This is a genomic window from Actinomadura fibrosa (assembly GCF_900659615.1).
GTDB classification, from domain to species: domain Bacteria; phylum Actinomycetota; class Actinomycetes; order Streptosporangiales; family Streptosporangiaceae; genus Spirillospora; species Spirillospora fibrosa.
This window is the reverse complement of record NZ_CAACUY010000056.1, coordinates 1-47,057: the sequence shown is the minus strand read 5'-3', so window position 1 is coordinate 47,057 and position 47,057 is coordinate 1. Positions and strand designations below refer to the sequence as shown.

Here is a 47,057-nt window from a genome sequence, read left to right as displayed (position 1 = left end):
CCTTCGCCGAGTTGGTCAAGCGCCACCGCAGCCGGATGTGGGCGGTCGCCAACCGCACCATGGGCGATCCCGAGGAGGCCGCCGAGGCTGTGCAGGCAGGCGACCAGGCTGCGCGCCTCCACGCTGACGTAGTGGCTGTGCCGCAGCAGCCCGACGAGCTGGTGCAGCGTCAGCCACCGGTAGTCGGGCCCCGGGTCGGGCGCGTGCCCGGCGTCCGTCTCGATGATCATGTAGCGGTTGCGGGCGTCGCGGAACCGGCCGCCCTCCTCCGACAGGACGCTCGCGAACCGGATCCGCTCGGGCGGCGCGGACAGCACCTCGTCCAGGAACGGAGGCCGGGCCGCCGCGGGCAGCCAGGCGTAGTTGCCCGGCGTGCAGCGCACGGTCGGGCCGAGCTCCAGGACGTCGCGGAAACCGGGCTGGACCCCGGCGTGCACGAGCGCGTGCAGCACCCCGTCCACCCGCTTGACCAGGAACGCGTTGACGCCGACCCCGATCGGCTCCACCAGCGGCTGGTCCCAGCGCGACACCTCGCGGTGCCCGCTCTCCACGCGCACCCCGATCACCCGGAAGAACAGCCCGGACTCGTGCTCGATCGTCCCGTCCCTGCGGTGCCAGAGCTCGGCGTCGCGCAGCGGGACGCGCCGCGCCGCGACCTCGTGCCTGCTGCGCGTCTCGGTAATCCAGCTCAGGATGCCGCCGATGTCGTGCAGCCCCGCGAACTCCTCGCTGTACGAGCGCAGCACGGACTGCCGGAACTCCTGCCCGGGGAACGCGTGGGACGACGACAGCCCCACCCCCGAGAACGGCAGGCACGACAGCACCGTCCGCGCGTCCATGTTGACCACCGTGTCGCCCGCCAGCAGCCGGTGGAGCTGGCCGAGGGTGAGCCAGGCGAAGCCCTCCAGCGGCTCCACCTCGTCCGTCGTCTCGACGATGATGTTGCGGTTGCGCTTCTGGAAGAACCACGACCCCTGCTCCGACTGGAGCACGTCCGCGATCACGTGGTGCCGGCGGGTGTCGCGGAAGTAGTCGAGGTAGGGGACCGGGGCGCCCCGGTGGACGCGCGTGTAGTTGCTCCGCGTCGCCTGCACGGTGGGGGAGATCTCCACGCCGTCGGGGTTGCCGGGCTCGTTCTTGGCCTGCATGAGGAAGTGCAGCACCCCGTCGATCTCCTTGGCGAGGATGCCGAGGATGCCGATCTCCGGTTGCAGCAGGATCGGCTGCGTCCAGGCGGGCACCGCCGCTCCGGCGACCTCGGCGGACAGGCCCGTCACCGCGAAGAACCGGCCGCTCTCGTGGGCGATGTCGCCGGTGGCGGGATCGGTGCGCCAGCGGTCCAGCTCGTCCAGCGGGATCCGCTCCACCCGGGAGGCGTCCTCGCGGCGGCGCTCGGCGAACCACGCGCGGAACCGCTCCAGCGTCAGGACGCCCTCGGCCGCCTGCGCCGACTCGGCGATCCGCACGGCCCTCCGGTGGTCGGTCGTCAGCGCCGCGAGAATCCCCGACATCGGTCCTCCTCGAATGGTCGGTACGGGAGTTTCCAGAATGCAGCCGCGGGGCTTTCCGCGGTGCCGCGCGACGATGTTCAGGGGACGCGTAGGGGGACCCTCCGGGGCGGAGGAAGCCCACGTCAGGGGGAATGCGACCCGTACCCCGCGCCTAGTCTCGTCGTGATTCGACCCTTCCGTGAATGGAGGCCGCGGCCGTGAATTCCGGACCACTGAGAATCGGCGTCATCGGCTGTGCGGACATCGCCTGGCGGCGCGCGCTGCCGGCGCTGGCCGCCCACCCGGACGTCCGGCTGACGGCGATCGCCAGCCGCGACCCGGCCAAGGCCCGGCGCTTCGCCGGCCGGTTCGGCGCCGAGCCCGTGACCGGCTACGAGGCGCTGCTGGAGCGCCCGGACGTCGACGCGGTGTACCTGCCGCTGCCCGTGCACCTGCACGCCGAGTGGATCGGGCGGGCGCTGCGGTCCGGCCGTCACGTGCTGGCGGAGAAGCCGCTGACGGCGTCCGCGGAGGAGACCGAGGCGCTGGTCGCGCTCGCCGAGTCGCGCGGGCTGGCGCTGCTGGAGAACTTCATGTTCCTGTGCCACTCCCAGCACGCCGAGGTCCGCGCCCTGCTGGCCCGGGGCGCCATCGGGGAGCTGCGCACGCTCACCGCCGAGTTCGCGTTCCCGCCGATGGCGGACGGCCGCAACATCTACCGGTCCGACCTCGGGGGAGGGGTGCTGACCGAGGTCGGCGTCTACCCGCTGCGGACCGCGCTGCTCTACCTCGGAGCCGACCTGGAGATCCGCGGCGTCTACGCGCACGTCGACGAGGCCCGGGGCGTGGACGTGTCCGGCGGGGCGCTGCTCGTCGCGCCGGGCGGCGTGACCGCCCACCTGACCTGGGGCGCCGAGCGCGCGTACCGGTCGCGGTACGCGCTGTGGGGCAGCACCGGGCGCATCGAGCTGACCTGGGCCTACACGCCGTCGGCGGCGCACCGCGCGGTCATCCGGATCGAGCACCAGGACCGCGTCGAGGAGCTGACCCTCCCCGCCGAGGACCACTTCGCCTCCGCCGCCGCGGCCTTCGTCGCGCGGGTCCGCGACGGCGTCCCGTCCGTCCTGGAGGGCCGGTCCCTGGTCGACCAGGCCCGCCTGGTCGACCGGGTGCGGCGCCGCGCGCTGGACCCGGCCGGGCCGGACGGCCCGGTCACACCAGCGGCTTCCACCAGTGGCGGTTCTCGCGGTACCAGGTGACGGTCGAGGCGAGGCCGGCGGCGAAGCCGGTCCTCGCCTCGAACCCCAGCTCGGCGCGGATCTTGCCGTCGTCGACGGCGTAGCGCCGGTCGTGGCCCTTGCGGTCGGGCACGTGCTCGACCCGGTCCCAGCCGGCGCCGGTCGCCGCGAGGAGCAGCCCGGTCAGCTCCCGGTTCGTCAGCTGCGTCCCGCCGCCGATGTTGTAGACCTCGCCGGGCGCGCCCTTGACGCGCACCAGCTCGACGGCGCGCACGTGGTCGTCCACGTGCAGCCAGTCCCGCACGTTCAGCCCGTCGCCGTACAGCGGGACGCGCCGCCCCTCCAGCAGCCGCGTCACGAACAGCGGGATGACCTTCTCCGGGTGGTGGTACGGCCCGTAGTTGTTGGAGCAGCGCGTCACCCGCACGTCCAGGCCGTGCGTGCGGTGGTAGGACAGCGCGAGCAGGTCCGCGGCGGCCTTGGACGCCGCGTAGGGGGAGTTCGGGCTCAGCGGCGCCGTCTCCGGTGAGAACCCCTCCTCCACCGACCCGTACACCTCGTCGGTGGACACGTGGACGAACGTGCCCAGGCCCGAGCGGAGCGCCGCGTCCAGCAGCGTGCCCGTCCCGAGGACGTTGGTGCGGACGAAGTCCCCCGCCGCCTCGATCGAGCGGTCCACGTGCGACTCCGCGGCGAAGTGCACCACCTGGTCGTGCGCGGCGACCAGCTCGCCGACGAGCGCGGCGTCGCAGATGTCGCCGTGGACGAACCGGAAGCCCGGATGGTCCTCGACCGCGGCCAGGTTCGCCCGGTTGCCCGCGTAGGTGAGCGCGTCCAGCACGGTGACCGCCGCGTCCCCGGGCCCCTCGGGACCGAGGAGCCTGCGGACGTAGTGCGAGCCGATGAACCCCGCGCCGCCCGTGACGAGGATCCGCGTCATGAGATCCGGACCCTGCTGTAGTCGCCGAGGACGAGCCGGTGCGCCGCGCGGGTCCGCGAGGCCGGGGTGACCTCGACGGCCCGTCCGACCAGGGACGCCTCGATGGGCCGCACGCCCTGGATGGACGAGCCGTCGAGCACGATCGAGTACTCGATCTCGCTGTCCTCGACGCGGACCCCGTCGGCGATGGAGGTGAACGGGCCGATGTAGGAGCCGGCGATCCGCGCGTCCGCGCCGATGATCGCCGGGCCCACGATGCGCGACCCCTTGACGATCGCGCCGGCCGCGATCCGCACCCGCCCGATGATCTCGGTGTCGGCGTCCACGTCGCCCTCGACCCGGTGCTCCAGGCCCTCCAGCACGGTGCGGTTGGCCTCCAGCATGTCGTCGACGTCGCCGGTGTCCTTCCAGTACCCCGTGATCGTCGTCGACCGGACGTCCAGGCCCTCGTCCAGCAGCCACTGGATGGCGTCGCTGATCTCCAGCTCGCCCCGCGGCGACGGCGCGATCGCGCGGACCGCCCGGTGCACCGCCGGGCCGAAGAGGTACACCCCGACCAGGGCCAGGTCGCTCTTCGGGCGGCTCGGCTTCTCCTCGATGCCGATGATCCGCCCGTCCGCGTCCAGCTCCGCGACGCCGAAGCGGGTCGGGTCCGGCACCTCGGTGAGCAGCAGCCGCGCGTCGGACGGGTCCGCGCGGAAGCCGTCCACGACGCCGGTGATGCCGCCGACGATGAAGTTGTCGCCGAGGAAGAGCAGGAAGTCCTCGTCGCCGAGGAAGTCCCGCGCGATGAGGACGCCGTGCGCGAGCCCGAGCGGCGCCTCCTGCCGGAGGTAGGTGACGCGCAGCCCGAACCGCGACCCGTCGCCGACGGCCGCCTCGATCTCCGCGGCGGTCTCGCCGACCACGATGCCGACCTCGGTGATGCCCGCGTCGGCGATCGCCTCCAGCCCGTAGAAGAGCACCGGCTTGTTCCCGACGGGCACCAGCTGTTTCGCGGACGTGTGCGTGATGGGGCGCAGCCGTGTTCCGGACCCACCCGAAAGGACCAGGGCTTTCATGATTCCCATCGTCCGGTGGAGCACCGCCGCGCGTTCCCCTGTCATTTCCCCCTGAACCCCTAGGGCCGCACGACCACTCCCTGCTAAATAGGTAGGGATAGTTGACTGAAAGGCCGCGGCGGTGATTCGCTGAGACCGCTTCCGCCTTCCCCTTGCGCCTTGGAGACGAACCGATGACCACGCCGACCGGCACCCCCGTTTATGCCGACCCGGTGGACCTCGACAAGCACGGTGTCTACGGAGCCACCGCGCTGAAGGTGGAGAACGGCGGCTGGAACCGCCCCCGCTACCCGTTCCAGGGCCGCATCACCGCCGACGGGTCGAGCGGCTACCCCGCCGAGCCGGGCCGCTACCACCTCTACGTCTCCCACCGCTGCCCCTGGGCGCACCGCGCCGCCATCGTCCGGATCCTGAAGGGCCTCCAGGACGTCGTCTCCCTCTCGTACGTCGACGACGAACGGGACGGGCGCGGCTGGGCGTTCCGCGAGAAGCGCGGCGCCGACCCGGTCAACGGCTTCCGGTTCCTGCGCGAGGCCTACGAGGCGACCGAGCCCCGATACGGCGGCCACGTGTCCGTCCCCGTCCTCTGGGACCGGGTGACCGGCAGGATCGTGAGCAACAACTTCTTCGACATCACCATCGACCTGGGCACCCAGTTCGAGAAGTTCGGCGACCCGGACGTCCGCCTCTACCCCGTGGAACTGCGCGACGAGATCGACGAGCTCAACGAGTACATCTACGTCAACTTCAACGACGGCAACTACCGGGTCGCCGGCGCCGCCTCCGACGAGGACTACGCCGTCCTGCGCGCCCGCGTGATCTCCGCGCTGGACCGGCTCGACGAGCGCCTGGCGTCCCGCCGCTTCCTGTTCGGCGACTCGATCACCGAGTCCGACGTCCGGCTCTGGGTGACGCTGGCCCGCTTCGACCTCACCTACAACCCGTTCGCCAAGATCAGCGAACGCCGCCTGGTGGACTTCCCGAACCTGTGGCCCTACGCGCGCGACCTCTACCGGCTCCCCGCCTTCCGCGAGACCACCGACTTCAGCGCGTTCACCCACCTCGGCCCGCCGTTCCTCGACCCCGCCGTCACCCGCATCGAGGTCGAACCGCACCGGGCCGACTGGGACGAGCCGCAGGACCGCCACCGCCTCGCCGCGTGACGGACGCCCGCTAGAGGACCTTCTCCATGCAGACCGAGAAGTCCAGCCACTCGTACGGCGGGAAGACCGGGATGTGCGCGTAGCCCTCGCGCTCGTACAGCCGGACGGCCTCCGGCTGCCGGTCGCCCGTCTGCAGGATGATCCGGGACGCGCCGAGGGAACGGGCCGCCCCCTCCGCCGCCGCCAGCAGCACCCGCGCGGCGCCCGACCCCCGGTGCCCGGGCGCGACGTACATGCGCTTCAGCTCCAGATCGCCGTCCAGCCACCGCAGCGCGACATGCCCCACCGCGGCGTCCCCGGCGTACGCGACCCCGACGTAGGCCACCTGCTCCGCCTCGACGCCGAGCGTGCTGTGCAGCCTCGACTCGGGCGCGGCGGCCCGCGCGAGCACGTCCGCCACCCGGTCGGCGTACCTGGCCTCCATCTCGGCCTGCATGGCCGCCCGCAACCCCGCCGCCGCCGGATCGTCCCAAGCCACGGACCGAACCTCGACACGCCCCGACCGCGAACCGGTGATCATAATTCCATGCTATTCAGGTAGGCAATAAGAGACAAGCGATCTCCGGCACCCGCCGCCCGATGCCCGGCCGGACTAAGGTTCCCCCGTGAAGCCGATCACCGCGGGTTTCTGCTGCGCGGTTCTCGCGGTCCTTGGATGGGGCGAGGTGGAGCACTGGCGCGCGTCCCGCCGCCGCCTCGGTTCCACCGAATCCGGTCCGGGGGCCAGGGAAGCCGTCGTCGTGCTCGGATTCCGCAACCGCGGCGACCGCATCAACGCGGTGAACCGCTGGCGCCTACGCGCCGGACTGCGCTCGCTCGACGGCCCGCGGACCCGCCTCGTCCTCAGCGGAGGACCGGTGGGCGGCGGACGGCCGGAAGCGGACCTGATGGCGTCCTACGCACGGACCCGCTACGGATATCGCGGCCCGCTGCTCGTCGAGACCGAGAGCCGCTCGACCTGGGAGAACGTCGCCAACGTCATCCCGCTGATCGAGGACGCGGAGCGCATCAAGGTCGTGTCCCATTCGCTCCACGCGGAGAAGGCGCGCGCCTACCTCTGGCTTCAGCGCCCCGACCTCGCGGCCCGGCTGGTGCGGGCGCGGGACTACCGGCCGGGGGAGTGGCTGCTGCTCAAGCCCGCCCTAGCGCTGCTCGGTCGGCGCAACCTGCGTCGGGTCGGGGGCGATGGCCGCCGTAGCGGAGTTGATTGAATTCTCTAATAGTCGCCAGAACGGCGGGGGAAATGATCTCGTGAGGGCATTCTGGCGCACCGGTCACATTGCGCGCGTCCATTATTCGCGACATTCTCTTTGAAGGGAGCGCGCGCCGTCGTCCGTATTTTTCTTCCGTCCAGGTAGGCTCCCGTTGGAGTCGCCATGCCGACACTTCCCAGCTTCCCATTCGAGGGCGCGGACGCGCTGCGGCCGTCTCCGCTCCTCGACGCGACGCGCGCGCGGCGGGTGCCCGTCCGCGTCCGGCTTCCCTACGGACCCCCGGCGTGGCTCGTCACCGCGTACGAGGACGCGCGGTTCGTCCTGAGCAGCCCCTCCTTCAGCCGGGACGCCGAGCGCCTGGGGATCCCCGTCGACCAGGTCGCCGGCGTGACGCCGATGGACCCGACCGTCGGCACCCTCCTCAGCGTCGACCCGCCCGACCACACCCGCCTGCGCCGGTTCGTGTACCGGACGTTCACGCCCGGCCGGGTCGAGCGGCTGCGCCCGGGCACGCAGCGGATCGCCGACCGGCTCGCCGGCGCGATGATCGACGCGGGGCCGCCCGCCGACCTGGCGGACGGGTTCGGGCTCGACCTGCCCATCCAGGTCATCTGCGACCTGCTCGGCATCCCCGCCACGGAGCGGCCGCGCTTCACCGCCTGGACCGACGCCCTGCTCAGCACCACCGCGCTCACGCCCGACCTGGCGCAGGCCGCCAACGAGGAGATGATGGCCTACCTGGCCGGGCTGGCGGCGCGGCGCGTCGACGAGCCGACCGACGACCTCATCGGGGCCCTCGTCCGCGAGCGGATCGAGGGCGACCGCCTCACCGACGACGAGGTCACCAACCTGGTGCGGGCCCTGCTCGGCGCGGGCCACGAGACCACCGCCTCGCAGATCCCCAACTTCGTCTACCTCCTGCTGGCCAGTGGCGACTACGCCCGGCTGGCGGCCGACCCCGGCCTCGTCCCGGCGGCCGTGGAGGAGCTGCTGCGGTACGTACCGCTGCTGGTGCAGGGGTCGATGGCACGCTTCGTCGTGGAGGAGGTCAAGGTCGGCGGCGTCCTGATGCGTCCCGGGGAGCAGGTCCTGGTGGAGATCGGCGCGGCGAACCGGGACACGGGCACGTTCCGCGACCCCGACAGCATGGACCTCGCCCGCGAGGACAACCCGCACATCGCCTTCGGCCACGGACTGCACCGCTGCCTCGGTGCCGCTCTGGCCAGGATGGAGCTCCAGGTCGCCCTGTCCACCCTCACCGCGCGCCTTCCGGGCCTGCGCCTGGCCGTGCCCGCCGACGAGATCCCCTGGACGCTCGACCGCTTCGTCCGCCGCCCGAAGGAACTGCTCGTCACCTGGTAGCGCACCGGCCGCATGCGCTAATGTCGCACCTGGTGTGCCGGGAAGTCTGGTCGGCGAGTGAATGGTCGCGTCGCCAGGAGGACCAATGACTTCCGCACCTCCCTTCTCCCATATCCATGGCCCGCCCGGACGTCCGAGTTCAGAGCCGTCACCTACAGCGTGACGTTCGATTCGCCACGGTATTGAGAGACGAGTGACGCGTATGTTCCTGTCGTTGCCCACCGGTGCCTGGTTCGCCATCGCGGCCGCCGCCACCGCAGTCAACCTGGTCGCGATGCGGTGGATCATCCAGATCCCGAGATACCGGAAGCTCCAGTGGCTGATGCCCGTCATCGGCGCCGTCTGCGTCGGCGGGCGCGGCCTGGTCCAGAGCGACGGCCTGGGCATGATGCTCTTCCTCTACACGGCGCTGATGCTCGGCATGCCCTTCATGCTCGGCCCCGTGCGCGGCCAGATCACCCGCGACTACCACCGGTGGGTCGAGGACCCCTCCACCAAGGCCGGCAAGGCGGCGCTGGCGTGGGTCGTCACGGCGATGGCGATCCTGCTGATCGTGGTCGCCGTCGGCGTCGCGGCCGGTGCCCCATCCGGCACTTGACGTCCTGTGCGGGCCTCGCGAGCGGACGCCCGCCGCACCGGCCCCGTGCGGGCGGGGCCGGCATACTCACCGGATGGCGGGGTGCGCCTCCCGGCGTTCCTTGGGTCAGGCCAGCCCGTTGTCCTCGGCGAAGCCATAGGTGACCGGCTCGTTCGGCAGCCGCCACTGCTGGTCCGCGCGGAACGAGCAGGGCTGGAGCACCAGCCGCGTCCCGCTGGCCGTGCCGCCGCCGGCCAGGTTCGCGCACTTCAGCGACTGCTGGTTGCGCAGGACCCAGATGCCGTCCAGGCCCCCGGGGTTCAGGGCGACGAAGGTCCACTGCTGGTCGCCGGCGACGGGGACGCCGCACGTCCGCAGCACCAGGGCGGTGCCGTTGGCGGTGCTGCCGCCGGCGAGGCCGAGGCACTTGCCGCCGAAGTGGCGGACCGAGCGGTCGGGGGTGTTGCCGCCCGTGCCGTGCCAGAGCTGGCTGCACTCCATCAGCACCACCGGGGTGCCGTCGCCCTGGCCGCCGTTCAGCGGCCCGAAGCACCGGGACGCGCTGACGGCGTTGGTGCGGACCGTCGTGAACGGGAAGTCGGCCGCCTGGGCGGCCGGTGCGAGGGTCAGCGCGGACACCAGCGGTGCCAGTGCCGCGAGGACGGGGGTGAGTAGTCGGCGCATGGTCGCTCTCCTTGAGCCGTCGATGGTCGTTGCCGCGGATCACGTGCGCCGCCGCGGGCCGGTTCGACGCGGGTGACCGGGTGGCCACTTCCGGCGGGTGGTGAACCGGTCACAGGGCGGGACGGCCGCGGTGCGGCGCGGCTGTGCATGCGGGGCGGGACGGCGGGTAGCTGAGCGGCATGGGGAAGGTTCGGACGCGCCGCGCCCACGACCCCGCCGAGCGCGGGGACGGGGCGCGGGTGCTGGTGGACAGGGTGTGGCCGCGCGGGCTGTCCAAGGACAAGCTCGACCTGACCGAGTGGCTGAAGGACGTCGCTCCCTCGACGGAGCTGCGCAAGTGGTACGGCCACGACCCGGACAGGTTCGGCGAGTTCCGGGACCGCTACCTGCGGGAGCTCAAGGACCCCGAGCGGCGCGAAGCCCTGGACCGGCTGCGGGAGCTGCGCGGCAAGGGCACGCTGACGCTTCTCACGGCGACCCGCGACGTGGACATCAGCCAGGCCGCGGTGCTGGCGTCCCTCCTCAACGAAGGCGGCGACAAGGACTGAGGCCGCTCCCATGCGTTCGGCCTGGGCATGGGCGGACGCCGCCAGCCCGTTCGTGCCCTGCTCGGCCGACGCTCGGCGGTTCGCGGCCTGCCTGTTCCTGAGGCTCGGCGCGGGGTCAGGTGCTCCGCCGCACTGAGGTCGTGTCACTGGTCAGCGGCGAACCGTCCGCCGCCACGGGCAGGAGGTCGGGGACGCGGGCGCCGTCGCCGTCCACCAGGACCGAGTGCGCCTCGCCCGCCTCGAACGCGTGCCGCTCGCCCCACTGGCGCAGGGTGACGATCACGGGGAAGAGGTCCTTGCCCGCCTGGGTGAGCGCGTAGAGCCTCCGCCTGCCCGAGGGCGCGTCGACCTGCGCGAGCAGGCCGTGCGCGGTGAGCCTGCGGAGCCGCTCGGTGAGGATGTTGCGGGCGATGCCGGTGCGCTGCTGGAAGTCGGTGAACGAGCGGGCGCCGTCCATCGCGTCGCGGATGATGAGCAGGCTCCACCGGTCGCCGACCAGGTCGACCGTGCGGGCGACCGGGCAGCCCGGGTCCGTCCAGCCGGGACGCCGCCCGCCGGTGTCCTCGCCCGCCATGCCCCACTCCAATCGGTTGCGCATTGCAACCATTCTGGCCTACGCTCCCGATCAGTTGCAAATCGAAACCATTTGGGGGATGCGTGAGCTGGAGGACGAGGCTGCTGCTGGCGGTCGTGTGCGGGGTGGCGGTGGCGAGCGTCTACGCCGGGCAGCCGGTCCTGGGCCCGATGGGACGCGACCTGGGCGTCGGGGCCGGGTCGCTCGGCTGGTTCGTGGCCGCCGGGCAGCTCGGCTACCTGGCGGGGCTGGTGCTGCTGGTGCCGCTGGGCGACCTGCTCGACCGGCGGCGCCTGATCGCCGCGCACCTCGCCCTGGTGGCGGCCGGAACGGCGATCACCGCGGCAGCCCCGGCGGCCTGGGCGGCGCTTCCCGGGCTGGCCGCCGCGGGCCTGTTCGCCGTGGTGGTGCAGACGGCCGTCGCCTACACGGCCTCGATCTCACCGCCCGGCCAGCGCGGCCGGAACCTGGGCGTCGTGACCTCGGGGGTGGTGATCGGCATCCTCGGCGTGCGGGTCGTCGCGGGCTTCCTGGCGGACCTGTGGGGGTGGCGGAGCGTCTACCTGGCCCTGGCGGCGCTCGCCGGCGTCCTCGCGCTGCTCGCCCTCGCATGGCTGCCCGAGGACGTCCGTCCCGCCACCACGTCGTACGGGCGGCTCCTGCGGTCCTTCGGCGGGCTGTTCACCGAGCCGGTCCTCCTCGGCCGCGGGCTCATCGCGTTCTTCCTGTTCGCCTCGTTCGGCACCCTGTGGAGCGGCATGGCGCTGCCGCTGGCGGCCGCGCCGTGGCACCTCAGCGAGACGCGGATCGGGTTCTTCGGCGTCGCCGGGCTGGCCGGGGCCCTCGGCGCCGCCCGGGCCGGGCGCTGGGGCGACGCCGGACACGCGCACCGGGTCACCGGCATCGCGCTCGTCCTCCTGCTCGCCTCCTGGACCGCGATCGGACGGCTTCCGTGGTCGCTGCCGCTGCTGATCCTCGGTGTGGTCCTGCTCGACTTCGCGGTCCAGGCCGTGCACGTGAGCAATCAGCACGTCCTCACCGCCGCCTACCCCGACCGCACCAGCAGCACCATCGGCGCCTACATGGTCTTCTACTCGCTCGGCTCCGCCCTGGGAGCGACCGCGACCACCGCGCTGTACGACGCCGCCGGCTGGACCGGTCCCACCGTCCTCGGCGCGTCGTTCGCGCTCTGCGCACTCGCCACCTGGGCGTTCAGCGCCCGCGCGGCGGAACGCGCCGCCGCCCCGGTGCCCGTCCCTTCCGACAGCCGATCGTGTCAGCTCTCGTAAGGGTCTTTCGGGGTCGGGACGGGTCGGGCCTGGCTGACATTGAGGTAGGGGATGGGCGCGCCGTTCACGGGATCCTTGGCCTGCTCGGCGACGTAGGAACCGGTGACCTCCAACCAGGTGTCGGAGCGCAGGACCGGCGGGAGCGTGCCCGACAGCCCGACCTTGACGGGCTGCGCGTCGGCGGCGCAGCAGTTGAGGACCATGCGGGTGAGGTAGGCCGCGCCGTCCTCAAGGCTGATGAACCCGGTGATGGTGATGCTCCGTCCCGCGAGCAGGCGCCCGTGGTCGTAGACGGCGCGTCCGGCGTAGTCGACCAGGCCGAGGCGCAGCGGGCCGCTCGCGGGCAGCGCGGTGAAGCCCGGCGGCGGTGCCAGCGCCGTGCCGGTGCGGTCGGCGCTGTAGGCGCCCAGCGACGGCGGCGCGACCAGCAGGAGCGCCAGGAACGGCAGGGTCAGCAGCCACCCGATGCGCGGCCCGCCATGCCCGTGGCCGTGCGCTTCGTGCCCCTCGTGCACCGGGCGTCCCCGCCGGGACGTCCACACGGTGGCCAGAGCGGTGACGATCAGGACCGCGCCGGCCGCCAGCAGCAGCGGACGGAGCCCGGACTTGACGTACCGCGCGTACAGCGGGGTGTAGCCGGCGTGCAGCACCGCCACGCCCAGCAGGAACATGACCAGCGCCTGCGCGTGCCGGTTCACAGCAGCACCGTCCCGACCAGGACGGAGGCGGCGACGGCGAGCGCGAACGTGGCGGGCGCGAAGCGCAGCGCGAAACCGCGGCCGAACGTCGCGGTCTGCATCGCGAACAGCTTCACGTCGATCATCGGTCCGACGACGAGGAAGGCCAGCCTGGCGGTGAGCGGGAACCCGGTCAGGGACGCGGCGACGAACGCGTCGGCCTCGGAGCAGATCGAGAGCAGCACCGCCAGGCCCGCCAGGACCGCGACCGCCGCCACCGGATCGGCGGCCGCCGCGTGCAGCCAGCGCGCCGGTACCAGGGCCCGCAGCGTGGCCGCGGCCATCGCGCCCACGACCAGGAACGCGCCGGCGTGCATCACGTCGTGCCGCACCGACGCCCAGAAGGCCGCCGCCCCGCCCGCCTCGGCGTCCACCGGACGGGCCGGCGGACGCAACCAGCCGGGCCGGCCCCACCGGTGCCACGACCAGCCCATGACGCAGGACACGAGGAGGCTCGCGGCGAACCGCGCGACGACCATCCGCGGCTCGCGGGGGAACGCCACGGCGGTGGCGGTCAGCACGACCGGGTTGATCGCCGGGGCCGACAGCAGGAACGCCAGCGCCGCCGCGGGCGGGACGCCCCGCCGCACCAGCGCCCCGGCCACCGGGACCGAGGCGCACTCGCAGCCGGGCAGGACCGCTCCCGCCGTCCCCGCGACCGGCACCGCCAGCGCGGGCCGCCGCGGCAGCGCGCGGGCGAAGAACGAGGCCGGGACGAACACCGTGATCGCCGCCGACAGCAGCACCCCGAAGACCAGGAACGGCAGCGCCTGGAGGACCACGGCGGTGAACACCGTCATCCAGCTCTGCATCGCCGGCGCCGACAGCGCCCGGCGTATCGGCCCCTGCGCCGCCACCACCGACACCAGCACCATGACCTGGATCAGGAACGGGTCGAGCCGCCGGTCCCGCCGCTCGCCGACATCCCCGCTCGCGCCCGGCGCCGCCGCGCCGTCGATCGTGCGTGCACCGTCCAAGAACCCTCGACCCCTCACATCCCGTCGGGCCCTCCGCTCGCTCTGGTTACGCGTCGAGCCCCCCGCTCACGACCCTCTACCTAGGGCTACGTCCAGGACGCGCCGCAGGCTCACTCCGGCACGCGCTAATCGAGGACGACCACGCCGACCACCGCCGACACCGGCACCGTCCCGTGCCCTTCGTCGTTCAGGTGGTAGCGGGAGTCCGCCGACGCGTACCGGTTGTCGCCCATGAGCCACAGCCGGCCCGGGGGCACGGTGATCGGCCCGAACGGCACGGTGCGGGCGTCCGGCTTGATGTACCGCTCGGTCAGGACGGTGCCGTTGAGCGTGACGCCGCCGGGGTGCGAGCAGCAGCCGATCCGGTCGCCCGGGATCGCCACCACCCGCTTGAGCTGCGGCGTGTCGCGGCCGCCGGTCCACGCGGGCATCCGGAAGATGACGATGTCGCCGCGCTTCGGCGCGTACCGGCCGCGCTCGACCGGACGGGCGTCGACCGTCTGGCCCGCGCGGATGGTCGGCTCCATCGCCACGCCGGGATTGGAGTACCGGTCGTATCCGTGCACCGTCGAGTTCACCGCGCCGCATCCCGCCGCCAGCCACGGGACCGCGGCCACGGCGATCAGCCGCTTTCGCATGGCGGATCATGCTAACGCCACGAACCCGCCCATAACGGCTGATCGAGCCGACGCCGCTCGGCCACGCGCCCCGCGCGGCGCCCGTCAGCGGCCGGGGGTGCGGTTCAGCCGCGGCTGGCGCCGCACCGGGCCGCGGGCCTCCTGGACGGCCATCGAGCGGCTCCAGATCTCCGCGGCCTTCCGGTGCAGCCGCCGCGCCCGCGCCGCGTACTCGCCGTGCCTCTCACCCGTCCCGTACGAGGCCAGGTGGTCGTACCAGAGCGCGAGCTCCTCAAGCCGCGCGGCCGTCTCCCGGCGGAGCGCCGCGGACTCGCCGAGGAGCCCCGCCGCGTGGATGACGGCTTCGGAATGGGGATTCGGGATCCTGCGGACTCGGTGGGTCACGAGGCGCTCGTCCATGCGGTCGTCCAACGGCTTGGTCACCCTTGCGCTACGTCGGTGCCGGGCCGGCGAGCCGGGCGGGCTCGACCAGTTCCGCGATTGTCTCGCGCCGCCACGTCCTTCGCAGCTTCTCACGCCGGCGATTCCGGTTCCGCCGTCCCGGCGTGCGGGTCAGAGCCAGTCGCGGCGCTTGAAGACCGTGTACAGCACGCCGCAGACCACGCCCATGAGGACGAGCGCGAGCGGGTAGCCGAGCGTCCAGTGCAGCTCCGGCATGTGGTCGAAGTTCATCCCGTAGATCGTCCCGATCAGGGTCGGGGCGAAGAGGATGGCGGCCCACGCGGAGATCCTCTTGACCTCCTCGTTCTGCGCGTAGCTGGCCTCGGTCAGGTGCTTCATCTCCTCGTTCTGCGCCTGCCCGACGAGCGTCGCGTTCACGGTCAGGATGTCCTGGAGGTTCTGGCGGAACCCGTCCACCCGCTCCACGACGGTGATGGCGTGGTCCTGGACGTCGCGCAGGTGGCGCCGCATCTCCTCGTCCACGCCGTACTTGTCGAAGCCGGCGGACAGCGCCGCGAGGATGTCCATGAGCGGACGCGTGGCGCGCTGGAACTCGATGACCTCGCGCGACAGCTCGTAGATGCGCCGGGACACGGCCGGGTCGCCGCCGAACACCTCCGTCTCGATCTCGTCGATGTCGTTCTGGAGCCCGGCGACCACGGGCGCGTAGCCGTCCACGACGGCGTCCAGGATCGCGTACAGCACCGCCTCGGGCCCGCGCGCCAGGAGGTCCGGCTCGTCCTCCAGGCGGCGGCGCACGACGCCGAGGTCGGGCGACTCGCTGTGCCGGACCGTCAGCACGAAGTCCGCGCCGATGAAGACGTGCAGCTCGCCGAAGTCGACCTCCTCGGCGTCGTCGAGGTAGCGGGCGGCGCGCAGCACGACGAACAGCGTGTCGCCGTAGCGCTCCAGCTTGGGCCGCTGGTGCGCCACGATCGCGTCCTCCAGCGCCAGCTCGTGCAGCCCGAACTGCTCGGCGAGCGACGACAGCTGCGCGTCGGACGGGCGGTAGAGCCCGATCCACGCCATGCCGCCGTCGACGTGCTCCAGCTCGCGGTAGGTGTCGGCGAGGCTGGCCGGGGACCGGCGGCGGACCCCTGCCACGTAGATGCCGGTGTCGACGAGGCCGTCGGCGTCCGTCCGGCGGCCCTCGCCCGGCCGCGGGTCCATCGACTCCTCCGGCGCGACCGCGCCCTCCCGCGCCGCCTTCCCGTCCCGGACGGACCGCCTGCCGAGCGGACGCAGCGTCCGCGCACGCCGGTTCGCCACGGTGACCTCCTCCTTGCCCTGGACGTTGCGGGACGACGAGCCCAGCTTCAGGATGGCACCCGCGCGCAGGCCCCCGGCGTCCGCCTCGGGTGAACGCCAGGAGAACGCCGGGCATGGCGGCTCATGGACGGGCGGCCCCGCCTCCCCGGTCAGGCGTTCTCGGCGTGCCGGTCGCCCAGGTTCGTCGGCCCGCTGAACGACCGGTACGGCACCAGAGACTGGTCGACCGGTGCTCGCGCGGGCGTCCCGTCGTCGGCGGTCTGGGGGAGGTCCGGCTCGGCGTCCTCGTCGTGCAGTGCGGGCATGCGACCGTCCTTCTGGGGTGGTGCCGCCGGGCCGGAGCCGGGCGGACGCCGGAGAGCGGGGCGCGGCGAGCGGGCGCGCCCATCGCGAGAACGGCCTCCCACAAAAGCGCGGCTCCAAACAAACCGCACGTGAGGATGGCGGGAGACCCTCAGGCCACAGCAGACTGGGGCATCACTCTGGCCACGGAAGGGCATCGACCATGCGCACGCTCATCTACTCCGCCTTCGTCTCGCTGGACGGCGTCGTCGACTCTCCCGGCGGCGGCCCGGCGGAGGGCCACCGCAGCGGCGGCTGGACCTTCAAGGACATCGAGTTCCTGCCCGAGGCGTACGAGATCAAGGGCCGGGAGATGGAGGAGGCCGCCGCGCTCATGTTCGGCCGCACCAGCTACGAGGCGTTCGCGCCGGTGTGGCCGGGCATGCAGGAGTTCGCGGCCGTCAAGGAGCTGCCGAAGTACGTCGTCTCGACCACCCTCGGCGAGGACGCCCTCGTGGACGGCTGGGGCGAGATCACGATCCTGCGCTCGCTCAAGGACGTCGCGGAGCTCAAGGAGACCGGGGGCGGCCCGATCATCGTCCACGGCAGCGCCGCCCTCGCGCGGAACCTCTCCGACGCCGGCCTGATCGACCGCTACCACCTGCTGCTCTTCCCCGTGCTGCTCGGCGCCGGCAAGCGGATGTTCAGCGACACCGACAAGGAGAAGCAGATGCTGAAGGTGGTCGAGTCCGAGACGTACGCCAACGGCGTCACCAAGCTCGTCTACGACGTCGTCCGCTGATCGGGGAACGCGGGCGCCGCACCCCGGACGCAACGCGAAAGCCCTGTCTCGGTCATCCGAGACAGGGCTTGAGCTGGGGAAACGATGGTGGGCGATACTGGGATTGAACCAGTGACCTCTACCGTGTCAAGGTAGCGCTCTCCCACTGAGCTAATCGCCCGCACCCGTGGCCTCCGGGGGGAGGTACGGCGTCGAGGTGGAGACGGGATTTGAACCCGTGTACACGGCTTTGCAGGCCGTTGCCTCGCCTCTCGGCCACTCCACCAGAATCGAGACCTTCTGGTTCACAGCCTGAAAGGCCCCTCAGAGCGGAAGACGGGATTTGAACCCGCGACCCTCACCTTGGCAAGGTGATGCTCTACCCCTGAGCCACTTCCGCGTGACGCTGCCCGGTGGCGCGGTCCCTTCCGGGGCCTTGCCTCCTTGCGGCGACGGGGAAAACATTAGCGCGTCCCGGCGCGAAGCCCAAACCGGATTCCGGGAGCGGGCGCGGCGGGACGCTTCGGCGCGCGTCGAAGGATGCGGCGCCTACGCTCGGGGACATGGCCTCCGAACATGTCCTGAACGCCGATTTCGCACCGGTCGCGGCGCTGCTGGCGGACCGGGCGCGCGCCGTGATGCTGTCGTCGCTGCTGGACGGCCGGGCGCTGGCCGCGGGGGAGCTGGCGCGGGCGGCCGGGGTGAGCGCGCCGACGGCGAGCGCGCATCTGGCGCGCCTGCTGGACGGCGGGTTCGTCTCGGTGGTGCGGCAGGGGCGGCACCGGTACTACCGGCTGCGGAACGCCGAGGTCGCGCGGGTGATCGAGGCGCTGTCGCGGATCAGCCCGCCGGTGGAGGTGCGCAGCCTGCGGCAGTCGCGGGACGCGCGGCGGCTGCACCAGGCGCGGACCTGCTACGACCATCTCGCCGGGGTCGCGGGCGTCGTGCTGTTCGAGGCGCTGCTGGACGGCGGGATGATCGAGCCGGACGGCGACGAGGCGTACGCGGTGACCGACAAGGGCGAGGACCGGCTGGAGGCCCTCGGCCTCGATCTGGCGGCGCTGCGGAAGGCGCGGCGCAGGTTCGCCTGGCAGTGCCTCGACTGGACGGAGCGCCGCCCGCATCTGAACGGGGCGCTGGGCGTGGCGCTGACCAAGCGGATGATCGAGCTCGGCTGGTTCGAGCGGGGCAGCACGCGGCGGGCGCTGACCGTGACGGACGCGGGGCGGCGGGGCCTGGCGGACTCGTTCGGCTGCGTCCTGCCCTGACCGCGCCGCCGGGCCGCCGTGCATATGGCGACGTTTCGCGGATTCGGCGGCCGGGGTGCCGAAGTCGAGCGCGCCGGCCTCGCCGAATGAGGGAGAACGCGTCCCGCGGACCCGTACTGTGGAGCCAAAGACCGGGGGGACGCGAACCCCGGCACGGCGCTTGCGTGGAGGTGGCTTCGGGTGGCGCAGCCCAAGATCTGGTTGAACGGGGAGCTGCTCGACCCCGAGCGGGCCGTGGTGTCGGTGTTCGACCACGGCCTGATGGTCGGGGACGGGATCTTCGAGACGGTGAAGGCGCAGCACGGGGAGCCGTTCGCGCTGACCCGGCACCTGCGGCGGCTGGCCCGCTCCGCGGCGGGCCTCGGGCTGCCCGAGCCCGACCACGACGCCCTGGCGCAGGGGACCCTCGAAGTGCTCGCGGCGGCGCCGAAGTGGCCGCTCGCCCGCGTCCGCATCACCTACACGAGCGGCCCGGGCCCGCTCGGCTCGGACCGCGGCGACGCGGGCCCCACGGTGTCGATCATCGTCGCGGAGCAGAAGCCGTTCCCGCCCGCCGCGGACGTGACCGTGGTGCCGTGGCCGCGCAGCGAGCGGGCCGCGGTGGCGGGGCTCAAGACCACGTCGTACGCGGAGAACGCGCTGGCGCTCGCCTACGCCAAGGAGCGCGGCGGCGGCGAGGCGATCTTCGGCAACCTCGCGGGGAACCTGTGCGAGGGCACCGGCAGCAACATCTTCGTGGTGCGCGGCGGGCGGCTGGTCACGCCGCCGCTGTCGTCCGGCTGCCTCGCGGGCGTGACGCGCGCGCTGGTGCTGGAGTGGTGCGGCGGCGAGGAGGAGGACCTGCCGCTGGAGGACCTCTACCGCGCGGACGAGGCGTTCCTGACCTCGACGACGCGCGACGTCCAGCCGATCAGGGCCGTGGACGGCACGGCGATGCCGGACGCGCCGGGGCCGATCACCGCCAAGGCGATGGAGGCGTTCGCGGCCCATGCCGCCGAGCTGATGGACCCCTGAGCACGGAAGTGATCATTCGGGTCTTTACGTGATCGCGATTCTCGGTCACGTTAAGTGGTGACGCTTGTAGGAGGTCACCGTGGACTTCTCCAGGAGGCGGACCGGCGCGGCGGCGCTCGTCCTGGCGGGCGCGGTGCTCGCCGGGTGCGGCGGCGGCGGGTCCTCGACCGATCCCGAACGCGGCAAGGACGCGAAGAGCTTCACGCTCACGATCACCCGCAACGCCATCGAGGGCGGCAAGAACACCGAAGAGGCCGAGTGGATCACCAGGACGGTGATCCCGGGGTTCGTCGCGGCGCAGAAGGCCAAGGGCGTCACCGCGACGGTGACGTTCCGCGGGCAGGGCGTCGACGACGAGGCGTACAAGACCAGGCTCGCCCTCGACCTGAAGTCGCGGTCGGGCGCCGACATCGTCGACGTCGACGGCATCTGGGTGGGGGAGTTCGCCCAGGCCGGGTACCTGAAGCCCCTCAAGGACGTGGTGGGCGCCACCGCGGACGCCTGGAGCGGCTGGCCGCAGATCCCTGGATCGGTCCAGAGGCTGGCCACGTTCGAGGGCGCGCTCTACGGCATCCCCCCGGCGACCGACGGGCGGCTCCTGTTCTACAACAAGAGGCTGTTCGCGCGGGCCGGGCTCCCCGCCACATGGCAGCCGAAGAGCTGGCAGGACATCCTCACCGCGGCGCGCGCCCTGAAGAAGCTCCCCGGCGTGACACCCGTCCAGCTGAACGCCGGCACGGCGATGGGCGAGGCGACCAGCATGCAGGGCGTGCTGCCCCTGCTGGCGGGCGCGGGCGCCGAGATCTACGCCAACGGCAAGTGGACGGGCGGCGGGCAGGCCCTCAAGCAGGTCCTCGGCCTGTACGCGCAGATCTACGGCGCCGAGGGCCTCGGTGACCCGAAGCTCCAGCAGGAGGCCAAGGGGCGCGACAAGTCGTTCGCCGAGTTCGCCGCCGGACGGATCGGCATCCTCGCCGAGGGCGACTACTTCTGGCGCGACGTCCTGAACCCCAAGACCGGCGTGGCGAAGATGAAGACCCGCGACCAGGACGTCGGGTACGCGCTGATCCCGGCGGTGTCCCCGGGCGCGGGCGTCCGCGGGCAGTCGTTCGTGAGCATGTCGGGCGGCTCGGTGACCGTCCTCAACCCGAGCACCAAGTACCCGCAGCAGGCGTTCGAGCTGCTGGCGTTCATGAACTCGCCGGAGATCGTCAAGGCGCGGCTGGCGGGCACCCCGGAGATCACGTCCCGGACGGACGTGAACCGGCAGGTCCTCGCGGGCGACCCGTTCCTGTCGTTCGTGGCGGAGAAGGTCCTGCCCGTGACGTCCTACCGCCCGGGGCTGGCGGTGTACCCGCAGGTGTCGACGGCGTTGCAGGAGGCCACGGCGAGCGTGGTGTCCGGCAAGAGCCCGGAGGAGGCCGCCGCGCAGTACACGAAGAAGCTCGAAGGGATCGTCGGTGGCGCCGCCAACGTCGCCCAGTGAGGCCCGGCCGCTCGCCGTCGGGCGCCGCGCGGGCACCGGCGACGACGCGGCCGGCCTCGGACGGGCCCGCGCGGCGGCGTTCGTCGCGCCCGCGCTGGTCCTCGTCGCGGTGTTCCTCGTGTTCCCGGCCGTCTGGACGCTGTACCTCGGCGCGACCGACTACCGGCTCACCGGGATCGCGGCGAGCGACCCGAAGTTCGTCGGCGCGGACAACTACCGCGACGTGCTCGGCGACGGCGGCTTCCACCATTCGCTGTGGCTGACGCTCCAGTTCGTCCTCGGCTCGGCGGTGGTCGGGCAGACCGTCCTCGGGTTCGCGATCGCGTGGGTGATGCGCGACCGGACGGGCCCGCTGCGGCGGCTCGTCGAGGGGCTCGTCCTGCTCGCGTGGATCCTGCCGTCCTCGGTGATCGCGTTCCTGTGGATCGCGCTGCTCGACCGCGACGACGGCACCCTCAACGCGCTGCTCGGCACGCCGGGCACCGCGTGGCTCCTCGACCATCCGATGGCGTGCATCGTGGTGTTCAACGTCTGGCGCGGCACCGCGTTCTCGATGATGCTGTACGGCGCGGCGCTGGGGAACGTTCCACCGTCCCATCTGGAGACCGCGCGGCTCGCCGGCGCCTCGACCTGGCAGACGCTGCGGGACGCGGTGTTCCCGCGCGTCCGCGGGCACGTGCTGACGAGCCTGCTGCTGGTCAGCCTGTGGACGTTCAACGACTTCACCCCGTTCCTGATCACGGCGGGCGGCCCGGACCGCCGCTCGGAGGTCCTGTCGGTGTACGTCTACCGGACGGCGCTCGGCGACGGCCGGCTCGGCTTCGGCGCCGCCGTCGCGCTCGTCATGATCCTGGTCAACCTGGTGATCGCGCTGCTCTATCTGCGCGCGCTGCGCGGCCGGAAGGAGGCGGCGGCGTGAACGAGACCGTCCGGGAGGCGCTGCGCAGGATCGGCCTGGCCACCTTCGTCTCCGCCGTGCTGGGGTTCTTCGCGCTGCCGCTGCTGTGGCTGGCGTTCGCGCCGTTCGACGCGAACCCCGGCATCACCGCGTCGCTGCCCGAGTTCACCCTGCACAACTTCAAGGTCCTGATGGACAACCCCTACGCGCTCGCGTCGCTGCGGAACTCGGTGCTCCTCGCCGCCGGGACCGCCGCGCTCGTGGTCGCCTGCGCGGCGCTGGCCGCGTACGCGCTGAGCCGGGTCCGGATCCCCGGCCGGGACGTCCTGCTGTACCTCCTGCTCCTGCTCTCGTCGATCATCACCGGGACGGCGGCGATGGTGCCCGTCTTCCTGCTCGCCTTCAACCTGCACCTGATCGACTCGCGCGCCGGGGTCGTGCTGGTGCTGACCGGCGGGCTGCTGCCCGCGGCGATCTTCCTGCTGAAGGACTTCACCGACGGCACGCCCGTCTCCTACGAGGAGGCCGCGCGGGTCTTCGGCGCCTCGCCGCTCCAGATCCTGCGGCACGTCGTCGCGCCCGTCATCCGGCCCGGCCTCGCCACCGTCGCGGTGTGGACGGTCGCGCAGGTGTGGGGCGACTTCCTCATGCCGTTCCTGCTGCTGCGCAATCCCGACAAGGCGCCCGCGTCGGTGATCATGTACACGTTCTACACCGAGGGCGGCCAGCCCGACCTGGCCCTGATCTCGACGTTCTCGCTGCTGTACTCCCTGCCGGTCGTCGTCATGTACCTGTTCGTCAGCCGCCGGTACGGGTTCCGCTTCCACGGAGGGATCAAGCGCTGATGTCGGCCATCACCCTGCGCGCGCTGACGAAGGTCTACCCGGGCGGTGTCCGCGCCCTGGACGCCCTCGACCTCGACGTGGCGGACGGCGAGTTCTTCGCGCTGCTCGGCCCGTCCGGCTGCGGCAAGACCACCCTGCTGCGCACGGTCGCCGGGCTGGAGACGGCGACGGGCGGGACGATCCGCCTCGGCGACGCCGACGTGACGCGGCTGCCGCCCGGGCGCCGGGACGTCGGCATGGTCTTCCAGGACTACGCGCTCTTCCCGCACATGACCGTCCTCGACAACATCGCCTACCCGCTGCGCATCAAGAAGGAGGGCCGCGCCCGGCGGCACGGCGCCGCCGCCGAGGCCGCGGAGTACCTGAGCCTCGCGGGCCTGGAACAGCGCCGCCCCGGGGAGCTGTCGGGCGGGCAGCAGCAGCGCGTCGCGCTGGCCCGCGCCCTCGTCGCCCACCCGCGGATCTTCCTGCTGGACGAGCCGCTCTCCAACCTCGACGCGCGGCTTCGGCTGGAGGCCCGCACGTTCCTCAAACGGCTCCAGCGGGAGCTCGGCGTCACCACCGTCTTCGTCACCCACGACCAGGCGGAGGCGCTCGCCCTCGCGGACCGGATCGCGGTCATGGAGGCGGGCCGGATCCGGCAGCTCGGCACCCCCGTCGAGGTGTTCCGCCGTCCCGCGAACCTGTTCGTCGCCTCCTTCATCGGCTCCACCCCCATGAACCTCCTGCCGGGACGCGTGTGCGGCGGGTCGGTCGCCGTGGCCGGCGCCGTGCTGCCCGTCCCGGCGGAGGAGCGCGGGTCGGTCGAGGACGGGGAGTCCGTGGTCTGCGGGGTGCGGCCCGAGTACCTGGACTTCTCGGACGTCCCGGCGGACGGCGCCTTCGGGGGCCGCGTGTCCGTGGTCGAGCACCTCGGCGCGTCCTCGCTGGTGACGCTGGACGTGGGCGACGATCGGGTGTCCGTGGTCGTCGGCGAGGACCGCGAGCCCCGGCCGGGCGACGAGGGCTGGGCGGTGCCGCGCCCGGGCCGCGTCCTGCTCTACCGTGACGGCGAACTGATCACCGGCGCCGCCGAGGCGGCGGAGGCGGGGGAGGCGACGGAGGCGGGGGAGGCGGCGGCCGGGCGGCCGGTCGAGCCCGTGGCGGGGGACGGGGGAGCCGAATGACGGTGCACAGAGGCCGCTGGACCTTGGAGGACCGCCTGGAGCGCGGGCTGCGCGAACTGCCCTTCGACGTCCCGCCGGGCACCGCGTCCATCACGGTGGAGCTGGCCTTCGAGGGCGGGGTCATCGACCTCGGCTGCCACGGGCCCGCCGGGTTCCGCGGCTGGTCCGGGGGAGCGCGCCGCGCGTACACGATCGGTCCGGGCTGGGCCACGCCCGGCTACCTGCCCGGCGAGATCGAACCCGGGACGTGGCACGTCTGGCTGGGCCTCCACCGGATCCCGCCGGACGGCGTCCCCTACGAGGTCACGGTGACGACCTCGGCGTCCCCGGCGCGGGCACCGGACGTCCCGGCGCCGCCGCCCGCGCCCGACCGGCCGCCGCGCCGCGACCTGCCCGCGCCCGCCGGGCTGCGCTGGCTCGCCGGCGACCTGCACTCCCACACGGTCCACAGCGATGGGACGCTCACCGTCCACGAGCTGGCCTGCCTCGCCGCGTCCCGCGGCCTCGACTACCTCGCGGTGACCGACCACAACACCGTCAGCCACCATCCCCGGCTCCCGGACGCCGCCGCGCACGCCGGGGTCACGCTGCTGCCCGGCCAGGAGGTCACCACCGACCTCGGCCACGCCAACGTCTTCGGCGACACCGGCTGGGTCGACTTCCGGCGCCCCAGCGCCGACTGGGCGGCGTTCGCCGCCGCGAACGGCGGGCTCATGTCGATCAACCATCCGCTCAGCGGCGACTGCGCCTGGCGCCGCCCGCTGCCGCCGGAGCACCGGCCGCCCTTCGTGGAGATCTGGCATCCGTCCTGGTGGGACCGGCGCTGGGGCGCCCCGCTGAGCTGGACGGACCTGTGGCTGCCCGGCGGCGCCGTCCCCCTCGGCGGCAGCGACTTCCACGACCCCGGCCAGTTCAAGAACCTCGGCGAGCCCACCACCTGGGTCCTCGCCGACGCGGACGACGGCGACGGCGTCCTCCGCGCGCTCGCCGCCGGGCGCACGTCGGTCTCGGCCGACCGGGACGCGCCCGTGCTGCTGCGCCTGGACGACGAGCTGATCGCGGTCGGCGCCGACGGGACCGTGCTCGTCCGGCCGGACGGGCGGCGCGCGGCCGTCCGCGGCGACCGCGTCCGGTTCCCGGCGGACGGCCCCGGCCTGCACCGCCTGGAGTCCCACGAGAACGAGGTGATCGCACTGTGCGGCTGAACAGCGGTCAGGCGGACGGTCAGGCGGACGGTCAGGCGCGGGCGGGGGAGCGGGGCGGCACGATCGTCGTCGTCCCGCACACCCACTGGGACCGCGAGTGGTACCTGCCGTTCCAGCGTTTCAGACTCCGGCTGGTGTCGCTCCTCGACGGCGTCATCGACCGGATGGAGGCCGACCCGCGCTGGCGGTTCACCCTGGACGGGCAGATGGCCGCGGTCGACGACTACCTGGAGATCCGTCCCGAGCGGGCGGAGCGGGTGGCCGCGCTCGTCCGCGAAGGGCGCCTCGCCGTCGGGCCCTGGCAAATCCTCCACGACGAGTTCCTCTGCTCAGGCGAGAACATCGTCCGAAACCTGGAGCTCGGGCTCCGCCGCGCGGAGGAGCTGGGCGCGGCGATGATGGTCGGCTACCTGCCCGACCAGTTCGGGCATTGCGCCCAGATGCCGCAGATCCTGCGGCTGGCGGGGATCGTGCACGCCTGTGTCTGGCGCGGCGTCCCCGCGCGGGTGCGGACCAGTGCGTTCGCGTGGGAGGCGCCGGACGGCACCGCCGTCCGCACGCAGTACCTCCCCGAGGGCGGCTACGGCAACGCGGCGTCGATGTTCGAGGAGCTCGGCGACGTCCCCGCGCTGCCCGGACGCGCCGCGGGCTTCGCGGCCGCCATGGGCCGCTGGAGCCCGGACGGCGGCCCGCTCCTCGCGATGTACGGCGCCGACCACACCGCGCCCGCCGCCGACCTCGCCGAGCGGATCGCGGCCTCCGGCCTCGACATGCGCCTCGACACGCTCGCCGGGTACTTCGCGGACACGAACCCGTCCGTGGACGGCCTCCTCCGGATCCGCGGGGAGTTGCGCTCGCACGCCAGGGCCAACATCCTGCCCGGCGTCCTGTCCGCCCGGATCGCCCTGAAACAGGCGATGGGACGGGCCGAGCGGCTCGTGGAGCGGTACGCCGAGCCGCTCGCCGCGCTGTGGTACGCGGGCGACGCGCAGCGGTTCCTCGACCTCGCCTGGCGGCGGCTCATCGAGGTGAGCTGCCACGACTCCGTCACCGGCTGCGGCAGCGACGAGACCGCCGAGCAGGTCGCGGCCCGCATGGCCGAGGCCGAGCAGCTCGGCCGCGCCGTCTGCGACCTCGTGACCGCCGAGCGGGCCGCCGCGGTCCCGCTCGGCGCCCACCTGGTCTTCAATCCGACGCCGGCGCGCCGCACGGGCATCGTCGTCCTGGAGGTCCCGATGGTCGCCGGCACGGGAGCGGGACTGGCCACCCTCGACGAGGAAGGGACCGAGCGGCCCGTGCCCGCCCAGACGCTGGAGATCGCGCCGACGGTGCTGGACGACGCCGTCCACCCCGCGTCCGACCTGCCCGTCCTGCTCGAACGGATCTACGGGCGGGTGCTGTTCGGCCAGGAGATCCGCGACTGGTCGGTGTCCCGCCCGGACCGCACGCTCACCTTCCACGTCACGGCCCGCTCCGACGCGCCGTTCGACATCGGCGACGTCCGGGAGGCCCTGGACGGGGCGGACGGGCAATGGCGGGTGCGCATCCTGGCCGATCCCCGGCAGACGGTGGCCGCGCTCGCCGACGTGCCGCCGTTGGGCTTGGCCACCGTGCGTCCCGTCCCGTCCAGCGAAAACGCCCTGGTCGCCCATCCGGTAACGGCCTCGCAGGACGGCCTCGACAACGGGCTGCTGTCCGCGCGGATCGCCGACGACGGCACCATCGCGCTCCGCACCCGCGACGGCCACGTCATCGAGGGGCTCGGACGGATCGTGGACGGCGGCGACCTCGGCGACTCCTACAACTACGCCCCGCCCGCGCAGGACCGCCTCGTCGAAACGCCCCTCTCTGTCCGAGTCGTGCCGGTCTGGCCGGGACCGCTCGTGGCCGCGGTCGACATCGTCCGGACGTACCGGTGGCCCGCGTCCGGGAACGTCCCCGAGAACGCCCGATCCGTCGCCCACGAGGACGTGACGGTCACCACCCGGGCCGAGCTGCGCACAGGCGAGCCGTTCCTGCGGCTCCGCGTCACGTTCGACAACCGCTGCGACGACCACCGCGTCCGGCTCCACCTCCCGCTGCCCCGCCCGGCCGACTTGTCGTTCGCCGAGGGGCAGTTCGCGATCATCGAGCGGGGGACGGACGCCGAGGGCGGCTTCGGCGAGCGCCCGGTGCCGACGTTCCCCGCGTCCGGCTTCGTGGCGGCGGGCGGCCTCGCCGTCCTGCTCGAACACGTCTCCGAGTACGAGCTCACCGGCGCCGGATCAGAGCTCGCGATCACCCTGCTGCGCTCGATCGGCTACCTGTCGCGCGACCGCAACGCCTACCGCGACCAGCCCGCCGGCCCCCAGCTGCCGACGCCCCGCGCCCAGTGCCGCGGCGAGCGGACGGTCGGGCTGGCCGTCCTGCCGTACTCCGGCGACCGCCCGGGCCCTTCCATCCTCCAGGCCGCCGAGGCGTACCGGCACGACCTCATGGCGGCCGCCGGGTACGGTCCCGCCGCGGCGCCCGCCCCCGCCGCCCGCGCGGGCATCGCGATCACGGGCGACGGCGCGGTCATGACCTCGCTGCGGACGCGGGAGGGCGGCCGGCTCGAAATCCGTCTGGCCGCCCAGAACCCCGAACCCGTCACCGCCGTCCTGCGCGGCCCCTTCACCGAAGCGACCCGCGCCGACCTGCGCGGACGCCCCGGCGAGCCGCTCGACGTCCGCGACGGCACGCTCACCCTGCCGCTACGCCCCTGGGAGATCGCCACGATCCAACTGCAACGCCCGGACTGAACGTCAGGCGGGCGCCGGATCGGCGCGTCCACCTGCGAGACCGGGACCGTCCGAGGCACCGGTGAGGCCGTCGAACGCACCGGCCTTCCTGACCTCCTGCCCGGACCGCCCGGCGGCGGCCCCGCCCTCCGCGGCGGCGGCCGCCATCGCGGCCCCCACGATCCCCGCGTTGTTGACCAGGGTCGCCGGGACGATCGGCGCCCGCACCCCCTTGATCAGCGGGATGAAGTGGTCCGACTTCTTGCTCACCCCGCCGCTCACGATGATCAGCGAGGGCGAGATCAGCGCCTCCAGATGCCCCATGTAGTCGCTGAGCCGCTTCGCCCACTTCTCCCAGCTCAGATCGTGGTCCTCGCGGGCCTTGGCGGACGCCCGCGACTCGGCGTCGTGGCCGTGCAGCTCCAGATGCCCGAACTCGGTGTTCGGGACGAGGACCCCGTCGGTGAACAGGGCGCTCCCGATGCCGGTCCCGAGGGTCAGCAGGACGACCGTCCCCGACCGGCCCTTCCCGGCGCCGAGCCGCATCTCCGCGACCCCCGCCGCGTCCGCGTCGTTCAGCAGCGTCACCGGCCGCCCGGTCGCCTCCGAGAACAGCCGCTCCGCCTCGTAGCCGATCCACTTCTTCGACACGTTCGCGGCCGACATCGTCACCCCGTCGATCACCACGCCGGGATAGGTCACGCCGACCGGCCCGTCCCAGCCGAAGTGCTCGACGATCTCGCCCACGACTCCCGCGACCGCCTTCGGCTCGGCCGGACGGGGGGTGGGTATCCGGAACCGGTCCGCGGTGAACGTGCCGTCGGACAGATCGACCGTCGCGCCCTTGATCCCCGTCCCGCCGAAGTCGATCCCCAGCATCTCCTTGCTCATGACCTACCTCTGCCCGATCTTCACCGGCCTAAGAGCCCCCGCCGCCGCGTCCGGCGAACCCGGGGCGTCCGGACGGGGACGGATCCATGTTCGTCCGGGGAAAGCCCTTATGGGAACGGCGCCGTCCCGGCAGACTGGGGGCGTGAACGACTTCGATCTGCTCGTGCTCGGGTCGGGCCCCGGCGGGCAGCGCGCGGCCATCGCCGCCGCCAAGCTCGGCCGGCGGGTCGCCATCGTCGACCGCCGCGAGATGATGGGCGGCGTCTGCATCAACACCGGGACGATTCCCTCCAAGACGCTCCGCGAGGCCGTCCTCTACCTGACCGGCCTCAACCAGCGCGAGCTGTACGGCCAGAGCTACCGCGTCAAGGACGAGATCACCGTCGCCGACCTCGGCATGCGGACCCAGCACGTCATCGGCCGCGAGGTCGACGTCATCCGCAGCCAGCTCGCCCGCAACCACGTCACCGTCCTGCCCGGCACCGGCCGGTTCCTGGAGCCCCACACCGTGGGGATCACCGGCGGGCGCGACCGCGAGGTCAAGGTCACCGCCGACAAGATCGTCATCGCCACCGGGACGCGGCCCGCGCGCCCGGAGACCGTCGAGTTCGACGACCGCACGGTCATCGACTCCGACGGGATCATCCACCTCGACCGCATCCCCGAGACGCTGGTCGTCGTCGGCGCCGGGGTGATCGGGATCGAGTACGCCTCGATGTTCGCCGCGCTCGGCACCAAGGTCACCGTGGTCGAGCGGCGCGAGCGGATGCTCGACTTCTGCGACCTGGAGATCGTCGAGGCGCTGAAGTACCACCTGCGCGACCTCGCGGTCACCTTCCGGTTCGGCGAGACCGTCGCGTCCGTCGAGCGGATGGCGCACGGCGCGCTCACCGTCCTGGAGAGCGGGAAGCGCATCCCCGCCGACTGCGTCATGTACTCCGCCGGACGGCAGGGCATGACCGACGAGCTCGACCTGACCGCCGCCGGCCTCGCCCCCGACCGCCGCGGCCGGATCAAGGTGGACGAGAACTACCGCACCGAGGTCGAGCACATCTACGCGGTCGGCGACGTGATCGGCTTCCCCGCGCTCGCCGCCACCTCGATGGAGCAGGGCCGCCTCGCCGCCCACCACGCCTGCGGCGAGCCCGTCTCGGAGATCCACGAGCTCCAGCCGATCGGCATCTACACGATCCCCGAGATCAGCTTCGTCGGCCGCACCGAGGACGCGCTCACCGAGGCCAAGGTGCCGTTCGAGGTGGGGGTGTCCCGCTACCGCGAGCTCGCCCGCGGCCAGATCATCGGCGACTCCTACGGGATGCTCAAGCTCCTCGTGTCGCCGGACGACCGCTCCCTGCTCGGCGTCCACGTCTTCGGGACGGGCGCCACGGAGCTCGTCCACATCGGCCAGACCGTCATGGGCTGCGGCGGCACGGTCGACTACCTGGTCAACGCCGTCTTCAACTACCCCACCCTCGCCGAGTCCTACAAGGTCGCCGCCCTCGACGCGATGAACAAGATGCGGCACATCGCCCGCCTGACCCAGTGATCAGGACGACCAGAGCAGGTTCTCCAGCTCCGCGTCGATGTCGATGAACTCCGACTCCTGCCCCGCCGGGACGGCCTGGTAGGTCCGGTGGAGGAAGTCGGCGAGCGGCGGCAGCGGCACCTCGAACAGCGCGTTCCCGAACGGCGACGACAGCGCGATGTTCAGTGTCGAGTCGTCGTCCACCGCCGCGGGCCAGACCTCGACGTCCCCGTCCCCGACCTTGCGGACGATGCCGACGGTGAGCAGCTCGCGCGCGAAGATCCACTCGACCGGCTCGTCGTCGCCCACGTAGAAGGCCATGCGGATGGCGTACGGGTCGTCCGCCGCGTACTCCAGCCCGGCCAGCAGGGGAACCGTCGTGCGGTCGGGAACGACGAGACGGAGGCCCAGCTCCGCTGAGACGGTGGTGCTGCTGTTCATGGCCATTCCTTCGCACATCGGTACCGCTGGCTCGCGGGCGTTCCCGGCGGGTGGTCGACTTCCCCCACCTCGGATGTCCCCGCGATCTATGACGCCTAACTGCCGGAACTCGGTCGAACATTCCTGGCGGCCCGCGTCCTGTGATCCATCTCACCCGCGCAAAATCAACGCCTGACCTGGGCAGAAGCGGATCTTTCGGGACGATCCACAGTGCCCGGAGGTGCCGCTTGTGTAACGATCCATGGGGTACGTATCGTTCCGCTGGAACGCTCCAGAGGGCCCACGCCCGGCGACCTGGCTTAGGGTAAAACTGTGGCAATAAAACATGAAAAGGACGCGCCCGCGGCCCAGGAGCCCGGGCCGTTCCAGCGCTTCCGCGAGTCCATCCGGCGCAACCCGATCCTCAACACCGCCTGGCGCGTCGGCGTCTTCACCGTCGGCCTGACCGTCCTCGTCGGCGGCCTGGTGATGATGGTCACCCCCGGCCCCGGCATCGTCGCCATCGTCCTCGGCCTCGCCATCCTCGCCACCGAGTTCGCCTGGGCCCAGCGCGCCCTGCACCGCGCCAAGGCCGCCGCGGAACGCGCCAAGGAGAAGGCCCTCGACCCGCGCAAGAAGAGGCGCAACGCCATCCTCGGCGTCGTCGGCGGACTCCTCGTCGGCGCCGCCGTCATCGCCTACCTCGTCGTCTACGACTTCACCCTGCCGTGGAACGTCGAGGACCCGTCCTTCTGGAACTGACATGAAGCCCCGCGAGAAGTCCTTCAGGGAATCACCGTTCCTCCCCGCGGTCGTCCTCCTCGTCATCCTGACGGCCGCCGCCGGACTCTTCGCGGGCTCCTACTGCTACGCCATGGCCAACCCGGCCCCCCGCCACGTCCCCGTCGCCGTCACCGGCCAGGGCGAATCGTCCGCCCTGGTCAAGGCCATGGACGCCAACCTCGACACCACCCTCGCCGTCCACCGCTACGCCACCTACGCCAAGGCCCGCGCCGCCATCGAGCAGCAACGCGCCTTCGCGGTCCTCAACCTCCAGGGCGCCCGCGCCGAACTCGACGTGGCCGCCGCCGCCGGCGCCTCCGTCGCCCGCCTCCTCATCCAGGCCGCCCCCGCCGCCGGACGCCAGGCCGGCGTCCCCCTCACCGTCCGCGACATCAAACCCCTGCAGACAAGCGACCCCCAGGGCCTGGCGATCTTCTACATCTCCCTGGCCTCGGTGATCATCGGCTTCGTCGGCGCGATCCAGCTCAGCGTCCACGCCCGCGCCCTCAACGCCGGCGAGCGCATCGCCTTCACCGCCGCCTACGCCGTCTGCGGAGGCTTCGCCATCTGCGCGATCGTCGACTGGGTCCTCGGCGTCCTCGACCTGCCCTTCTACGAGTCCTGGACGATCGCGGCCCTCACCATGTTCACCAGCGGCATGGTCTTCACGATGTTCAACACCCTCGTCGGCCGCTGGGCGATGATCCCCACCTGGGGCCTCATGGTCCTGATCGGCAACCCGTCCTCCGGCGGCGCCGTCTCCTGGCCCCTCCTCCCGTCCCCCCTCGGCCTGATCGGCCGCTGGCTCCCCCCGGGCGCCTCCGTCAACGCCCAGCACACCGCCATCTACTTCGGCGACCACCAGCACGCCGCCCCCTTCGCCACCCTGGCCGCCTGGAGCCTCGCCGCCACCACGGTCTTCCTCATCTGGCGCCACCGCCACCCCGGCGGCCGCCCCACCGGCGGCGCCCACGCCGCCCACTGAGGGCGCGAACACCCCCGAAGATGCGCTAGAGTTCTCGACGTCGGCCCGCCCTCCAGGGCGACCCGCACCGGGGCGATTAGCTCAGTGGGAGAGCGCTTCGTTCACACCGAAGAGGCCACTGGTTCGAACCCAGTATCGCCCACGTTTTCCCAGCTCAGAGGCCACTATCCATCGGATAGTGGCCTCTTGAGGCTGCACTGAACTGCCGAAGAGGTCACGCACTCGTCAGCCCGCCCCGGCGAGCTGACGGCGTCCCGATCCGTCCGCATTTGTCCTGGTGGCAGTCTCGTTGACAGGCGTGCACCTGTCGCGATCCGGGTCGTCTCGACGCCGTTGTGGGCGAGCTTTGCCTCTGGTGGGAGGGATCTGGGAGATCGTTTCCCTCCCGCTCCGAATGAGGTCACGCGAAGCTCCCTCTGGATCTCACTCTGAGTGACTGGGTGCGTGGAGCCTTCAGCGAGGTCGTTGGCTTACGCAGCCACCCGCCGGGCCACCCGATGGTTCCGTCGCAGGTCTGCGTGTGTGAGTACGCCAGCCGCTGGCTAGAGGGCGTCTGAAAAGGGTCGGGGTGGGTGGCCGGTGAGGCGGTGGAGCAAGGTCATGCTCATCGCCAGGTAGATGACGTATTCGTAGTCCTTGGACAGACGCCGGTACTTGCCAGCCAGGCGAAGGTCCGCTCCACCAGCCAGCGGCGGGCGACCAGGGCGAACCGTGGCACCGTCGGCGACGAACTGCCCTCCTTGCACCAGGTGCCGCGAAAACCGCCGTCGCGGCGAGCGACGATCTGCACGGTGATCTGGAGGACGTCGCGGGCCCAGTCGACGAGGTCCCGGCCGCGGTAGCCCTGGTCGGCCCACACGTGCCGCAACCGCGCGAACGGCTCGTGCGCGCGCCACAACAGCACCGCGGCTCCGTCCCGGTCACCGACACTGGCCGGGCTCACGCACGCCATCAGCACGGTGCCGCAGGTGTCCACCAGCAGATGCCGCTTGATCCCGGGCACCTTCTTGGCCCCGTCGTAGCCGTGCAGCCCGCCCCGGTCGGTGGCCCGCACACTCTGCGGATCCATCACACCCGCGCTGGGGGTGGGGTCTCGACCCGCGCCGGCCCGATCACACTCGCGCAGGTGGGCCAGCATCTGCTCCCATCGCCTGCCGCTACCAGCAGCTCGACGAAGAGATCTCAGAACTCGACCGGCACCTCCAACGACTCGTCGACCAGGCCGCACCCACACTGACAGCAGTCAAGGGACTGGGCACCAGAACGGTCGCATCCCTGCTCATCGCGGTCGGCGACAACCCCGAACGGCTCCGCTCCGAAGCGGCGTTCGCGCATCTGTGCGGGGTCGCACCGATCCCCGCGTCATCGGGCAAGACCAATCGCCACCGCCTCAACCGAACAGGCGACCGGCAGGCCAACCACGCGCTCTACATGATCGCCGTCAGCCGGATGGCATGGGAACCACGCACCCGCGCCTACGTCACGCGCAGAACAGCCGAAGGCAAGACCAAACCCGAGATCATCCGATGCCTCAAACGCCACATCGCCCGCGAGGTCCACCACCTACCGGTCCCCGAACACCCAGCCAGCAACCACAGCACGACCCCGCTTGACAGCTATAAGAGCATCGGCAAGGCCGAGCGATACCACCGCACCCTCGCCGAGGAATGGGCCTGCGCCCGCCCCTACCTGGCCGAGGCCGAACGCCGCGCCGCCCTTGCACCATGGCTGCACATGTACAACCATCACCGCGGCCACACCGGCACCGCGCCCAGCGGCCTAGAGCCCCTTCCCGACCCCCGGTAACAGTCAGAGCATGAGGGAGTTGGCGAACCGGCTGCTGCGCAGCCTGGACAAGGAACGACCGCGCTACGGCTACGGGCGCGGCGGCGGCCCGCTGTGGGACGAACGCAGCCGCGACGCCGAGGGGATCCGCCGCGTGCTGCGCAAGGCCGAGTTCCAAGAGTTCGGCGATAACGGCAGCGGGTTCGCCGTCGAGACCGACAGCGAGACCGAGGGCGGCCCCTTCCTCGTCAGCGCCGCCGTCAGCAGCGACGAGGACGTCCGCGCGGTGATCGCCGCCTACACGCGCGCGCTGACCGCCCAAGGGTGGCGCGTCGAGCCCGACAGCGGCCCCGACTTCCAGCCCGGGATCATCGAGGTCACGATCACCTCGCGCTGACGCGCCGAGTTGATCGCCGGTGCCGCGACCGCACAGAGCGAGCTTTGAGAATGCGCTCCGGCCAGGACCCGTCCCTACCGTTCTGATCATGGGTCGCCCGGGCCGTCGACGTCGTAGCCGGTCCAACCAGGTGTCACGGTCGATGGGCCGTCCGCCACGGCCCCACTGGACCAGGGCCGTCACCTGGCCGGCCTGCCAGGTCCGGCCGTCGCCCGGCCATGGACCGTCAGGGGCGGCGGTGGTGGTCTGGGTGGTGATCCGGACTCGGGCGGAGCCGGGGGTGCGGCCGTACCGTGCCGCGTGTACCGGGGGCGGATACTGTCGTCCCTGTAGGCGCGCAGATCCGCCCCGGCGGCAGGGGAGAAGATCATGACGAGGGCTACGGTCGGGCGGACGGCCTGTCTCGGTCTGGCGGCGGTCATGCTTCCGTTCACCCTCGCCGCCGAATGTGACAAGCCGCCCGCGACGCCGGACCTCACCTGGGCCGTCTACGACCGTGATGCCAGCGATACCAAAGAACTGCCGCAGAACTCGAAGGCGTACGCGTCGGCGAGGCACCGCGTCATCGTCACGTTCCGCGCGAGCGACCCCGGCGGGGTCACGAATGTCGCCACCTGGGCCGACCGTCGATGGTCGAGCGTGTCCTGCCGCGACACCATCGGCGCCTCGTACGAGATCGGGTCGCAGGTCGGCTTGCCCCGCGTCGACACTCCGATCAATCCCGGCCTCTACTACGGCTTCTCCATGCGTCCGGCGGTGGTGGCGAACCAGCTCTCCTGCGGACGGCATGACGTCGGCGACAACACGCTCCTCAACTTCCACGTCGTGAGCGGAACCATCCGGTACCAGGGCGAGGAGACGACCGCCAACGGTGACAAGCACGAGGTCTTCTTGGACGTGCAGTTCATCCCGTAGGTACCCGGCCTGGCGCCTCCCGCCACCGCCGACACCGCCCTGTCAGGAGCCTCCTCGTCACGGCAGAGGCGCCTTTGATGCGGACCGGGCGGGCGATGACGATCGCCACCATGGTGTCCGAGGGTCACCGGGTTCGTTCGCACGATGGTCCTGGTCGCCGCGCTCGGGTTGGGGACGCGGCTGCTGGATGCCTACACCGCGGCGAACGTCACCCCGAACACGATCACCTGGGATTCCTTGTGTCCGGACGCGGCCCGAACGGCCCAGCAATCTCATCGGATGTCCCGGCAGACCCGATGCAAGCGGCGAGCGGCGAATCACTTGGCGGGCTGTTCGTTGCGCCGTTCAGTGACGTGCCGGGGTGGGATCTGCGGGGGAGTGCGTGAGCGTTGGTCGCGCGGGTGTCGTGGTTACCATGTGGCGATGTCTCAGGTGACCTTGCCGGTTTCGGGAGGGCGGGCGCTGGTCAGGTCGCTGGCCGCGCATGGTGTCGAGCGGGTCTTCGGTATTCCGGGGACGCACAACCTGGAGACCTACTCCTGGCTGGAGGCTTACGGGATCACGCATACCGCGGCCCGGCATGAGCAGGGTGCTGGGTACGCGGCCGACGCCTACGCGCGCGTCACAGGACGTCCCGGTGTCGTGGTCGTGACGACCGGGCCCGGCGTGCTCAACGCGGCCACGGCCGCCGCGCAGGCTTACTCCGACAGTGTTCCGGTGCTCGTGGTCTCGCCGGGCATGGCGGCGGGGCCGGGCGGGCTCGGGCGGCTGCACGAGACCAAGGACCAGACGGGAGCGCTCGGCGCCATCGTCGAATGGAGCCATCGGGTGTCGACGGTCGCCGAGGTCGAGGCGGCCGTGGCGCGCGCGTTCGGCTTTCTGACGGGGCCGGGGCGCCGGCGGCCGGTCCACGTCGAGATACCGCTCGACGTGATGACCGGACGGGCCGAACTCCAGGACGCACCGCCGGTCTGCCCGCCGGTGGACGCCGGGGCCGCCGCGGCGGATTCGGTCGAAGCCGCCGCGCAAGCGCTGGTCTCGGGGACGGTGACGATCGTGGCCGGCGGCGGATCGCGCCGGGCCGCCGCCGAGGTCGCGGCGCTCGCCGGGTTGCTGGGCGCGCCGGTCGTGACGACGGCCAACGGCAAAGGCGTCCTGTCCGAGGACGATCCGCTGTCGCTGGGAGTGGGGCTGCATCTGCCGGTGGTCCAGGAGAGGCTCACCAGCTGCGACATCGTGGTGGCGGTCGGCACCGAGCTCGCGGAGTCGGACTTCTGGTGCGAGCCGCCCGCGCTGCCCCAGGTCGTCCGCGTCGACCTCGACCCGGGCCACGGCGGGCACCGCCTGGCGGGGGACGCCGCGCTGACCCTGCGCGCCCTGATCGGCCGCCTGACGTCGCTGGGGCGGCGAAGCGGAGCGGGTGGGGAGTTGCCGTCCTTGCGGCGCACCAGGGACCAGCAGGCCCGCGAGATGGGGCGGCGCCGGCTGGGCTGGCTCGCGGCCGTCCGCTCCGCGCTCGCACCCGACGCGATCATCACGAGCGACTCGGCGATGGCCTGCTACTACGGCGCCCTGCCCAACCTGCCGATCGGGCCGGCGGGACGGTACCTGCACCCGACCGGCTACGGCACGCTCGGCTACGCGCTGCCCGCCGCGGTCGGGGCCAAGGTCGCGGCGCCGGGCAGGCAGGTGGTCGCGCTGTCGGGCGACGGTGGACTGCAGTACACCGTCGGCGAGCTCGCCACCGCGGCCGACCTGGGGCTGCCGCTGCCGGTGGTGGTGTTCGACAACGGCGGGTACGGGGAGATCCGCGCCCAGATGCTGGAACGCGGCGACATGCCGGTCGGCGTCGACCACCGCACTCCCGACCTGCCGTTGATCGCCCGCGGGTACGGGTGGCGAGGGAACGGTCGCGCCGAGCCCGGAGGCGCTCGCGGAGGCGTTGCGGCAGGCCCTTCACCGCGACCGGCCCACGGTCATCGTCGTCCCTGAAGAAGGCCCGTGACCGCCGTCCGGGCGTACTCAGTTGGGCGGGGAATGCCTACGCAATACGAAGTATGAGGCTCCATCAGTCGGAGGTAGTGCATGCCCTGCTGAGCGGTGCCGCGGCCGGCGGCACGACCCCGCGGGAGGCCGCGGTGGCCATCGCCGAGGCCAACGGCGAGGCGGCGGACGCCGGCCATGCGGGAACGGGCTCCCATTCCGGGCTCCGTTCGCCATCCGGATTCGGCTCGCCCGGCTTCGGCTGAACGCGTCCGTGCACGCGTCTCGTGCGCGCGTCTCACCATTTGTCATCAGACCCGGTCACCACGAGGTGTGCGAGGGGCTGAGAATCGGCTACGCCCATTACATATTTCGCAGCAATTCGTGTAGTAATTTCGGACTAGTTCGATGGTGGGAGTAGTGGCAGTGTGGGCTGTGAGCTGCGGTTACATGATTGTGGCCGCCCATTGTCAAACGTTGCCGACTTCCACTTGTCTTTCTCGAAGATCTGCCCTTGACATTGCTCACAAGGGTGCGCAATATTGGCCTGAGCAACTGGAAAAAGATCCATCGGATTGTGAGACGAGTGGGTTGGGAATGATGGATGACCCGGCGCCCGGCGGCACGCACAGTGACTCCCGGAATCTTCGTTAAATATTCCCCGACGGGGAAATCCATGCGGTGAGCGACGATGAGACGCTCCTCCAGGCCGCCTCCGAGTACGGACTCGCCGGCATCCCGATGGACGAGGCCGACGGCCTCCCCGCCGGGGCCAACGTGGTCCTCTTCCTCCGGAACCACCTGCTGAGCAGGGAGCTCCGCCAGCGCTTCCGCCGGGCCAAGGTGCTGTTCGTCCCGATCTCCAGCTTCGACACCGACCTCGAGTCGGCGCTCTACACCCTGCGGCTCACGTTCCTCACCGACTACACCGCCGCCGTCGCGCGGACCCGCCGGTGGATCGAGGACCTCGGGAGCCAGACCGAGCCGATCAGTTTCGTCTCGAAGGGGCCGTGCTCGACCGGGGAGCCCGGAACCAGCGTCGTCTGCACGCTCGCCGAAGACCTGACGCTCGACGCCTGGGTCTCGCCCACGATCGGCCCCGGGCAGTGGGTCGGCGTCGGGAGCTACTGCGAGATCGCCCTCACCACCCGCCCCTCGCCGGACCGCCGCGTCCCTTCACGATCGACGGCACCGTCGCGGCCGCCGGTGTGCTGGCCGCCCGCGACCCGCGGTTCGACGAGGCCGGCGACGTCCGCATCCGGGCCGCGAACGAGCTGCGGCGCGAGCTCAACCGGCGGGCGCCGATCATGCTGAGGATGAAGGGCGGCGTCCTGTCCGACGTGCGCGCGGGCGGCGAGGACTTTATCGAGGCGCTCCGCGAGGTGACCAACCCCGCGTCGGGCTGCACGCCCTCGAACTCGGCCTCGGGACCAACCAGCACGTCCTGCCGCAGGTCGACTGGTCGGTCAACTCGCAGCTGAACGAGGGCGCGGGCCCGGTGCACATCGGGTTCGGAGACGGCGTCACCGGCGCTCACATGAACTTCGTGGTGGCGGATGCCGCCCATCATTTCGGCCGGTCGACCTGACGGCCGTCCCCGGTGTCCGCGGGGCGTTCGGACAGTGCCCCGCGGCGATTCCCAGGTCCCTTCAACGGAGAAAGGGGGTGAACGGCCAAATGCGTAACATCTCTATTTCGGACCAGTCCTGGACGGCGTCCGAGTCCATGGAGAACCAGGAGTCCGCCGAGGTGCAGGAGCTCGACGGGTCCGCCGACGCGGAGTTCGAGCGCAGCCTCAGCTTCAGCTACGCCCGGATCTGATCTAAGATCCAGATCGGTGAGGGCGGCGGTCGTCTTTCCGCCGCCCTCACCGCTCCCTCGGGAAAGGATAGGTGGATGGACAAGGCAGACGACCGCCACATCGTCATTTCGGCGGACGGCCATTGTGGTGCCTCGGTGACCGGGTACCGGGACTATCTGGAGTCGTCCTACCTGGAGGACTTCGACCGGTGGGAGTCGACCTTCGAGGTCCCCTACGAAGACATGAAGGGCGAGGAGGGTTCGCGCAACTGGGACTCCGACCGCCGGTTGCGCGATCTCGAAGAGGACGGGGTCGTGGCGGAGGTCCTGTACCCCAACACGGTCCCGCCGTTCTTCTCGACGTCCTCCCTGGCGAGCGGCCAGGCCGCCGTGCCGAACGCGGAGGAGCTGCGCCGTAGGCGTGCCGGGCTCCAGGCGCACAACCGTTGGCTGGCCGACTTCTGCTCGCAGGCGAAGGGGCGCCGCGCGGGCGTGATGCAGGTCCTGCCGCACGACATCGACGCGGCCGTCGCGGACGTCCGCGCGGGCGTCGCGGCCGGTCTGCACGGCGGGGTGCTGCTTCCCGGCGTGCCGCCGGGCTCCGGCCTGCCGCCGCTCTACCACCACGACTATTACGCGCCCCTGTGGGAGACCTGCGCCGAGCTTGGAATCCCGATCAACTGCCACAGCGGCGGTTCGGGCCCGCGGACGGGTGACCGCGAGGAAGACGACATGTTCTTCCTCATGGAGATGAAGTGGTGGGACCAGAGGACGCTGCGCCACCTCATCCTGGGCGGCGTGCTCGAACGCCACCCCGGGCTGAAGTTCGTGTTCACCGAGGTCGGGGCCGACTGGATTCCCGGCCTGCTCAAGTCCATGGACCGCTTCTTCGACTCGGCCCGCACCCCCTCCGGGCTGTCGGGCGACGAGGTGACCTACCACGGGTCGCACGTCATCGACCGACTGTCGCTGCGCCCGAGCGAGTACTGGCAGCGGCAGTGCTATGTGGGCGCGAGCTTCCTGCATCCGAACGAGACCGCCAAACGGGGACTCGTGGGCGTCGACAAGATCATGTGGGGCAGCGACTACCCGCACATCGAGGCGAGCTTCCCCTACTCGCGCGAGGCCATCCGGTTCGCCCTCGGCGGTGTGCCCGCCGACGAGGCCGCCGCGATGCTCGCCGGCAACGCGGCCGAGGTCTACGGCTTCTCCCTGGACGAGCTCCGTCCGGTCGCCGCGCGGATCGGACCCGGCCGCGACGACGTGGAGGCCGGACTCGACCCGGCCACGCTGCCGCCGGAGGCGGCGAAGTGCCCTGCCTTCGCGGGCGCCATGCCCGGCGCGGCGACGACGCAGCTCGGCGACAACCGCAAGTCCGTCGAGAAGTGACCGAGACCGGGCCCGCCGCGGTCGAGACGTCGGGTCTGGTCAAGACGTTCGGCGCGACCCGGGCGCTGGACGGTGTCGATCTGTCGGTGCCCCGCGGCTCGGTCTACGGGCTGCTCGGCCCGAACGGCGCGGGCAAGACCACCGCCGTCCGGGTGCTGGCGACCCTGGTCCGCCCCGACGGCGGCGCCGCCAGGATCTTCGGGTACGACGTGCGGCGAGAGCCCGACGCGGTGCACGGCCGTGTCGGGCTGACGGGCCAGTTCGCCTCGGTCGACGAGGACCTCACCGGCACCGAGAACCTGGTGCTGCTGGGCCGCCTGGCCGGGCACCGCAGGAGGGCGGCGCGCGAGCGCGCGGCCTCTCTGCTGGAGGCGTTCGGGCTCGCGGCCGCCGCCGGGCGGCAGGTCAAGAACTACTCCGGCGGGATGCGGCGCCGGCTCGACATCGCGGCCAGCCTCCTCAACACCCCGGAACTGCTCTTCCTGGACGAGCCCACCACCGGACTGGACCCGCGCGGCCGCAACGACGTCTGGGAGATCGTCCGGCTCGTGGTCGCGTACGGCACGACGGTGCTGCTGACCACGCAGTACCTCGACGAGGCCGACCGGCTCGCCGACCGCATCGCGGTCATCGACCACGGCAGGATCATCGCCGAGGGCACCCGGGCAGCTGAAGGCGTCGGTGGGCGCCGGCTCGGTGCACGTCCGGGTGCGCGACGTCCGCCGGCGCGAAGAGGCGCGCCGGCTCCTCGCGCGCGCCCTGCGCGCCCCGGTTGCGGTGGGCGCCGACCCGTTCGTCCTCACCGCCCGTATGGACGACCTGGGCCCCGGCAACGGAGCCGCCGAGCAGGCGTCCTATGCCCTGGCCGTGCTGGCCGCGTCCGGCATCGTGGTCGACGACTTCTCCCTCGCCCGGCCCAGCCTCGACGAGGTGTTCCTGACCCTCACCGACCGGCCGGCCGGAAACGGCACCGGCAGCACCGGCACCGGCACCGGCCGCAACGGCAGCAGCGGCACCGGCGGCGGGGGCGGCGGCCGCACCGACGGCACTGGCACCGGCGGTGGCAGCGGGGGCGGGGCCGGTATCGGTTGCGGTGGGAACGCGGGGGCGGCGGCGTGAGTGCCGCGCCGTGGCTCGGGGAGGAGCCCGACGTTCCCGGGCCGTCCTCCAAGCTCTTCGAGGCGGTGCTGGCGCCGGCAGCCGCGGCCCGGTCCGTGGTCGGCGTCGATGACCTTCGGCTGGCGCGCGATGCTCAAGATCAAGCACGTGCCCGAGCAGCTGCTGGACGTCACCGTCCTCCCCGTGATCACTACGCTGATGTTCACCTATCTGTTCGGGGGAGCGCTGGCCGACTCGGCCACCGACTACCTGCAGTACCTGCTGCCGGGCACGATGGTGATGAGCGTGGTCATGACCACCATGTACACCGGCCTCGCGGTCAACACCGACATCCGCAAGGGCGTCTTCGACCGGTTCCGCAGCATCCCGATGTGGCGCCCCGCGCCGATGGTCGGCTACCTGCTCGGCGACGCGTTCCGCTACACCATGGCATCGGCGGTGATCCTGGCGCTCGGGCTGGTCCTGGGATTCCGCCCGCGCGGCGGCCCGGTCGGCGTGCTGCTGGGGATCGCGGTGCTGGTGGCCTTCTCGTTCGCCCTCTCCTGGGTCTGGACGGCGCTCGGCCTGGTGCTGCGTTCGGAGAAGTCCGTCGTCGGCGTCAGCATGCTGCTGATGTTCCCGCTGACCTTCCTCAGCAACATCCTGGTCAGCCCGGCCACCATGCCCGGCTGGTTGCAGGTCTTCGTGAACAACAACCCCGTCACGCACCTGGTGGCGGCGGTCCGGGACCTGATGACGGGCCACGCGGGCACCGAACTGGCCTGGGTCGCCGGCTGGGGGGCCGCCCTGGTCGCCGTGTTCGGCCCGCTCACCATGTGGATCTACAACCGCAGGTGACCGGTTCAGCCCCGGGTGTCGGGCCAGCGGTGGAGGCGGTACGGAAGCCACCAGAGGTAGGGCCCGATCTCCATCACCAGCCGGTGCCTGAGCAGGACGTCCGCGATCGCCGGTGAGACCGACTCGCGCGGCGCGCCCTGGTCGAGGATCCGCACAGCGTCGAGGTGGGGCTGCCGACCGAGGGTGGGCCGCCGCGCGGCACCCGCCCGCGCGTCGCGCACGTGGATGAACCCCGGACCCTTGCGGTAGAGCAGGCTCCCGTAACGGTAGGAGCCGCGCCATCGCCCGGCGGCCTCGCCGCCGCCTCCGGGCGCGACGGCGGAAGGCGGGTAGAGGTGCTGGAGCAGCTCGACCGGGAAGTCGTCGTCGCTCTCCAGCGTCCACCGCGCCGCCAGGCCGATCCTGGTGAGCTCCCGGACCAGCGCGAGCTGCTTCACGGCGTGGCCGAGATCGGCGCCCGTCCGGACGTCGACGGGGTCGCGCGAGTCGACCCTGCGGGCGCCCTGCTCGCTGAACCGCAGCGCGGTGGCGGTCGCCGTGCCGTCCCCGGCGAGAGCGTCGCCGAGGAGCATCCCTGGGATCTCCCCGGCCGCGGCGGTGTACTCCCGCCAGAGCGTGACCTTGATGTCCGGCATGCCGTTCCCCTTCAGCGTTGGGAGACCAGCCGCGACGCCTCCGGCGCCGCGGCCGCGGCACGGTGGTGGCCGGCCGTCCTCGTCCGCTGCAACTCGCGGTTCTCAGCCATGGCCGCGACGTGGATGAAGTGGTCGTTGTCGGTGAAGACGACGCCGCGCTCCCGCCACCCCGCGAGGACCGCGGAGACGGCGGCCTCGGGGAAGTCGCGGGCGAGCTCCGCCGACAGCTTGCGGGAGAGCACCGGGATGCTGCGCGGGTAGTCGAGCAGCCGGAACATCGCGCGTTCCGCCGGATCATCGAGCACCAGCGTCGACCACGGGAAGTGCGGCCGGGTGTTGATGAGGACGATGCTCTCGCCCAGGTCGTGGAAGGTGAGGCGGCTGTCGGCCGCGGCCTCCTGCCAGGCGGCGGTCGCGGCCCCCAGCCGGTCGGCGAGGCCGGTGCCGATCCCCGCCGGCTCCGCGTCGAAGGAGTGGCTGAGCTCGTACGACTCGCTCTCGGGAAGGTCGTAGATCAGCCGATGCGGACGGGCGGGCCGCAGATCGGGGAAGCCCAGCTCGGGCTGGTTGAAGTAGGGGCTGAACCGTTCGATGACGATCCGCGCGATGGCCTCGGGCGGCCTCAGGTGGTGCAGGGCGGGGAACTGGTCGATGACGGCCGTGTAGTCGGCGGCTGTCTCTCCGGGGAAGCCGTAGAGGTAGTTCCAGAGGACCTTGATGCCCAGCGACTCGGCGTCCCGGATGATGCGGACGTTCTGGCAGCCCGTCACGCCCTTGTCCATCAGCTTCAGGACATGGCTGCTGAGGTTCTCGATGCCCGGCTGGATCACCGCGACGCCCGCGTCGGCGAAGGCCTGGAGCTGGTGGCGCTTGAGGTTCGACTTCACCTCGCAGTGCAGGCGCAGGTCGTAGTCGGCCTCGGCGAGCCGGGGCAGGAGCGAGGTGATGTAGGCCATGTCCAGGATGTTGTCGACCACGTAGACGTCGAGGGCGCGGTGCCGTTCGACCAGCTCGATGATCTCGTCGAAGAACCGTCCGGGGCTCTTGCTCCGGAACTCCATGAGGGAGCCGTTCAGGCCGTAGAAGGTGCAGTGGTGCTTGGCTCCCCACCAGCACCCGCGCGACCCCTCCACGACGAGCACCGGCTCGACCCATGAGCGTGCCACCGACGTCGGCCAGCGCTCGAAGAAATCGTCGAAGTCGGGCGGGACGAGGGCCCCCGGGGGAAGCGGCTTCTCCGCCATCGGATTGACCGCCGCGATACCGTCCGGTCTGCGCCAGCATAGGCCGGGAATATCGTCGAGCTTCCCGTTGCCGCGCAGTGCCTCGACCAGTGCCGGGAAATTCAGCTCGCCTTCCCCGCGGACGACGTGGTCGATGTACGGGAAATTGCGGTGAATGGCGGCGCCCTGGACGCCGTCGCAGTTCGCGCCACCGAACACCGTCACGATGTGCGGGGCGAGCCGCTTGACCCGCGCCGCGGCGGCGAGGGAGGCGGCGTTCTGCTGGAACGTGGAGGTGAACCCGACGACGTCGGGCTCCATCGCGACGATGCGCTCGGCGAAGTCCTGGACGAACTCGTCGCTCAGCGCCCGCAGCCGCAGCATCAGGTCGACCCGCTCGTCCGGGAACCGCTCGCGCGCCAGCTGCTCGAACTCGTCCGCGTGGCGCTCGGTGTCGTGCAGCGCGGGAGCGAATACCCAGTCGCCGCAGCTCTCGAAATGCGAGTCGACGGCGAAGAATTTGTAGTCATCTAGAAGAAGGGGCGAACGCTCGGCGAGCCAGTCGATGTAGTCGAGGTTTCCGCAGATGGTCTGGACGTCGACGTCGGTGAGCCTGGTGCGGCCCAGCCGGGTGAGGATACCGAGCGCGATCGGCGGCATGTCGATCGCAGCCCACGGCATCGAGACCAGGAGAATGCGCATTGCTCGCCGCCCAAGTAAATCACCGGACATCACCAATAAGAGGCAGAATATTGCCAGGTAGGGCGGCCTGCAATACGCCGAATGATGGCGCCGGCTAGTTCTCAATGTGTACGTACAACTGACTACGCCTCGGCGGCCGTTGTCAGCCGCTAACGGCACGGAGCCGCGCTCGTCCAGGCGGGCACCGGGAGCGGCTCGTCGCGCAGGAAGGCCGTGACGAGGCCCAGGTACGCCGCGGGCGCGTCGTAGTGGATCACATGTCCGGCGCGGGGCAGGCACACCAGCGTCGATGCGGTGAGGATCTCCGCGTACTGCCGGGTCGGCTCCCAGGGAACGTAGTTGCAGCCGCCGGTGACGATCAGCGCGGGAGTGCGGTTGCCCGCGAGCAGCCGGCGGGTCTCGGCCTGCGTGCGCGTGGTCCTCGCGTCGCGCGTCGTGAAGATGTTGGTGTACAGGCCGTTGCCTCGCGTGCGTCCGCCGGGCAGGTGCGCGGGATCGCAGACCGTGGCCGGGCTGACCAGGTCGAGATAGCCGTCGAAGAACGCGTCCGCCTCCCGGTCGGACACCATCCGGTGGGCCGCCTGCGGATTGACCGCGCCGAGGGCTAGCCACAAGGTGAACCGCGTCGTGCCGGGCAGCAGCCCGTCCGCCCGCTTCCGCTGGCGCGCGGGCAGCCGGGACGACACCGAGCCCGCCCCGTATTGCGCGTAGTCGATCGGCGCGGGCGAGGTGGAGACCGCCTTAGCGACCCGGTCGGGATGGCGGGCCAGGTAGCTCGCGACCAGGCTGCCGCCCCAGGACGACCCCATGAGCACTAGGCGGTCGGCGCCAAGCGCCTGCCGGATCCCCTCCAGGTCGTCGACGTGGCACCGCACCGTGTACCCGGCCGGATCGTCCAGCCGGGACGAGAGCCCCGCGCCGAGCTGGTCGTACACGTACACGGGCCGGCCGAGGCGCGCCAGCTGCCCGAAGTACCGCGCCTGCGAGGCGTCGGAGACGACGGCCTCACCGGGACCGCCCCCGACGAGGACGATCGGCGCTGACGCGAGCTTCGCCTCACCGGTCGCGGGGATCTCCAGATAGGCGAGCCGGGACCCGGTCGGCAGCGTCCAGTACCGAACGTCCGCCGCCGCGGCGAACGGCCGCGCGACGTCGGCGGCCGGCAGCGGGCGCGACACCGTCACCGTGGCCGTAACGACCAGGACGACGGTGGCGGCGGCCCCGACGACGACGCCCCACCACCGCGCCGCCCGCGCGCCCCGACATCCGTGCGACGAGCCACGCCCCGCCTGTTCCCGCGACCACGCAGGCCACCACCGCGGCCCCGGCCAGCACCCCCACCTCGTTGCTGACGATCGCCATCCCGAAGAACGCGCCCGCCGCCGCCAGCCAGGCCACCACCAAAGTCACTCCAACGGCGAGCCCCGCGACCAGAACGCGCCACCACGTCCCGAATCTCCCGCGCTTCTCACGTTCCCCGGTCGCGCCAATGGTCTCGTTGTCCACGTTTCAGTGAATAACCCACCAAGGACCACCAAAACAGTGACATCAAGGTCACCTCAGCCAGGACGCCTGGCCGGCCTGGAACGCCACCGGCCGTTCCGCCATCCGGCACCCGAAGGCCTAGGGCCTGTTTCTTGGATCGACTGACGGTGGGCGTTGATTGGGTCACTGTGGGTTGATGGGTCGTCGTGGTGACTTGACCGATGCGCAGTGGGAGCGGCTGGCGCCGTTGCTGCCACCGACGGGCGGGCGGGGTGGT

General features: G+C 71.9%; 43 protein-coding genes, 4 tRNA genes and 4 pseudogenes. 30 read left to right on the top strand and 21 right to left on the bottom strand.

Annotated features, from left to right (window positions below; translation table 11 throughout):
- Positions 1–95: pseudogene (locus E1300_RS52620) on the top strand (RNA polymerase sigma factor SigM); the annotation flags it as partial.
- Positions 96–152: 57 nt separating this feature from the next.
- Here the strand turns inward: E1300_RS52620 and E1300_RS20665 are convergent.
- Positions 153–1,511 (bottom strand): annotated as a pseudogene (locus E1300_RS20665) (NDP-hexose 2,3-dehydratase family protein); the annotation flags it as partial.
- A gap of 197 nt (positions 1,512–1,708) precedes the next feature.
- On the opposite strand from E1300_RS20665, the gene E1300_RS20660 reads away from it, so the two are divergent.
- Positions 1,709–2,749: a Gfo/Idh/MocA family protein gene (locus tag E1300_RS20660; protein ID WP_207399869.1), complete on the top strand. Its 1,041-nt coding sequence runs from the start codon at positions 1,709–1,711 to the stop codon at positions 2,747–2,749.
- Here E1300_RS20660 and rfbB read toward each other — a convergent pair.
- On the bottom strand, positions 2,703–3,668 hold the full coding sequence (rfbB, locus tag E1300_RS20655) for a dTDP-glucose 4,6-dehydratase (protein WP_131758664.1): 966 nt from the start codon (positions 3,666–3,668) through the stop codon (positions 2,703–2,705). The two genes, E1300_RS20660 and rfbB, sit on opposite strands and share 47 nt — an antisense overlap.
- Positions 3,665–4,729 carry a glucose-1-phosphate thymidylyltransferase gene (locus E1300_RS20650; protein ID WP_131758663.1) on the bottom strand — a complete coding sequence of 355 codons (1,065 nt, stop codon included), beginning with the start codon at positions 4,727–4,729 and terminating at the stop codon, positions 3,665–3,667. Before E1300_RS20650 ends, rfbB begins: the two co-directional genes overlap by 4 nt.
- Before the next feature lie 173 nt (positions 4,730–4,902).
- On the opposite strand from E1300_RS20650, the gene E1300_RS20645 reads away from it, so the two are divergent.
- A complete protein-coding gene (locus E1300_RS20645) occupies positions 4,903–5,892 on the top strand; it encodes a glutathione S-transferase C-terminal domain-containing protein (protein ID WP_131758662.1) in 990 nt (329 codons plus the stop codon).
- A 10-nt stretch (positions 5,893–5,902) separates the two neighbouring features.
- On the opposite strand, the gene E1300_RS20640 is transcribed toward E1300_RS20645, so the two are convergent.
- A complete protein-coding gene (locus tag E1300_RS20640) occupies positions 5,903–6,370 on the bottom strand; it encodes a GNAT family N-acetyltransferase (protein ID WP_242619276.1) in 468 nt (155 codons plus the stop codon).
- A gap of 127 nt (positions 6,371–6,497) precedes the next feature.
- Between E1300_RS20640 and E1300_RS20635 the strand changes: the two genes are divergently transcribed.
- The 3 genes from E1300_RS20635 (at position 6,498) to E1300_RS20625 (ending at position 9,066) form a co-directional block, all read left to right on the top strand.
- Positions 6,498–7,103, top strand: coding sequence for a YdcF family protein (locus E1300_RS20635; protein ID WP_131758660.1), 606 nt, complete (start codon positions 6,498–6,500; stop codon positions 7,101–7,103).
- 165 nt (positions 7,104–7,268) lie between these two features.
- Positions 7,269–8,468, top strand: coding sequence for a cytochrome P450 (locus E1300_RS20630; RefSeq protein ID WP_131758659.1), 1,200 nt, complete (start codon positions 7,269–7,271; stop codon positions 8,466–8,468).
- Between the two features lie 193 nt (positions 8,469–8,661).
- Positions 8,662–9,066 (top strand): hypothetical protein, encoded by a 405-nt coding sequence (locus E1300_RS20625; protein WP_131758658.1) that lies wholly within the window; start codon positions 8,662–8,664, stop codon positions 9,064–9,066.
- Between the two features lie 105 nt (positions 9,067–9,171).
- On the opposite strand, the gene E1300_RS20620 is transcribed toward E1300_RS20625, so the two are convergent.
- The gene (locus tag E1300_RS20620; RefSeq protein WP_131758657.1) at positions 9,172–9,729 is read right to left on the bottom strand and encodes an RICIN domain-containing protein; all 558 of its coding nucleotides are present in this window, start codon (positions 9,727–9,729) and stop codon (positions 9,172–9,174) included.
- A 179-nt stretch (positions 9,730–9,908) separates the two neighbouring features.
- Between E1300_RS20620 and E1300_RS20615 the strand changes: the two genes are divergently transcribed.
- Positions 9,909–10,277, top strand: coding sequence for a DUF488 domain-containing protein (locus tag E1300_RS20615; RefSeq protein ID WP_131758656.1), 369 nt, complete (start codon positions 9,909–9,911; stop codon positions 10,275–10,277).
- 115 nt (positions 10,278–10,392) lie between these two features.
- On the opposite strand, the gene E1300_RS20610 is transcribed toward E1300_RS20615, so the two are convergent.
- On the bottom strand, positions 10,393–10,875 hold the full coding sequence (locus E1300_RS20610; protein WP_242619275.1) for a winged helix-turn-helix transcriptional regulator: 483 nt from the start codon (positions 10,873–10,875) through the stop codon (positions 10,393–10,395).
- Positions 10,876–10,934: 59 nt separating this feature from the next.
- On the opposite strand from E1300_RS20610, the gene E1300_RS20605 reads away from it, so the two are divergent.
- Positions 10,935–12,140, top strand: a complete 1,206-nt coding sequence (locus E1300_RS20605; RefSeq protein ID WP_131758655.1) for an MFS transporter — start codon at positions 10,935–10,937, stop codon at positions 12,138–12,140.
- Here E1300_RS20605 and E1300_RS20600 read toward each other — a convergent pair.
- The 6 genes from E1300_RS20600 to E1300_RS50185 form a co-directional block, all read right to left on the bottom strand.
- Positions 12,128–12,838, bottom strand: a complete 711-nt coding sequence (locus tag E1300_RS20600) for a TIGR03943 family putative permease subunit (protein ID WP_131758654.1) — start codon at positions 12,836–12,838, stop codon at positions 12,128–12,130. The genes E1300_RS20605 and E1300_RS20600 overlap by 13 nt on opposite strands.
- Complete coding sequence (locus tag E1300_RS20595) at positions 12,835–13,854, bottom strand: permease (protein ID WP_242619274.1); 1,020 nt, start codon at positions 13,852–13,854, stop codon at positions 12,835–12,837. The genes E1300_RS20600 and E1300_RS20595 overlap by 4 nt, the downstream gene beginning before the upstream one ends.
- Positions 13,855–13,979: 125 nt before the next feature.
- Complete coding sequence (gene lepB, locus E1300_RS20590; protein ID WP_131758653.1) at positions 13,980–14,492, bottom strand: signal peptidase I; 513 nt, start codon at positions 14,490–14,492, stop codon at positions 13,980–13,982.
- A gap of 84 nt (positions 14,493–14,576) precedes the next feature.
- Positions 14,577–14,915 (bottom strand): hypothetical protein, encoded by a 339-nt coding sequence (locus E1300_RS20585; protein WP_131758652.1) that lies wholly within the window; start codon positions 14,913–14,915, stop codon positions 14,577–14,579.
- Positions 14,916–15,044: 129 nt separating this feature from the next.
- Positions 15,045–16,202: a magnesium and cobalt transport protein CorA gene (locus E1300_RS20580; protein ID WP_131758651.1), complete on the bottom strand. Its 1,158-nt coding sequence runs from the start codon at positions 16,200–16,202 to the stop codon at positions 15,045–15,047.
- 149 nt (positions 16,203–16,351) lie between these two features.
- On the bottom strand, positions 16,352–16,507 hold the full coding sequence (locus E1300_RS50185) for a hypothetical protein (protein ID WP_165502920.1): 156 nt from the start codon (positions 16,505–16,507) through the stop codon (positions 16,352–16,354).
- A gap of 200 nt (positions 16,508–16,707) precedes the next feature.
- On the opposite strand from E1300_RS50185, the gene E1300_RS20575 reads away from it, so the two are divergent.
- The gene (locus tag E1300_RS20575) at positions 16,708–17,286 is read left to right on the top strand and encodes a dihydrofolate reductase family protein (RefSeq protein ID WP_131758650.1); all 579 of its coding nucleotides are present in this window, start codon (positions 16,708–16,710) and stop codon (positions 17,284–17,286) included.
- 85 nt (positions 17,287–17,371) lie between these two features.
- Here the strand turns inward: E1300_RS20575 and E1300_RS20570 are convergent.
- From E1300_RS20570 to E1300_RS20560, 3 genes are all read right to left on the bottom strand, one after another.
- Positions 17,372–17,446, bottom strand: a tRNA-Val gene (locus tag E1300_RS20570).
- A gap of 34 nt (positions 17,447–17,480) precedes the next feature.
- A tRNA-Cys gene (locus E1300_RS20565) sits at positions 17,481–17,551 on the bottom strand.
- A gap of 42 nt (positions 17,552–17,593) precedes the next feature.
- Positions 17,594–17,665, bottom strand: a tRNA-Gly gene (locus E1300_RS20560).
- A 163-nt stretch (positions 17,666–17,828) separates the two neighbouring features.
- Between E1300_RS20560 and E1300_RS20555 the strand changes: the two genes are divergently transcribed.
- From E1300_RS20555 to E1300_RS20520, 8 genes are all read left to right on the top strand, one after another.
- Positions 17,829–18,533, top strand: a complete 705-nt coding sequence (locus tag E1300_RS20555; RefSeq protein WP_131758649.1) for an ArsR/SmtB family transcription factor — start codon at positions 17,829–17,831, stop codon at positions 18,531–18,533.
- 180 nt (positions 18,534–18,713) lie between these two features.
- Positions 18,714–19,547 (top strand): aminotransferase class IV, encoded by an 834-nt coding sequence (locus E1300_RS20550; protein ID WP_242619273.1) that lies wholly within the window; start codon positions 18,714–18,716, stop codon positions 19,545–19,547.
- A 79-nt stretch (positions 19,548–19,626) separates the two neighbouring features.
- Complete coding sequence (locus tag E1300_RS20545) at positions 19,627–21,033, top strand: extracellular solute-binding protein (protein ID WP_242619272.1); 1,407 nt, start codon at positions 19,627–19,629, stop codon at positions 21,031–21,033.
- Positions 21,008–21,952 (top strand): carbohydrate ABC transporter permease, encoded by a 945-nt coding sequence (locus tag E1300_RS20540; protein WP_131758648.1) that lies wholly within the window; start codon positions 21,008–21,010, stop codon positions 21,950–21,952. Before E1300_RS20545 ends, E1300_RS20540 begins: the two co-directional genes overlap by 26 nt.
- On the top strand, positions 21,949–22,776 hold the full coding sequence (locus E1300_RS20535; RefSeq protein WP_131758647.1) for a carbohydrate ABC transporter permease: 828 nt from the start codon (positions 21,949–21,951) through the stop codon (positions 22,774–22,776). Before E1300_RS20540 ends, E1300_RS20535 begins: the two co-directional genes overlap by 4 nt.
- On the top strand, positions 22,776–23,942 hold the full coding sequence (locus E1300_RS20530; protein ID WP_131758646.1) for an ABC transporter ATP-binding protein: 1,167 nt from the start codon (positions 22,776–22,778) through the stop codon (positions 23,940–23,942). Before E1300_RS20535 ends, E1300_RS20530 begins: the two co-directional genes overlap by 1 nt.
- Entirely contained in the window at positions 23,939–25,147 is a 1,209-nt protein-coding gene (locus E1300_RS20525; RefSeq protein ID WP_131758645.1) for a CehA/McbA family metallohydrolase, read from the top strand. Before E1300_RS20530 ends, E1300_RS20525 begins: the two co-directional genes overlap by 4 nt.
- Positions 25,138–27,927: a glycoside hydrolase family 38 N-terminal domain-containing protein gene (locus tag E1300_RS20520; RefSeq protein ID WP_242619271.1), complete on the top strand. Its 2,790-nt coding sequence runs from the start codon at positions 25,138–25,140 to the stop codon at positions 27,925–27,927. Before E1300_RS20525 ends, E1300_RS20520 begins: the two co-directional genes overlap by 10 nt.
- 3 nt (positions 27,928–27,930) lie before the next feature.
- Here E1300_RS20520 and ppgK read toward each other — a convergent pair whose 3' ends face one another.
- Positions 27,931–28,797, bottom strand: coding sequence for a polyphosphate--glucose phosphotransferase (gene ppgK / locus E1300_RS20515; RefSeq protein ID WP_207399868.1), 867 nt, complete (start codon positions 28,795–28,797; stop codon positions 27,931–27,933).
- 142 nt (positions 28,798–28,939) lie between these two features.
- On the opposite strand from ppgK, the gene sthA reads away from it, so the two are divergent.
- Positions 28,940–30,343, top strand: a complete 1,404-nt coding sequence (sthA, locus tag E1300_RS20510) for a Si-specific NAD(P)(+) transhydrogenase (RefSeq protein ID WP_131758644.1) — start codon at positions 28,940–28,942, stop codon at positions 30,341–30,343.
- Here sthA and E1300_RS20505 read toward each other — a convergent pair whose 3' ends face one another.
- Positions 30,344–30,763: an SsgA family sporulation/cell division regulator gene (locus tag E1300_RS20505; RefSeq protein WP_131758643.1), complete on the bottom strand. Its 420-nt coding sequence runs from the start codon at positions 30,761–30,763 to the stop codon at positions 30,344–30,346.
- A 312-nt stretch (positions 30,764–31,075) separates the two neighbouring features.
- On the opposite strand from E1300_RS20505, the gene E1300_RS20500 reads away from it, so the two are divergent.
- The 3 genes from E1300_RS20500 to E1300_RS20490 all read left to right on the top strand — a co-directional run bounded on the left by E1300_RS20500 (position 31,076) and on the right by E1300_RS20490 (position 32,652).
- Complete coding sequence (locus E1300_RS20500; protein WP_131758642.1) at positions 31,076–31,504, top strand: PGPGW domain-containing protein; 429 nt, start codon at positions 31,076–31,078, stop codon at positions 31,502–31,504.
- Position 31,505: 1 nt separating this feature from the next.
- Positions 31,506–32,510 (top strand): ABC-2 transporter permease, encoded by a 1,005-nt coding sequence (locus E1300_RS20495; protein ID WP_131758641.1) that lies wholly within the window; start codon positions 31,506–31,508, stop codon positions 32,508–32,510.
- Positions 32,511–32,580: 70 nt separating this feature from the next.
- Positions 32,581–32,652: transfer RNA gene (locus tag E1300_RS20490), tRNA-Val, on the top strand.
- A gap of 462 nt (positions 32,653–33,114) precedes the next feature.
- On the opposite strand, the gene E1300_RS20485 is transcribed toward E1300_RS20490, so the two are convergent.
- Positions 33,115–33,648: a transposase gene (locus E1300_RS20485; protein WP_278045371.1), complete on the bottom strand. Its 534-nt coding sequence runs from the start codon at positions 33,646–33,648 to the stop codon at positions 33,115–33,117.
- 8 nt (positions 33,649–33,656) lie between these two features.
- Here E1300_RS20485 and E1300_RS53990 point away from each other — a divergent pair, with 8 nt between their 5' ends.
- The 9 genes and pseudogenes from E1300_RS53990 to E1300_RS20445 all read left to right on the top strand — a co-directional run bounded on the left by E1300_RS53990 (position 33,657) and on the right by E1300_RS20445 (position 42,735).
- Positions 33,657–34,316 carry a transposase gene (locus E1300_RS53990; RefSeq protein ID WP_370785058.1) on the top strand — a complete coding sequence of 220 codons (660 nt, stop codon included), beginning with the start codon at positions 33,657–33,659 and terminating at the stop codon, positions 34,314–34,316.
- A 10-nt stretch (positions 34,317–34,326) separates the two neighbouring features.
- On the top strand, positions 34,327–34,692 hold the full coding sequence (locus E1300_RS20475; protein WP_131758639.1) for a hypothetical protein: 366 nt from the start codon (positions 34,327–34,329) through the stop codon (positions 34,690–34,692).
- 369 nt (positions 34,693–35,061) lie between these two features.
- Positions 35,062–35,607: a hypothetical protein gene (locus E1300_RS20470; RefSeq protein WP_131758638.1), complete on the top strand. Its 546-nt coding sequence runs from the start codon at positions 35,062–35,064 to the stop codon at positions 35,605–35,607.
- A gap of 423 nt (positions 35,608–36,030) precedes the next feature.
- Positions 36,031–37,599: a thiamine pyrophosphate-binding protein gene (locus E1300_RS20465; RefSeq protein WP_207399866.1), complete on the top strand. Its 1,569-nt coding sequence runs from the start codon at positions 36,031–36,033 to the stop codon at positions 37,597–37,599.
- 672 nt (positions 37,600–38,271) lie between these two features.
- A pseudogene (locus E1300_RS20460) lies at positions 38,272–39,178 on the top strand (CgnE/CgnB domain-containing protein).
- A gap of 89 nt (positions 39,179–39,267) precedes the next feature.
- The gene (locus E1300_RS50170) at positions 39,268–39,411 is read left to right on the top strand and encodes a hypothetical protein (RefSeq protein WP_165502919.1); all 144 of its coding nucleotides are present in this window, start codon (positions 39,268–39,270) and stop codon (positions 39,409–39,411) included.
- Positions 39,412–39,486: 75 nt separating this feature from the next.
- A complete protein-coding gene (locus E1300_RS20455; protein ID WP_131758636.1) occupies positions 39,487–40,779 on the top strand; it encodes an amidohydrolase family protein in 1,293 nt (430 codons plus the stop codon).
- A pseudogene (locus E1300_RS20450) lies at positions 40,776–41,898 on the top strand (ATP-binding cassette domain-containing protein). The gene E1300_RS20455 and the pseudogene E1300_RS20450 overlap by 4 nt, the downstream one beginning before the upstream one ends.
- A 108-nt stretch (positions 41,899–42,006) precedes the next feature.
- Positions 42,007–42,735: an ABC transporter permease gene (locus E1300_RS20445; RefSeq protein ID WP_131758635.1), complete on the top strand. Its 729-nt coding sequence runs from the start codon at positions 42,007–42,009 to the stop codon at positions 42,733–42,735.
- A 5-nt stretch (positions 42,736–42,740) separates the two neighbouring features.
- Here E1300_RS20445 and E1300_RS20440 read toward each other — a convergent pair whose 3' ends face one another.
- The 3 genes from E1300_RS20440 to E1300_RS20430 form a co-directional block, all read right to left on the bottom strand.
- The gene (locus tag E1300_RS20440) at positions 42,741–43,370 is read right to left on the bottom strand and encodes a DUF5825 family protein (RefSeq protein ID WP_131758634.1); all 630 of its coding nucleotides are present in this window, start codon (positions 43,368–43,370) and stop codon (positions 42,741–42,743) included.
- Positions 43,371–43,381: 11 nt separating this feature from the next.
- Positions 43,382–45,295, bottom strand: coding sequence for a RiPP maturation radical SAM C-methyltransferase (locus E1300_RS20435; protein WP_131758633.1), 1,914 nt, complete (start codon positions 45,293–45,295; stop codon positions 43,382–43,384).
- 149 nt (positions 45,296–45,444) lie between these two features.
- Positions 45,445–46,473, bottom strand: coding sequence for an alpha/beta hydrolase (locus E1300_RS20430; protein ID WP_165502918.1), 1,029 nt, complete (start codon positions 46,471–46,473; stop codon positions 45,445–45,447).
- Positions 46,474–47,057: the final 584 nt, after the last annotated feature.

Bases quoted from the DNA above. Each gene is read 5' to 3' on its own strand.
- E1300_RS20615 (WP_131758656.1), top strand. From the start codon at position 9,909: ATGGGGAAGGTTCGGACGCGCCGCGCCCACGACCCCGCCGAGCGCGGG.
- E1300_RS20445 (WP_131758635.1), top strand. From the start codon at position 42,007: ATGACCTTCGGCTGGCGCGCGATGCTCAAGATCAAGCACGTGCCCGAG.
- E1300_RS20495 (WP_131758641.1), top strand. From the start codon at position 31,506: ATGAAGCCCCGCGAGAAGTCCTTCAGGGAATCACCGTTCCTCCCCGCG.
- E1300_RS20465 (WP_207399866.1), top strand. From the start codon at position 36,031: ATGTCTCAGGTGACCTTGCCGGTTTCGGGAGGGCGGGCGCTGGTCAGG.
- E1300_RS20440 (WP_131758634.1), bottom strand. From the start codon at position 43,370: ATGCCGGACATCAAGGTCACGCTCTGGCGGGAGTACACCGCCGCGGCC.
- E1300_RS20650 (WP_131758663.1), bottom strand. From the start codon at position 4,729: ATGAAAGCCCTGGTCCTTTCGGGTGGGTCCGGAACACGGCTGCGCCCC.
- E1300_RS20435 (WP_131758633.1), bottom strand. From the start codon at position 45,295: ATGCGCATTCTCCTGGTCTCGATGCCGTGGGCTGCGATCGACATGCCG.
- E1300_RS20455 (WP_131758636.1), top strand. From the start codon at position 39,487: ATGGACAAGGCAGACGACCGCCACATCGTCATTTCGGCGGACGGCCAT.
- E1300_RS50185 (WP_165502920.1), bottom strand. From the start codon at position 16,507: ATGCCCGCACTGCACGACGAGGACGCCGAGCCGGACCTCCCCCAGACC.
- E1300_RS20530 (WP_131758646.1), top strand. From the start codon at position 22,776: ATGTCGGCCATCACCCTGCGCGCGCTGACGAAGGTCTACCCGGGCGGT.
- E1300_RS20630 (WP_131758659.1), top strand. From the start codon at position 7,269: ATGCCGACACTTCCCAGCTTCCCATTCGAGGGCGCGGACGCGCTGCGG.
- lepB (WP_131758653.1), bottom strand. From the start codon at position 14,492: ATGCGAAAGCGGCTGATCGCCGTGGCCGCGGTCCCGTGGCTGGCGGCG.
- E1300_RS20645 (WP_131758662.1), top strand. From the start codon at position 4,903: ATGACCACGCCGACCGGCACCCCCGTTTATGCCGACCCGGTGGACCTC.
- E1300_RS20470 (WP_131758638.1), top strand. From the start codon at position 35,062: ATGACGAGGGCTACGGTCGGGCGGACGGCCTGTCTCGGTCTGGCGGCG.
- ppgK (WP_207399868.1), bottom strand. From the start codon at position 28,797: ATGAGCAAGGAGATGCTGGGGATCGACTTCGGCGGGACGGGGATCAAG.
- E1300_RS20505 (WP_131758643.1), bottom strand. From the start codon at position 30,763: ATGAACAGCAGCACCACCGTCTCAGCGGAGCTGGGCCTCCGTCTCGTC.
- E1300_RS20475 (WP_131758639.1), top strand. From the start codon at position 34,327: ATGAGGGAGTTGGCGAACCGGCTGCTGCGCAGCCTGGACAAGGAACGA.
- E1300_RS20610 (WP_242619275.1), bottom strand. From the start codon at position 10,875: ATGCGCAACCGATTGGAGTGGGGCATGGCGGGCGAGGACACCGGCGGG.
- E1300_RS20620 (WP_131758657.1), bottom strand. From the start codon at position 9,729: ATGCGCCGACTACTCACCCCCGTCCTCGCGGCACTGGCACCGCTGGTG.
- E1300_RS20555 (WP_131758649.1), top strand. From the start codon at position 17,829: ATGGCCTCCGAACATGTCCTGAACGCCGATTTCGCACCGGTCGCGGCG.
- rfbB (WP_131758664.1), bottom strand. From the start codon at position 3,668: ATGACGCGGATCCTCGTCACGGGCGGCGCGGGGTTCATCGGCTCGCAC.
- E1300_RS50170 (WP_165502919.1), top strand. From the start codon at position 39,268: ATGCGTAACATCTCTATTTCGGACCAGTCCTGGACGGCGTCCGAGTCC.
- E1300_RS20575 (WP_131758650.1), top strand. From the start codon at position 16,708: ATGCGCACGCTCATCTACTCCGCCTTCGTCTCGCTGGACGGCGTCGTC.
- E1300_RS20525 (WP_131758645.1), top strand. From the start codon at position 23,939: ATGACGGTGCACAGAGGCCGCTGGACCTTGGAGGACCGCCTGGAGCGC.
- E1300_RS20485 (WP_278045371.1), bottom strand. From the start codon at position 33,648: ATGCTGGCCCACCTGCGCGAGTGTGATCGGGCCGGCGCGGGTCGAGAC.